General features: G+C 38.0%; 49 protein-coding genes, 1 other RNA gene and 1 pseudogene (1 of these 51 only partly in view). 33 read left to right on the top strand and 18 right to left on the bottom strand.

Features of this window, described 5'->3' with window-relative positions:
- Nucleotides 1-1055 precede the first annotated feature (1055 nt).
- The 12 genes from PVV59_RS03765 to gshB all read right to left on the bottom strand — a co-directional run bounded on the left by PVV59_RS03765 (nt 1056) and on the right by gshB (nt 15342).
- Entirely contained in the window at nt 1056-1385 is a 330-nt protein-coding gene (locus tag PVV59_RS03765; RefSeq protein WP_273754662.1) for a hypothetical protein, read from the bottom strand.
- 1347 nt (nt 1386-2732) lie between these two features.
- A complete protein-coding gene (locus tag PVV59_RS03760; protein ID WP_273754660.1) occupies nt 2733-3353 on the bottom strand; it encodes a ribonuclease D in 621 nt (206 codons plus the stop codon).
- On the bottom strand, nt 3346-4740 hold the full coding sequence (locus tag PVV59_RS03755) for a M20/M25/M40 family metallo-hydrolase (protein WP_273754659.1): 1395 nt from the start codon (nt 4738-4740) through the stop codon (nt 3346-3348). The genes PVV59_RS03760 and PVV59_RS03755 overlap by 8 nt, the downstream gene beginning before the upstream one ends.
- A 102-nt stretch (nt 4741-4842) precedes the next feature.
- The gene (gene mutM, locus PVV59_RS03750; protein WP_273754658.1) at nt 4843-5718 is read right to left on the bottom strand and encodes a bifunctional DNA-formamidopyrimidine glycosylase/DNA-(apurinic or apyrimidinic site) lyase; all 876 of its coding nucleotides are present in this window, start codon (nt 5716-5718) and stop codon (nt 4843-4845) included.
- 284 nt (nt 5719-6002) lie between these two features.
- The gene (locus tag PVV59_RS03745; RefSeq protein WP_273754656.1) at nt 6003-7250 is read right to left on the bottom strand and encodes an aminopeptidase; all 1248 of its coding nucleotides are present in this window, start codon (nt 7248-7250) and stop codon (nt 6003-6005) included.
- 176 nt (nt 7251-7426) lie between these two features.
- On the bottom strand, nt 7427-8263 hold the full coding sequence (locus tag PVV59_RS03740) for a cell wall hydrolase (protein WP_273754655.1): 837 nt from the start codon (nt 8261-8263) through the stop codon (nt 7427-7429).
- Nucleotides 8264-8855: 592 nt separating this feature from the next.
- Nucleotides 8856-9578, bottom strand: a complete 723-nt coding sequence (phoU, locus tag PVV59_RS03735) for a phosphate signaling complex protein PhoU (RefSeq protein ID WP_273754654.1) — start codon at nt 9576-9578, stop codon at nt 8856-8858.
- A 21-nt stretch (nt 9579-9599) separates the two neighbouring features.
- Nucleotides 9600-10358, bottom strand: a complete 759-nt coding sequence (pstB, locus tag PVV59_RS03730) for a phosphate ABC transporter ATP-binding protein PstB (RefSeq protein WP_120121735.1) — start codon at nt 10356-10358, stop codon at nt 9600-9602.
- A gap of 51 nt (nt 10359-10409) precedes the next feature.
- A complete protein-coding gene (gene pstA / locus PVV59_RS03725; RefSeq protein ID WP_273754652.1) occupies nt 10410-11699 on the bottom strand; it encodes a phosphate ABC transporter permease PstA in 1290 nt (429 codons plus the stop codon).
- Entirely contained in the window at nt 11696-13156 is a 1461-nt protein-coding gene (gene pstC / locus PVV59_RS03720) for a phosphate ABC transporter permease subunit PstC (protein WP_273754650.1), read from the bottom strand. The genes pstA and pstC overlap by 4 nt, the downstream gene beginning before the upstream one ends.
- Before the next feature lie 61 nt (nt 13157-13217).
- On the bottom strand, nt 13218-14264 hold the full coding sequence (locus PVV59_RS03715; RefSeq protein WP_273754648.1) for a PstS family phosphate ABC transporter substrate-binding protein: 1047 nt from the start codon (nt 14262-14264) through the stop codon (nt 13218-13220).
- A 139-nt stretch (nt 14265-14403) separates the two neighbouring features.
- Nucleotides 14404-15342: a glutathione synthase gene (gene gshB / locus PVV59_RS03710; RefSeq protein ID WP_273754647.1), complete on the bottom strand. Its 939-nt coding sequence runs from the start codon at nt 15340-15342 to the stop codon at nt 14404-14406.
- An 87-nt stretch (nt 15343-15429) separates the two neighbouring features.
- Between gshB and PVV59_RS03705 the strand changes: the two genes are divergently transcribed.
- Nucleotides 15430-16197 carry a molybdopterin-synthase adenylyltransferase MoeB gene (locus tag PVV59_RS03705; RefSeq protein WP_273754645.1) on the top strand — a complete coding sequence of 256 codons (768 nt, stop codon included), beginning with the start codon at nt 15430-15432 and terminating at the stop codon, nt 16195-16197.
- A 716-nt stretch (nt 16198-16913) separates the two neighbouring features.
- Nucleotides 16914-17144 (top strand): annotated as a pseudogene (locus PVV59_RS03700) (Arm DNA-binding domain-containing protein); the annotation flags it as partial.
- Between the two features lie 390 nt (nt 17145-17534).
- Here PVV59_RS03700 and PVV59_RS03695 read toward each other — a convergent pair.
- Nucleotides 17535-18098 (bottom strand): cytochrome c family protein, encoded by a 564-nt coding sequence (locus PVV59_RS03695; RefSeq protein ID WP_273754643.1) that lies wholly within the window; start codon nt 18096-18098, stop codon nt 17535-17537.
- Between the two features lie 104 nt (nt 18099-18202).
- Here PVV59_RS03695 and PVV59_RS03690 point away from each other — a divergent pair, with 104 nt between their 5' ends.
- The 24 genes from PVV59_RS03690 to truB all read left to right on the top strand — a co-directional run bounded on the left by PVV59_RS03690 (nt 18203) and on the right by truB (nt 43099).
- A complete protein-coding gene (locus PVV59_RS03690) occupies nt 18203-18934 on the top strand; it encodes a 3-deoxy-manno-octulosonate cytidylyltransferase (protein ID WP_273754642.1) in 732 nt (243 codons plus the stop codon).
- On the top strand, nt 18931-19794 hold the full coding sequence (locus PVV59_RS03685) for a prephenate dehydratase (protein ID WP_273754641.1): 864 nt from the start codon (nt 18931-18933) through the stop codon (nt 19792-19794). The genes PVV59_RS03690 and PVV59_RS03685 overlap by 4 nt, the downstream gene beginning before the upstream one ends.
- A 552-nt stretch (nt 19795-20346) precedes the next feature.
- Nucleotides 20347-20751 (top strand): hypothetical protein, encoded by a 405-nt coding sequence (locus PVV59_RS03680; protein WP_273754639.1) that lies wholly within the window; start codon nt 20347-20349, stop codon nt 20749-20751.
- Nucleotides 20752-21258: 507 nt separating this feature from the next.
- Nucleotides 21259-21356, top strand: an RNA gene (ffs, locus tag PVV59_RS03675) — signal recognition particle sRNA small type.
- Between the two features lie 224 nt (nt 21357-21580).
- Nucleotides 21581-23521, top strand: coding sequence for a DNA polymerase III subunit gamma/tau (locus PVV59_RS03670; RefSeq protein WP_273754638.1), 1941 nt, complete (start codon nt 21581-21583; stop codon nt 23519-23521).
- Nucleotides 23522-23535: 14 nt separating this feature from the next.
- The gene (locus PVV59_RS03665) at nt 23536-23859 is read left to right on the top strand and encodes a YbaB/EbfC family nucleoid-associated protein (protein WP_273754637.1); all 324 of its coding nucleotides are present in this window, start codon (nt 23536-23538) and stop codon (nt 23857-23859) included.
- Between the two features lie 17 nt (nt 23860-23876).
- Entirely contained in the window at nt 23877-24482 is a 606-nt protein-coding gene (gene recR / locus PVV59_RS03660) for a recombination mediator RecR (protein WP_273754635.1), read from the top strand.
- Nucleotides 24483-24530: 48 nt separating this feature from the next.
- Complete coding sequence (locus PVV59_RS03655) at nt 24531-25559, top strand: YeiH family protein (RefSeq protein WP_273754633.1); 1029 nt, start codon at nt 24531-24533, stop codon at nt 25557-25559.
- 705 nt (nt 25560-26264) lie between these two features.
- Nucleotides 26265-26957 carry a tRNA (adenosine(37)-N6)-threonylcarbamoyltransferase complex dimerization subunit type 1 TsaB gene (gene tsaB / locus PVV59_RS03650; RefSeq protein WP_273754632.1) on the top strand — a complete coding sequence of 231 codons (693 nt, stop codon included), beginning with the start codon at nt 26265-26267 and terminating at the stop codon, nt 26955-26957.
- The gene (gene rimI / locus PVV59_RS03645; protein WP_273754631.1) at nt 26950-27435 is read left to right on the top strand and encodes a ribosomal protein S18-alanine N-acetyltransferase; all 486 of its coding nucleotides are present in this window, start codon (nt 26950-26952) and stop codon (nt 27433-27435) included. The genes tsaB and rimI overlap by 8 nt, the downstream gene beginning before the upstream one ends.
- A 36-nt stretch (nt 27436-27471) precedes the next feature.
- A complete protein-coding gene (miaB, locus tag PVV59_RS03640) occupies nt 27472-28863 on the top strand; it encodes a tRNA (N6-isopentenyl adenosine(37)-C2)-methylthiotransferase MiaB (protein WP_273754630.1) in 1392 nt (463 codons plus the stop codon).
- Nucleotides 28864-28969: 106 nt separating this feature from the next.
- A complete protein-coding gene (locus PVV59_RS03635) occupies nt 28970-30127 on the top strand; it encodes a PhoH family protein (protein ID WP_273754629.1) in 1158 nt (385 codons plus the stop codon).
- Nucleotides 30124-30615, top strand: a complete 492-nt coding sequence (gene ybeY / locus PVV59_RS03630; protein WP_273754628.1) for an rRNA maturation RNase YbeY — start codon at nt 30124-30126, stop codon at nt 30613-30615. Before PVV59_RS03635 ends, ybeY begins: the two co-directional genes overlap by 4 nt.
- A gap of 82 nt (nt 30616-30697) precedes the next feature.
- Nucleotides 30698-31726, top strand: a complete 1029-nt coding sequence (locus PVV59_RS03625; protein ID WP_273754627.1) for a hemolysin family protein — start codon at nt 30698-30700, stop codon at nt 31724-31726.
- Nucleotides 31707-33323, top strand: coding sequence for an apolipoprotein N-acyltransferase (gene lnt, locus PVV59_RS03620; RefSeq protein ID WP_273754625.1), 1617 nt, complete (start codon nt 31707-31709; stop codon nt 33321-33323). The genes PVV59_RS03625 and lnt overlap by 20 nt, the downstream gene beginning before the upstream one ends.
- Nucleotides 33324-33472: 149 nt before the next feature.
- On the top strand, nt 33473-33886 hold the full coding sequence (locus tag PVV59_RS03615; protein WP_120121714.1) for a helix-turn-helix domain-containing protein: 414 nt from the start codon (nt 33473-33475) through the stop codon (nt 33884-33886).
- 130 nt (nt 33887-34016) lie between these two features.
- Complete coding sequence (metK, locus tag PVV59_RS03610) at nt 34017-35285, top strand: methionine adenosyltransferase (protein WP_273754622.1); 1269 nt, start codon at nt 34017-34019, stop codon at nt 35283-35285.
- Nucleotides 35282-35983, top strand: coding sequence for a tRNA (guanine(46)-N(7))-methyltransferase TrmB (locus PVV59_RS03605; protein ID WP_273754723.1), 702 nt, complete (start codon nt 35282-35284; stop codon nt 35981-35983). Before metK ends, PVV59_RS03605 begins: the two co-directional genes overlap by 4 nt.
- A gap of 151 nt (nt 35984-36134) precedes the next feature.
- Nucleotides 36135-36761 (top strand): ribosome maturation factor RimP, encoded by a 627-nt coding sequence (gene rimP, locus PVV59_RS03600; protein WP_273754620.1) that lies wholly within the window; start codon nt 36135-36137, stop codon nt 36759-36761.
- A gap of 47 nt (nt 36762-36808) precedes the next feature.
- A complete protein-coding gene (nusA, locus tag PVV59_RS03595) occupies nt 36809-38440 on the top strand; it encodes a transcription termination factor NusA (RefSeq protein WP_273754618.1) in 1632 nt (543 codons plus the stop codon).
- Nucleotides 38441-39076: an RNA-binding protein gene (locus tag PVV59_RS03590; RefSeq protein ID WP_273754617.1), complete on the top strand. Its 636-nt coding sequence runs from the start codon at nt 38441-38443 to the stop codon at nt 39074-39076.
- Nucleotides 39073-41601, top strand: coding sequence for a translation initiation factor IF-2 (gene infB, locus PVV59_RS03585; protein WP_273754615.1), 2529 nt, complete (start codon nt 39073-39075; stop codon nt 41599-41601). The genes PVV59_RS03590 and infB overlap by 4 nt, the downstream gene beginning before the upstream one ends.
- A gap of 126 nt (nt 41602-41727) precedes the next feature.
- On the top strand, nt 41728-42132 hold the full coding sequence (gene rbfA / locus PVV59_RS03580) for a 30S ribosome-binding factor RbfA (protein WP_273754613.1): 405 nt from the start codon (nt 41728-41730) through the stop codon (nt 42130-42132).
- Between the two features lie 4 nt (nt 42133-42136).
- Nucleotides 42137-43099, top strand: coding sequence for a tRNA pseudouridine(55) synthase TruB (gene truB, locus PVV59_RS03575; protein WP_273754721.1), 963 nt, complete (start codon nt 42137-42139; stop codon nt 43097-43099).
- Between the two features lie 455 nt (nt 43100-43554).
- Here the strand turns inward: truB and PVV59_RS03570 are convergent, their stop codons facing one another.
- Nucleotides 43555-45183 (bottom strand): MFS transporter, encoded by a 1629-nt coding sequence (locus PVV59_RS03570; RefSeq protein WP_273754612.1) that lies wholly within the window; start codon nt 45181-45183, stop codon nt 43555-43557.
- 313 nt (nt 45184-45496) lie between these two features.
- Here PVV59_RS03570 and rpsO point away from each other — a divergent pair, with 313 nt between their 5' ends.
- The 3 genes from rpsO (at nt 45497) to PVV59_RS03555 (ending at nt 49278) form a co-directional block, all read left to right on the top strand.
- Complete coding sequence (gene rpsO, locus PVV59_RS03565) at nt 45497-45766, top strand: 30S ribosomal protein S15 (protein WP_273754610.1); 270 nt, start codon at nt 45497-45499, stop codon at nt 45764-45766.
- 247 nt (nt 45767-46013) lie between these two features.
- Nucleotides 46014-48209 (top strand): polyribonucleotide nucleotidyltransferase, encoded by a 2196-nt coding sequence (gene pnp, locus PVV59_RS03560; RefSeq protein WP_273754607.1) that lies wholly within the window; start codon nt 46014-46016, stop codon nt 48207-48209.
- A gap of 73 nt (nt 48210-48282) precedes the next feature.
- Nucleotides 48283-49278, top strand: a complete 996-nt coding sequence (locus PVV59_RS03555; protein WP_273754720.1) for a class I SAM-dependent methyltransferase — start codon at nt 48283-48285, stop codon at nt 49276-49278.
- An 18-nt stretch (nt 49279-49296) separates the two neighbouring features.
- On the opposite strand, the gene hslU is transcribed toward PVV59_RS03555, so the two are convergent.
- Both hslU and hslV read right to left on the bottom strand, forming a co-directional pair.
- Entirely contained in the window at nt 49297-50607 is a 1311-nt protein-coding gene (hslU, locus tag PVV59_RS03550) for an ATP-dependent protease ATPase subunit HslU (protein WP_273754606.1), read from the bottom strand.
- Nucleotides 50608-51189, bottom strand: coding sequence for an ATP-dependent protease subunit HslV (gene hslV / locus PVV59_RS03545; protein ID WP_273754604.1), 582 nt, complete (start codon nt 51187-51189; stop codon nt 50608-50610).
- A gap of 218 nt (nt 51190-51407) precedes the next feature.
- On the opposite strand from hslV, the gene PVV59_RS03540 reads away from it, so the two are divergent.
- The 4 genes from PVV59_RS03540 (at nt 51408) to PVV59_RS03525 (ending at nt 55924) form a co-directional block, all read left to right on the top strand.
- Nucleotides 51408-52397: an asparaginase gene (locus tag PVV59_RS03540; RefSeq protein ID WP_273754602.1), complete on the top strand. Its 990-nt coding sequence runs from the start codon at nt 51408-51410 to the stop codon at nt 52395-52397.
- Nucleotides 52398-52569: 172 nt separating this feature from the next.
- The gene (gene coaA, locus PVV59_RS03535; protein WP_241436499.1) at nt 52570-53514 is read left to right on the top strand and encodes a type I pantothenate kinase; all 945 of its coding nucleotides are present in this window, start codon (nt 52570-52572) and stop codon (nt 53512-53514) included.
- A 14-nt stretch (nt 53515-53528) separates the two neighbouring features.
- On the top strand, nt 53529-54896 hold the full coding sequence (locus PVV59_RS03530) for a M17 family metallopeptidase (protein WP_273754600.1): 1368 nt from the start codon (nt 53529-53531) through the stop codon (nt 54894-54896).
- Between the two features lie 161 nt (nt 54897-55057).
- The gene (locus PVV59_RS03525) at nt 55058-55924 is read left to right on the top strand and encodes an NlpC/P60 family protein (RefSeq protein WP_273754598.1); all 867 of its coding nucleotides are present in this window, start codon (nt 55058-55060) and stop codon (nt 55922-55924) included.
- Nucleotides 55925-56664: 740 nt separating this feature from the next.
- Here the strand turns inward: PVV59_RS03525 and PVV59_RS03520 are convergent.
- A complete protein-coding gene (locus PVV59_RS03520; RefSeq protein WP_273754597.1) occupies nt 56665-57078 on the bottom strand; it encodes a (deoxy)nucleoside triphosphate pyrophosphohydrolase in 414 nt (137 codons plus the stop codon).
- Nucleotides 57079-57209: 131 nt separating this feature from the next.
- Nucleotides 57210-57671: the final stretch of a bifunctional glutamate N-acetyltransferase/amino-acid acetyltransferase ArgJ gene (argJ, locus tag PVV59_RS03515; protein WP_273754595.1), read on the bottom strand. It continues 771 nt past the right edge of the window; 462 of the gene's 1233 nt are visible here — the last part of the coding sequence; its start codon lies off the right edge, out of view; the stop codon is at nt 57210-57212.

Raw genomic sequence — 57671 nt, 5'->3', positions numbered from 1 at the left:
TTAAATTCATACAGATAAATTTATACAAACAATGTATTTAGTTCATTATTTGCAAGACAAAATGCGCATAGCTCTTTGAGAGTTTTTTTATTATATAGGATGTATACGCACATAAACAAAGTTTCGAATAGTTTATGGATTGCAATAAGATCACATTTAATTTACCCGCTCTTTGTTTTTGCTTTAAGCATTTATTGTTTTTGAAAGATTGGCCATTTTTTATCTCAACCCCATAGAAATTCTTTTTTCAAAACTTCAGCCTTCTTTGTCTACGCTCAATTTCATACTCTTTATAAACTAATTGAAAAAAAAGACTCATAACAAACAACCGGTATGATAAATATTGAAACTTGTATAAAAACTCTCCCTAAAGCTGAAAAAATAAGAATTTTTTCTTAAAGTTTTTAAACAAAGCCTTGCTTTAAAAATCATGAATTTGATAGAAAAGCTCTTTGATATTTTAAATCAGAGATCAATAAAGAATATTTTATCTATAATTGAAACCTGCCAATAAAAATCAAAAGTTTAACATTAAAATAAAGTTTTTTACACTTCACTACAGGACTCCTCCTCGATTTTGAGGAAAAATCTTCTTCAGATTCTATCTGCAACAACCTAGATTCTTGCCAAACGCGGGCTTGCCTTGGTTTCCCGCTCATGTGATTTACTTAACTCAAGGGCGTATGGACCACATCTGGACCAAATCCTATTTCTTAATCCACCTCGTATCCTAAAAACACTTAGATAAAGGAGATTTATATGCCTTTATATAACCAAACTTCAAATGAGAGAATTTGCGACATACATAATAGAGTAATCCAAAATCTCCACGTTATATAATTCAATGAAATTTATAACGAGCCAGCGCCATTCTCCACTGTATTCTTTCACCAAAACCTCCCTACTCTTATCTTTTCCGAACAGGACCATTCATTCCCTGCAGATAATCATAATACCCTTCGCAAATAAATAACTCCCCTTGTTTTAAAGCGATAAACAATATCTCCTTTATTCAATTCCCAGACATAGACTCTCTGGTGTTGCTTTCTTACTTTTTAATAACTCATTGGACTTCGTGCGAATAAGTTTGGTCGTTTGCCTTTTCCTGATCCTTTTTTAGGTTTTTGAAACCTTTTTTTACCAGAATGTGACACAGGTACTAACTTCGCTGCTGTTATGAATTGGCTGTTATTTATGCAAGAAAGTTCCATTTGAACAACTTCAGATAAGATCTTGCTCAACTGTTCTCTAAAAAAAAGATCTTTAGAAAGAACAACAGCAGATATGCCCTCTATAAACTTGTGAGAAGACAAAAGGCTCGCTCCTTGAGCAAAAGAGATTGAAGAAAGAGTAGCAAAAGCTGTAATAAAATATTTTATGTTCATAAATTTAACCTCGTAGAAATATCCATAATGGATTTTATCTAGTGTCTTCATTGCTAATTTCCAGAAAAAATAGTACGTTTATAGATAAAAAGTAAGAATTCTTAAAAAAACAAAACTTTGGGGCATTTTAATTTTAAAATAAATGTAAACTACCCTGCGTGGTCAACATAGAAAACACTTGTTTGGCAATGAATAAAAGCACAAAGTGTCGTCTGTGAGACAATAAAGGTCACAAGTGTTATTCAACATATTAATTTATAAGTATAATTTATCATTCCCGCTATTGAATGAGTGCTCTCAGTATCACAGGTTTATCTCATTTCAAACTTGTTCATGGTACAATTAAGCTAAATTATCCGCCTCCATATCATAAATGAAGTTGATATATGGATAAAACTCTTGAAAAAAGTGCTTTTTCTTATGAATCTCTTTAAACGCAAAAGTGATTACATTTTGACTTGAACAAAAACATGCTTTTGCTAACTTATTTCTAGATATCATTCTTTGTATTGTTCAGTATGATCGTGGTCAATTTTTATATCTTAAGCCTATAACATTTTGATTTATAATGATAATATGTCGTTATCTATATTGAATTAGCCCCCCAAATATCATAAAATTCTCTTATGTTAAATTAACCGAAACCATTTATTTGCACATTACAAGTGGGCACGCTTACATGGAGTGAAACTGTACAATAAAAAACGCCTCTTATGAATTGTACCAAGGGTTGTAACAAAATTGGGTGTTGGCAAAATATGTGATGGTAGCGGCTCTTGACTCCATAAGCGTAAAAATGGTGATGCTCAATAGATTTTAGATAATATGAGAAGCTTTATCGTTATATCATTCATGAACGCCGCCGTGTCATGGGCTTGGATGTCTTAAGAAAGCTTTCTTTAAAAAAGCACGTGAATGAGCACCCCAAAATATATTCCGTTTAGGATGTTTTATTTTGCTTGATGGGCGTGACTCCGCTAAAGAATGTGAAAAATAAAAGCGTGAGGCAATGCGTAATCTGCATTCCTTAATAGATATTGCTGTATACTTTTGAAAGACGTAAAATAGAATTAGTGGTGATAAGAATGAGGATTGTTTTTTACACTGATGTCTTTATATTCTTCCCCAATTAAGCTGTATAGCGGTTTCAGAGATTTAAGCCTCTAACCTACTATAATTCCTAGCCTCTCTTCAAAATTACTTTTATTGCCTAAACTTCAAATCAAAGAGAACTTATGTTATAATTGTTATCTGAAAAAATGAGAAAAAAAGGACAAAATGCCGACAATATCGGCATTTTGTCCTCTTGCATCAATAATTTACTTCATTAAAAGCTAATTTTTAAAGTTAGCTATGGGCAAAAATATCAACTTCCGCCCATCCTAAAAGGTCAAGCTTAGCTCTCATAGGCAAAAATTGAAAGCACGCCTTGGCAACATTTTCTCGCTCTTCGCGTCTTAAACGTTCTTCAAATATAAGCTTTAAACGATGCAAGTATAACACATCCGATGCAGCATATTCAATTTGTGCCTGTGATAACGTTTCTGCCGCCCAATCCGAAGATTGTTGCTGTTTAGAAATATTCACATTCAGCATTTCATTACAAATTTCTTTCAAGCCATGACGATCCGTATAGGTACGTGTGAGCTTTGAAGCGATCTTTGTACAAAAAACAGCCTCTGGCATAACACCAAATGTATGCGCTAAAATAGCAAGATCAAAACGCCCGAAATGGAATATTTTGGTGACGGCGTTATCTTTAAGAAGCTTGACCAAATTGGGAGCACTCTTTTGTCCTTTAGCAATTTGTACAATATCAGCAGTCCCATCTCCAGAAGAAATCTGAACAACACACAAACGATCACGATGTGGTTGTAATCCTAAAGTCTCAGTATCAATCGCAATGGCATCAGTTTTATAATTATCTAGGTTTGGCAAATCACCTTGATGGACGCGAATCTCAGCCATTCACCCTCCTCTTTGCTAAAGCGGTAAGAATACGCGCCCAAGACCTCTGCCCCTTATGGAACGATTTTAGATTATACTTTTCATTAGGCGAATGAATACGGTCATCAGCCAATCCAAAACCAACCAAAAGAGTTTCCATGCCGAGAATTGACCGAAAATCGGCAACAATTGGAATCGACCCCCCCATGGCTGTCAAGACAGCAGGAACTTCCCACTCTTGTGATAAAGCATCCTTCGCCTCCTTGATAAAAGATGAATCTTCAGACAACTGAAGTGCTGGAGAAGAACCATGATTCTTAAATTCAACCGTACAATCAGCAGGAATTGAGCTCCGTACATAATCACGCAGCGCTTGGCGTATTTTCGCTGGATCTTGCTTATGGACTAAACGACATGATACTTTTGCACTCGCTTGAGAGGCAATAACCGTTTTCATCCCTTCCCCTTCATAGCCCCCACTAATACCATTAAATTCCATGGTAGGACGTGCCCACACAAGCTCTAAAATGCTCCGTCCTTTTTCACCTGCTGGAATGGAAAGACCGATAGGACCAAGCAAATTTTCAGCAGTACAATTAAGTGCATTCCATGATTGTAAAATATGTGGAGGTGTTTCTTCTACACCATCATAAAAACCAGGAAGCGTCACCTTATTATTTTCATCGTGAAGTCCTGCCAAAACTTTAGTTAAAATACGAATGGGATTGGCTGCTACACCCCCAAAATAACCAGAATGCAAATCACGATTAGCTGCCGTGATAATAATCTCTTCCGCCATAATTCCCCGAAGAGAAAGAGCAATAGATGGTGTATCCGCATCCCACATCGAGGTATCACAAACCAGTGCATAATCTGCCTTAAGCTCCTCTTTATTTTCTTTCAAAAAAGGAACAAGAGAAGGAGACGCACACTCTTCCTCACCTTCACATAAAATAGTCACTTTAACAGGAAGCTGCCCTGTTTCTTTCTTATATGCACGACACGCTTCAATAAATGTCATCAACTGACCTTTGTCATCTGAAGCGCCGCGAGCACAAATAACTTTCTCTCCATCTCTCTCTTTTAAAGAAGGTGTAAATGGATCATCCTCCCATAAACTCAAGGGATCAACAGGTTGAACATCATAATGTCCGTAAAACAATACATGTAAACAATCCTCTGAAGGTCCTGGATGATGCCCAACAACCATTGGATGACCCGGTGTATCACGCCGAGAAGCCTCAAAACCAATGCTTTTTAAATCCTCTACTAACCAATCAGCTGCTTGACGACATGCATCCTTATAAGCCGAGTCTGTAGAGATCGATTGAAAACGTAAAAGAGAAAAAAGGCGTTCAAGGCTCTTTTCTATATTTCCATCAAGATGTGTTAGTACTTTATTCAGCATAAAAAAACCTCTCAAGCCTCATATATTTATATACCTCATATATTTATATAATTGTAAGAACCTGACTTTAAGCCTCTTGTAGGATTTTGCAAGATATCTTATTCATTTTTGACACTGTGAGCAGTAAAAACTTGAACGCCCAGCCTGTAAAATACGTAATATAGGCGTTCCGCATTCCAAACATTCCTTACCTTCTCGTCCATAAACTGAAAAAGTATGTTGAAAATAACCAAGGGAACCATCTATATGCACATAATCACGCAAAGAAGAACCACCAGATAAAATAGCTTCAGAAATCACATTTCGTATATTTTGTGCTAAAGAATCTGCAAGCTCACGTGCATATACCGTTTTTGATGCTAATGTAAATGCACCACGCTGTGGAGACAAACGACTCCGCCAAAGTGCCTCGCAAACATAAATATTTCCAAGCCCCGCAACGATAGACTGATCAAGTAAAACACCCTTGAGAGACATTTTTTTATTAACAAAAGCCTTTTGTAAGTAGCAACCAGAAAATGCATCGCTCATAGGTTCAAGCCCTAGCTTATTCAAAAGCGGATGTTTATAAAGCTTGTCCGTATCAACTAAAAGCATAAACCCAAAGCGACGCACATCATTATAAATAAGTTGGTAAACTTCATCATTCCTTGTCTGAATATCCATAATAAAATGATCATGCTTAACCAATTTATTGGTCGTTGAAAAAGTTTTTCTTAAAAGATCATTCTCTATACGCCATGACCCCGACATTCCTAAATGGCTTAAAATCGTTTCATCCTGAGAAAGATGAAATAATAAATATTTCGCACGCCGACCAAGTTCTAAAATTTTTTTACCAATAAGCCGTTCAGAAAAAGCCTCAGGAAAAGGAAAACGCAAATCTCTTCGATTAAGTTTGACAGATACTATCTTTGCATCAGTGACAACAGACTTAAGTCCACGACGAACCGTCTCTACTTCAGGAAGCTCTGGCATCACTCCTCTTTAATAATTATGCACTTTCCAGTCGTATCACTGATCAATTGATCTTTTTCACATCCTCAAAGAATAAAAATTTTAATCTCATCTGTTCTGTAAATAACCATGATCCTTGTTGAGTAAACTTATTTGGCTTCATACTCATGTAACTCATTTAACGAAAGGTTTTACACGATTAAGCCCTATCTTGAATATTCATTCACGTACTCTAGAAATACTTGCCCTGTCAAGGAAACTTATCAACCTCAAATGACGTGTTTTACTTTTACAGCATAATAAAATTAAGCCCATTCACCCTTACGAAATATAGGAACTCTTACACCATCCTGCGTAATACCATCTATGTCAATTTCACCAGAACCAATCATCCAGTCAATATGAATAACACTTTTATTACCACCACGCGCTGCAATCTCTTCTGATGTTAATGATGCTCCGTCTAAAAAGCATTTGGAATAACACTGTCCTAAAGCAATGTGACAAGCTGCATTTTCATCAAATAAGGTATTATAAAAAAGAAGCTCACTCTTAGAAATTGGTGAAGAATGAGGCACAAGAGCAACCTCGCCCAACCGGCTTGCACCCTCATCACTTTGCAAAACCTGTTGTAAAACTGCCTCGCCTGTTGATGCGTGAGCCTCAACAATGCGCCCTGCTTCAAAACGTACTTCAATATTATCAATCAGTGTTCCTTGATAGGAAAGAGGCTTTGTTGAGCGAACAAACCCTTCAACCCTATGAGCATGAGGAGTCGTGAAAACTTCTTCTGTCGGAATATTAGGATTACAAACAACACCATTTTTTGCAACGGATGCCCCCCCATGCCATTCATGATCATCTGCCAAACCAACTGTTAAATCAGTCCCTGGTCCTGTAAAGTGCAAAGCAGAAAAACGCTGTTCATTAAGCCAAGATGACCGTTTCTTCAAATTTGCGTTATGAACAGTCCACGCATGCACCGGATCTTCTCCTGTAACACGTGAAGCAGAAAAAATTGCATCAGCTAATTTTTTAATCGCCTCATTAAGCGGTAAAGAAGGAAACATTGCCTCAGCCCACCCTGCTGTTGGATAAGCGACAATCGACCAATTGATAGCAAAATTCGATATTTTCTTGAGTGCCGGCTGATAAGCCACTGAAGTGGCTTTATTTAATCGCGCAACTTTATCAAAATCTTGATTGGAAAGGAGTAACGGATTATCACCAACAATCGCTAAACGTGCGGCCCCATTTTCAAAAGCCTTCGCCATTCCCTCATAGAGCCAAGAAGGGGCACAATCAAAACTAGCCGTATGGGCATTTTCAAAACGTGTAAGCGATAACACATCATCACTAAAAATTGGTGTAATGACACCAACACCAACTTTATAAGCATGATATGCAATACGCCGAACAAGAGGTAATGCTGAAACTGGAGCAGTCAAAACAAGATCCTGCCCCTCTTGTAAATTTAACCCCACTTTTACCGTAACTTCTGCAAGACGATTAAGCATTTCAGGCGAAATTGTCTCATGAATATCAAAATACATTACCTACACCCTTCTTTAAATAAAATGTATTCTTACGCTACCATATTTTAAATTATTTTTCTCGATCCTTTCAATTCTTTCTCTACGTCTATTTATGCGTATCACTCTTACTAAAGAATTTACTTAATTCATAAACCGCAATGGGGTGTAAGACTCTTCTTCGGTTGCGCAAAAACTTACCAGTTTCTGTGTCGTTTTTCTAACATTGCAACAATTGCATTTAACTGATCTGATGAAGGCAACGTCATAATTGTTTTATTTTCCTCTTTCCTCGCTAGAGGTCTAGGCGCATAAGCTGGAATGGGAACTTTATCAAGCTGGATCATAGCAAAAGACATAGGCTGTACCGTCTTAGACTGTGCTACTGCTGTTGAAGGAGATGTACTTTTTTCTGCCTTTACTCCCTTACTTTCTAAGCCTTCATCGATAAAGCTTGGTGCATAACCAGAACGTTCCTGAGCAAAGGCATAAGCAACATCATAAGGACGGTTATCCGTAGGAACTTGAAGTGATCCATCGCGGGATCGCTTTTCATAAAAAGCATTCCCCCCTGCAACATGAACATAATGCATGTTTCTATAAGGAAAAGACAAACCAGCGGTATGAAAAAACTTAGCGTGTTTAACCTTCTTATCTCGTTCACCGCGTAAAACTGCATCAGCAGCTTCTCTTACACGAGCAACAGATGCTTTCTCCGTCATAGGACGCGTTAAAACACCAGGGGCAAATTGCTTATATTGGCCAACAACACCACAAATTGTCTTAGGATAAGCGGTTGAATTAACACGATTCATAACAACCGTCCCAACGGCAATCATTCCTTCACGACTTGAGCGGTTTGATTCAAAATACATCGCACGCATAAGGCATTGGCGCTCTGTCAATGGATACGTAACTGTTTTTGTCTTCTTACTATTTACTTTTCCAGCATCTAAATGACTTGTAGCACACCCCACAACAACCAGGGGTGCTACGCAACAGGTAACAAAAACATTCCAACGATTTTTTTTCATCTTAGGTAACACATTCCTATAATCTCTGAGCTATTCAAATTTTGAAATGAGCTTTAAATGTATCTCTCAATAAAGTATACAACTAATTGTTACCACTCAGTAAAATTTTAATACAAATGGTAATCAAAAACTATCTATGCGAAATAAAAAATAAAATACTCTTAATTTATAGATCAATATTGTCACTCCTCACAGGACAATATAGGCTTATATAACCCAGATGTTTCAATCGCAATAAAATAATATGATCGCTCATTCTAAACACAAAAAAGATTGGGATATCAAAACTCTTTGCATCAATATTGAAAAAATAATACAGATACCCCCTTTAATATAAATTTAAAAAAACAATCAAAAAAAATCCCCCCCATAATCCAGATGATGGTATCATCCAATATACAAAAATGTCAAATTAAGAGTTAACAATTTGCCATGTTAGCCTAAAAAACTCTTTGGTACTTCTATGTGTTTTTTCATCATATGGTTATTATGTCCTTTTATGTTCTTTCTAAAGCTTCTGTATTGTAAGAAAATTGCTCACTGTATCTACAAGCGAATTTAAAAAAGCGAATTTAAAAAATCTCAGAAAAATTTAATCTCTTTTCTTCTCACCTACACCAACTTTATACGTAAGGTCATCGCGAGGACGATCAGAAGACATATGATAACCCGTTATGATATAATGCAACATTTCAGCAATATTGGTAACATGATCACCAATTCGTTCAATATTCTTTAAACAAAACAGTAAGTGCGTACAAACCGTAATATTGCGCATATCTTCCATCATATATGTCAAAAGTTCACGAAAAAGAGAAGTATACAAAGCATCAATCTTCTCATCACGCTCACGCACAGCGTCAACACGCTCTAATCGACGACTCGTATAAGCATCTAAGACTTCTTTTAATTGATTGAGAGCTAAAGCTGTAATTGTTTCAAGCCCATGATAAAAGGAGGTGGACTGACGTATTTCTGAAAGGGCAACAGTCCTTTTAGCAATGTTTTTAGCCATATCCCCAATCCGCTCAAGATCAGAAGAAATACGAATGGCTCCAATAATTTCACGCAAATCTACAGCCATCGGTTGACGCTTGCAAATAATAGCAACTGCTTTTTCATCAATATCACGTTCTGCTTCATCTAAAAACAAATCATCAGCAATCACTGCTGTTGCAAGTTGAAGATCACTACAGACAACCGATGCAACAGAACGTTCAATCATTCTTTCCGCATGGTGCCCCATTTCTGTAATTCTTGCTTTTAGATATTTTAGCTCTGCATCATAAGAACGAACGGTATGGTTCATAGACATATCTTACACTCCTCAATTCACCTATCCAAAACGCCCCGTAATATAATCTTGCGTCCGTTGTTCTTTTGGTGAAGTGAAGATTATTTCAGTTGCACCAACTTCGACCAAATGCCCTAAATGAAACATGGCCGTATATTGAGAAACACGTGCTGCCTGTTGCATGGAATGTGTTACGATAACAATTGTATAATTTTGCCGTAACGCATCGATAAGCTCTTCAATCCGAGCCGTCGCAATGGGATCGAGAGCTGAACAGGGTTCGTCCATCAGAATAACTTCAGGACTAACCGCAATGGCACGCGCAATACACAGACGCTGTTGTTGTCCTCCCGATAAACTTGTTCCAAGATCATGAAGACGGTCTTTTACTTCTTCAAATAAACCAGCCTGCCTCAAACTCTTTTCAACCACATCATGCAATTCAGAACGCGTTTTTACCAAACCATGAATGCGCGGACCATAGGCAACATTTTCAAATATAGATTTTGGAAAAGGACTAGGCTTTTGAAAAACCATTCCAACACGGGCCCGTAATTCTACAACATCAATTCTCTGGTCATAAATATTCTCTCCATCTAAAGTGATAAGACCCGTTATTTTAGCCCCTTCAATCGTATCATTCATACGGTTAAAACAACGCAAAAAAGTCGATTTTCCACATCCTGAGGGACCAATCAAAGCTGTGACTTGATGTTCAGGAATATCAAGGGTAATACCATGAAGTGCTTCTTTGTCCCCATAAGAAACCTTCACATCTTGACCACGCATTTTAATCTTCATGACAAAAACTTACCTTACAAAAATCTTATCAAAGTTATTATTTTATTTAAATTACTGACGGCGTTCAAACCGTCGACGTAAAAAAACCGCAGAAATATTCATGATCGCAAGAAAAATCATTAAGACAATAATAGCCCCCGATGTCTTTTCAACAAAAGCGCGCTCTGCTTCACCCGCCCACATAAAAATTTGAACAGGTAAAGCTGTTGCCGGATCCATGGGAGTTGTAGGAATATTCACAACAAAAGCAACCATTCCAATCAAAAGCAAAGGTGCTGTTTCACCCAAAGCCTGAGCGACTCCAATAATCGTACCAGTCAAAATACCAGGCGCTGCTAAAGGAACAACATGATGAAAAATCATTTGTGTTTTTGATGCCCCTAACCCTAAAGCTGCCGCACGAATAGAGAGAGGAACAGCCCGCAAAGCAGAACGTGTTGCAATAATGATCGTAGGAAGAGTCATGAGCGCTAAAACAAGACCACCAACAAAAGAAGCTGAACGTGGTAATCCTAAAAAATTAACAAAAACCGCAAGTCCTAAAAGACCAAAAACAATCGAAGGAACAGCAGCAAGATTATTGATATTAACCTCAATAAAATCTGTAAATTTATTTTTGCGTGCATATTCTTCTAAATAAAGAGCCGTTGCTATGCCTATCGGCAGTGAAAACAATAAAACGACGCTTATCATATAAAGAGATCCAATGATAGCAACACCTAATCCCGCAGTCTCAGGACGACTTGAAGCACCAAATGTAAAAAAACCAATATTAAATGTCTTATAAAGCGTACCATCATGCGCTAAGCGCTTTATCCATTCTACTTGTCGATTAGAAACTTTTCGGTTTTTTTCTGCTACATGCAGATCAATCTGCCCTTTATAAGCAGAATCAATATCCGCGGCTGCCAAAACTTTGATTTTTTGTATTGTGCCAATCAGTTTTGGATTTTTTGTCACCATTTCACGCAGTTGAACACGTATACCATTTGAAAACATACGGTTAATGTCCCGCAGAGAAGCATGATCATTTTGATTAACACCGAGTTTTTTTGCTAAAGCATTGCGTACAAGAAGCGGATAATTTGCTGTTATGAGAACTTGTGGTTTTTTTTGACGTTGACCACTCGGATCAATAATCTTTTCATCCAAATAAATCGATAATGCCATTTCACTTTGAAAAAAAGCTGTATAGCCTTGACTCATAATCGACCATAAAAGCGCAAATAAAAAAAACAGACCAATAAAAATAGAAATCAACCCATAGGCACGAAAACGACGTTCAGCCCTATACCGACGCTTAAGACTAATATTACGACGAGGAAAAAAATCTTCATTCATTCATATTGTTCCCGATATCTACGCACGATATAAAGAGCTAGAATATTCATCAAGAGCGTCATCACAAAAAGTGTCATTCCCAAAGCAAAAGCCACCAAAGTTTGTGGAGAGTTAAACTCAAAATCACCGGTCAATTGATTAACAATTTTAACTGTCATGGTGGTCATTGCTTCGAAAGGATTGAGTGTTAAGTTTGCTGCAACACCTGCCGCCAAAACCACAATCATTGTTTCCCCAATTGCACGCGATGCTGTCAACAAAATGGCCCCCATAATCCCTGGAAGTGCTGCGGGTATAACGACTTTTTTAATTGTTTCAGATTGCGTTGCACCTAAACCATAAGAACCTTCACGTAATATTCGTGGAACAGCCGTAATAACATCATCCGACAAAGAAGAAACAAAAGGAATCAACATAATTCCCATTACAACACCAGCAGTCAAAACACTTTGAGCCATAATAAAACCACCCCCACCTGAAAGAGCAACAGACAGATCACGTAAAAATGGTCCGACAACCTTCAAAGCAAAAAAACCATAAACAATGGTTGGGATGCCAGCAAGAACTTCCAATAATGGTTTTACAATTGCTCGCAATCGCGCAGAAGCATACTCTGCCATATAAAGAGCTGAAAATAATCCTATAGGTACAGCAAAGAGCATAGCAACAAATGCAATATAAAGTGTACCAGCAAGGAGTGGTATTAAACCAAATTGTCCACCTTCATCGCTTGAACCACTTGCGGAAAAACGCGGATCCCAAACCGTTCCTAAAAAGAAATTTGAAAAGGATACAGACTGAAAAAAGCTTATTGTCTGAAAGAGCAGAGAAAGTGCAATGGCTATTGTCGTCAAAACTGCCACGATAGAAGCACACGCCAATCCAATAATAATTAAAGATTCAACCTTATTGCGTGCACGTTGATGAGGTGCAATTTGTATTATTCCATAGATAAAACCAAAGGAGGCAATAGCAAAAAGGAAACCATGACCAATAAATTGAAGCTTTTGAGAAGAAAAAATCCATGACCGCGCTATTTTAAATACATCGTCCGATGTTTCATGAGGCAACATCAATCCTTTTGCAAGTAATTGTGCCTGCACTTCCTTATAGGAAGCGGTGGAGAGATCCCCTTCAAAGCAATGAATTATTTTGACGAGATTTTGAAGTATCTCCCAAAGTAGCTCATGATTGACAGGTTCTGTTATATGCGCACTATACACCCCAAGCTCTCGAGAGGCATTATATTCTAAATAAATTATACTCCCAGCATCCCACAAAATTAAAAAAATAAAAGCTGGAATAACAGTGATCAAAAAAGTCCACCAGCCATAATAATACGCACGAGAATGCATTTTATGTTGTTTGTATTCGAGAGTACGTACTCGCATATAAGAAATACAAAAGCCACAAAATCCAAAAAGAAATAACAAAAAAACAATGAAGGAAATGCGCATTTTATCTTTCAGTTTTTATAAAAAATAGCACTGAAAACTCTTACTCTGGAACGACAATAAATTATTTAAACATCATGATTCGACCAGCAGAAAAATTAGAACGCTGTGCTTGGCGCTCTTTTTCAGGAGCAACAATCAAACCATATTCAGCCAAAGGGCTATCCGGACCAATCATTTGTTCGGAAAGGAAAAAGTCAACGTACTCTCGTAAACCTGGAATAATATCGAAATGTGCTTTCTTAATATAGAAAAAAAGTGGACGAGAAACTGGATATTGTCCACTAGAAATTGTCTCAACTGTTGGCGCAAAACCATTAATATCGGCAACCTTTAACCTATCAGCATTATTTTGATAAAAAGACAAACCAAAAATACCAACCCCTGTTTTATTCGAAGTTAGACGCGCAAATGTTTCAGAATAATCACCGTCGATATCAATCGCTTTTCCATCCTTACGGACCGCAATACAAGCAGCGTGTATCTTCTTATCATCCATCCCTAAAGACTTCATCACCTCAACTGCCCCACTCTCTTTACAGCCCACAGCAAGTAATTTTTCCTCAAAAACTTCACGCGTTCCATGCTTTTCTCCAGGAATATAGGCTGCTATCGTCCAATCAGGAAGCGCACTATTGACAGCACTCCATTTCAAAACATTATTGGGCTGCAACTTCCCATCTATAATAACGCGAGCTGCAAGGGCTTTATAAACATCTACTGGCCGTAATTTCCAATCAGGACCTTTTATATCTGTTGCAAAAACAATGCCATCGTACCCAATGCGTATTTCCTCAATATCTTTCACACCAGCCTCAAAACAAGATTGCAATTCACTCGATTTCATTGCTCGTGAAGCATTCACAATATCAACGGTATTCTCCCCAATACCACGGCAAAATTCCTTAATACCCGCTCCTGTTCCACCCGATTCGATAACAGGAACCTTAAAATGGGGATAAATTTCTCCAAATGTCTCAGCGACAATCTTTTGATAAGGTAAAACTGTAGATGAGCCAGTAACCTGTATTTGATCGCGTGCATTGCCTACATTTACTGATAGCAGTAACGCAAAAATCAATCCCACTCCAATTGATAAAACTCTGCTCATCTATAAACTCCCTAAAAATTGAGGATTAAAACCTCCTAATTTATACCATACGGTCATTCTAGTTCACATTTGCAACATAACAAAATAAAAAAACAACATGGATCATTTTTTTAACAAAACCATGCTTAAACCCTATAAATTAATTTGAACGTTTGAACTCAACAATATCCCAAAACAGATGAGCAATATCTGTACCGCAAAAGCGTTTAATTTCACGAATTCCCGTAGGAGATGTTACATTGATTTCTGTTATATAATCTCCAATCACATCAATTCCCACAAACAGAAGACCACGTTCCTTTAAGGCTGGGCCAATGCGTTCACAAATTTCATAATCACGTTTTGTTAACGCAACATTTTCCGCACGACCTCCAACATGCATGTTAGAACGCACATCTGTTTTTGTCGGAATTCGATTAATGGCTCCAACAGGCGTACCATCAAGCAAAATAATCCGTTTATCTCCTTTTCGTACTGCCTCTAAATAACGCTGAACAATAAAAGGTTCACGATAAATATCTGCAAACATTTCCAACAATGATGCTAAATTGCGATCATCTTGTCTTAAATAAAAAACACCAGCGCCCCCATTTCCATAAAGGGGTTTCACAATAATGTCGCCAAATGTTTCTCTAAAAGCAGTTATTTCTTCAATATCTTTGGTAATTAACGTTTCAGGCATCAAGTCAGAAAATTCTGTCACAAAAATTTTTTCCGGACTGTTGCGTACCCATGCCGGATCATTCACAATAAGTGTTTTTGGATGAATACGTTCTAATAAATGTGTTGTGGTGATATAATTGAGATCAAAAGGCGGGTCTTGGCGCAAAAGAACTACATCCATATCTCTTAATTCGGTACGGACCAGCTTTCCTAATTGATAGTGTTTTTCCTCTTCATCATAGACAGTCAATGACTCTAAGCGTGCAATCACACAACCATCATACAGAGATAAACGATCTGGAGTATAATGGAAGAGAGAGTGTCCACGTTCTTGTGCTGCTAAAGCGAGAGCAAATGTCGTATCTCCTTGAATCCGAACCGTTGAAATATGATCCATCTGAATGGCAATTTTCATAAATAAATCCTCCCTATCCTAAAAGCAGACTGGTCTATGCACCATAAACTTAGTAAACAATAAAATAACAATGACAAGAGAAAATTCATGACACAAGAAATAGATACAAAATTCAATAACGAAGAAATCGAACGCTATGCACGTCACATCATTTTGCCTGAGATTGGTGGTGCGGGACAACAAAAGCTCAAACAAGCGCGTGTTCTTGTTGTGGGTGCTGGTGGACTTGGAGCACCTGTCTTAACTTATTTGGCTGCCGCAGGTGTTGGAACCCTTGGAATTGTTGATAACGACACCGTTTCACTTTCCAATTTACAACGCCAAATTATTCATAAGACAAATGCAATCAACCAAAGCAAAACAGACAGTGCTGAAAGCACTATAAAAGCCATAAACCCCCATGTTATGGTTGAAAAACATACCCTACGCTTAGATAAAAGTAATGTGGATAAACTGCTCAATGACTACCATATCATTGTTGATGGAAGTGATAACTTTACCACACGCTATCTTCTTGCTGATCACGCAGCCCAATGCAAAAAGCCTTTAATAAGCGGCGCTGTAGAACGTTTTAATGGTTCATTAACCGTCCTTATGCCGTATAAAGACAATAATCCTCACTATCGCGATTTATTTCCTACCCCTCCTGCTCCCGATACGATCCCAACATGTGCTGAAGCTGGAATCATCGGTGTTTTACCCGGCGTTATTGGAACCCTACAAGCCATGGAAGCGATTAAAATGATCACAAACATCGGAGATCCACTCGTAGGAAAGATTCTTCTCTATAATGGATTATTAGCGCAATTTAATATTATTACCTATAAACGAACAAATTCCAGAGAAAATACATAATATTAAGAAGCTTGGAGAATCATAATTTTATCCCTACTCGCTTTCAAGACACTTGCGATATGTATTGAAACTGTAATACTGATGTTTTACCGAAAATCATCAAAACGCTGTAAACAATGGAAACGATTAAACTTATCACAAATATTAAAGATCTTTTGTGAACAAATCTCCTCTATAGTCGATTATCAGCGTCATTTCATGTCCTCTTTTATAAAGGGTTAGATATTCGTGCAAACGAGTGCTGTCATCAATGTTCTTCTGTAAAGAATTTTCGAGATAGTTAAAAATATAATCTAGCTCTATTCAACCATTTTGCTCTTCATGCATAAATAAAATTGCTTCACATGAAAGTGCTTTCTTCAAACCATAATCCATAAATAAATAATCTAAGTTATATTTTAGTTATCAATACTATAACGAAGTCAATGATCTGTACCTACACCTCTAACCTCAAGGGAAATGTCTAGTCATCAAGCATCATAAAATGCGGCTTAGGATTATTGCTCATATAAGAACAATCAATTGTCTCTGTCTTATTCGGATAACACTTTGATTTATAATGATAATTAACTGTTTTGTATGTTTAATGAGAGTCCCGAATAACGCAAGATTCTCTCATTTTAAATCTGCTTATCTTGAAACAATCAAAACCACTCATTTGCACATCAAAAGCGGGATGAGTGTGTGGATCAAATTTGTATAAGAAAGGACTAAAAATGGCTCTTATGAATTGTCTTAATGCAAGGGCTGTCGCAACATTGGGCGCTGGCAAATAGTGTGATGGTGCCGGCTTGTTACTCCATAAGCGTAAAGATGGTGGTGCTCAATGGATTTATCGCTATACCATTCACGGGCGCCGTCGCGAAATGGGTTTGGGTGCCTTAAGAGATGTCTCTTTAAAACAAGCCCGTGAATTGGCAACTGGGTGGCGTTCAATTTTACGAAAAACACATGGAGATTAATCTATATAGAAGAATTAAGTTAAACCTCATGGATAGCTTTAACCACACAATTATTACATTTAAAAGCAGAAAGCTGTCACTCATGAATGGATAATCCTTCGGTGATAATTGCACAGACAAGTCTATATGGAAAAAATGACGCAAACGGATCTTGAAAACCAATCTGCTGATGGCAGTGTAAAGAATGTACTTTCTTAAAAGATCTCTTTAAAACAAGCGGAGAAATACGCAACGTTAAGTATATACTGTTTTACGTGAGAGGCGTTTTCCCTATCAAAACATCAAGTAAGAGCTCTTGTAATAAAACCTTGAAGCTAAAATCATAAACAAAAAACTAATCATCCTTCTTTCTAAAATGAGCCTCTATAATATAAGTTAATTTGACTCATTTGCTTTATTATTATCCACTGGTATGGTAACAGGATGATCGGATAAACTGCGTAAATAAAGTAAAAGATCAGCACGGTCTTGGTCATTTTTAATTCCACGAAAAGACATAATAGTCCCAGGGAATGCTTTATGTGGAGAATGCAGATAACGATCTAACGTCACAAAGTCCCACTTTTGATCAGAATGCGCACGCAACGCCCGTGAATATGCAAAACCTGCCGCGGCGGCCAAAGGACGATTAACAATTTCCCAAAGAACTGGCCCCACACGCCCTGCTTGGTTGCGTCCAGAAGTATGGCATATGGCACATTGACGAAAAATTTTACGCCCATTTTCAAAATTTCCTTGTTGAAGGCGGCTATTGAGTGATACGGTAATGTTGGGTTCTTTTTGTTTTTCTTTAAATGTATCATTCTTGGTAACTGTGTGATGATATTGGGCTGATGGAGAATGATCGTAAACTATATCACTGAGCGTGGAAATTCCCACAACAATAATCAGAACGCATAAACACGCACAAATAAAATAGATAACTTTCGAGCGATTCATAAAAACTCAAGTGTTCATGGTTTCATTACCATTTTAAGTATAAGCTTTTTCTTTATAACACACAACATTATAAATGCATTACAGACGACATTTGGAATCTTGCAATGGCTCTTGAACCAATTATTCTTATTCCTGCCCGTATAGGCTCAACTCGCCTTCCCAAAAAAGCTCTCGCTGAAATCGGTGGAAAGCCGATGATTGTCCATGTCGCAGAACAAGCCAAAAAAGCAGCAATAGGGCGTACGATCGTTGCAACAGATCACAATGATATTGCCAAAGTTGTTGCAGAGTATGGGCATGAATATCTCATAACACGAAGTGATCATAAATCTGGATCTGATCGTATTTATGAAGCTTTAATGCATATTGATCCTGAACAACGCTACAATGCTATTTTAAATATACAAGGGGACCTCCCAACGATCATGCCACATGAAATCATCAGTGCACTACGCCCTTTAGAAAATAGCTTTACTGATATCGCAACCTTGGGGGCTCAAATCATTGAAGAAGATGAAAGAAGAAATCCCAATGTTGTCAAAATCATTGGAACACCGCTTTCTCAAAATCGCCTTCGTGCTCTTTATTTTACGCGCACCACTGCTCCTTATGGGGATGGTCCTCTTTATCATCATATTGGAATATACGCTTATCGGCGCGAAGCACTTGAGAAATTTGTATCATTCAAACCCTCTACACTTGAAATGCGTGAAAAACTTGAACAATTACGTGCATTAGAGCATAATATGCGTATCGATGTGGAAATAGTCGATACGATTCCCTTAGGTGTAGACACACAATCTGATCTCGATAGAGTACGTGAGATTTTAGCATGAGAACACTCAAAAAAACCAATAAAATCTCTTTCCAAGGAGAATACGGTGCTAATTCCCATATTGCTTGCTCTAATATGTTCCCCAATATGAATGCTCTGCCCTCTGCTACTTTTGAAGACGCCCTTAATTTGGTAGAAAATGGGAAAGCTGACCTTGCTATGATCCCTATCGAAAATACTCTTGCTGGACGGGTTGCGGATATTCACCATCTTTTACCACAATCATCACTTTATATCATTGATGAATATTTTTTGCCTATCCATTTTCAACTCATGGTTTTGCCTGGCGTCACCCATGACGAAATTAAAACCGTCCACAGTCATACACATGCCCTTGCACAATGCCGAAAAATCATACGAAACAACGGTTGGAAACCTGTCGTTTTTGCTGATACCGCTGGAGCTGCGAAATTTATCAAAAAAAGTGCTCAACGTTCACAAGCAGCCTTAGCCCCTCTGATCGCAGCAGAACTCTACGGGCTTGATATTCTTGAAAGAGATGTTGAAGATAACCCTCATAATATTACGCGTTTTGTCATCCTTTCACGATCCAAACGACATGTCCCAAAACCTAAAAATGGTGAAAAAATCATCACCAGTCTTCTTTTTCGAGTGCGCAATGTTCCCGCTGCTCTCTATAAGGCTATGGGAGGATTTGCAACAAATGGTATTAATATGACAAAATTAGAAAGTTATCAAATTGGTGGAAATTTCAATGCAACACAATTTTTTGTTGACATTGAAGGACATCCCGAAGATCCCATGATGAAACTTGCCTTAGAAGAATTGTCTTTCTTTTCTGCTGAATTGCGTATTATCGGTACTTATCCAGCACAAAACGATCGAGCATCGCATGTATAAAAGCAACAAAACCATCATCATTTTTCATTAATGTCGAAAAAATTCTATAATGGAATGGTCTTAGAAAAACTCGTTTTTTTACGCTCAACGTGCTTCATCATGAAGCTAAAGCAGAAAAAGAATAATAATATCCGATAACGGAATATATAAATTGCTTCGATAATGGTTTTTGACAAATTTTATTATGATAAAAAGCAATTCAACGCATACAAAGACCTATGTGAAAGAATACAATAACCAAAAATGAAAGCACTTGTACCATCCATTTTCCTTCATATAAAAGAAAAACTCTTAAGAAAACATATCATTTCCTATAGCAGTGTATCCCAATAAAGATAACGAACTTCTAAATTAGCTCATAAGAATAATTTAACTTATCATAAGGATATACTTAAGATAATAGATCATTCAAGTCTCTTGAGTTCAGATAATTTCAACGTATTTTTATAAAACTATAGGATGTCGTTTAACCATATTTTTTTACATTACATTTGAGCCTTCCTATTTCTAAGCACTGACTTATGATTCATTTTGTTAAAAAAGGAAAAAATAATGAAAAAAATCTTTATGCAAGGATTATTAACTGCAAATATTCTCGCCTACTCTAGTGTTGCATTTGCTGGATTTGGTGAGAGAGAATGGAATTTTGCGCCAAATGAAAGCGTTACGATTGGTATACACAATGAAATACAGCAAGGTGCTGAATATGGGTGCAAAGCATTTAAACCCGAAAAAGCATCCTTTACTTTATCATACTCATCTCCTTCTGACGTCAACAAACTACACATTACTGCAGATGATGAAAAGAAAATAACACATGATAAAGAACATAAGATCTTTATGCTCAAAGATGTAAAATCCCTCGATATAGGTTTCCCTCCATCAGGATATTATACTTTTAAAAATATTACTAAGGAAAGAGTTATTGGTCTAGATTGTGATGCAGGGGATTTTTAATAATATTTTCAATAATGTATTAGCGTTGCGTAGATGTATAATAAAGACTTAAAGTAAGATTTTTTGAAATCAGGCATTGTAAATCATTAACGCTCGGCTTTTGAAAAATTCAGCTTTGTGCTTATGGAATAAAAACTGTATTATAAAGTTAAACCGTCAAGAAAAATAAATTTAAAAAAGACTAAATATTGAAAAGCTTTTGTAAACTGTGAAATTGTTTATTATATTTTTATTACTAGAATAACTTGTTTGTGTGAGTCTATCGTATCTGTCTACACCATTGAAGCCTATCAAAATTGCTACACTCTATATCGTATATAAAAAGAGAAATAAAAAAGCTTTGTTCATGGCAAATCAGTGGAGGCGTTATTTCTGAAAATTTAAACCTCCATTACTTTTTGTTCTCTATAATACAAGAATGAAGTTTAAAGGAAAAAATTTTGGGTTTATGTTATATTTTTTGTTTCTGAGCTTGATTTTTCATTCCAAATCGACAATATGAATTTGGGAGGTTGGTGGTGGACGAACTACTCGCCAACTGGGTCAGGTCTGGAAAGAAGCAGCCCCAACGAGTTCTGGTACGGGTCATCGTGCCAGCCTCCTATTTTGCTGAAGCGATTATTTTTTTACTATATTTTAGCAAAGCATTTAATCTTTAGAGCAGCGTTTTTATGCAGCATGTAAAGCGATTTGATTATTTTTAAGTAAATGATCCCATAAAAAGTACATTGATTGAGAAAAAATCCTTTTATATGAGAGTAGAGTATTGACCTATGCTCTGTGTATGATCAAAATGTACGCATAAAAAACTTCGAAGTTGGAAACATTCATGGAAAATGCACCGGTAGAAACAGCCTATCGTGTTCTTGCTCGTAAATATCGACCTCAGAACTTTTCTGACCTCATTGGTCAGGAGGCTATGGTGCGTACTCTCACCAATGCCTTTGAAAAAGGTCGTATTGCACAAGCGTGGATGTTAACAGGGATTCGTGGTGTAGGTAAAACGACAACGGCACGTATTTTGGCACGTGCGCTCAATTATAAAACAAAAGATATTGACCAACCAACAACTGTCTTAGACTCTCTTGGTGAACATTGCACACAAATTATCGAAGGGCGCCATATTGATGTTATAGAAATGGATGCCGCTTCCCATACCGGCATTGACGATATTCGTGAAATTATTGAACAAATACGCTATCGTCCTGTTTCTGCACGCTATAAGGTTTATATTATCGATGAAGTCCATATGCTCTCAACGCAAGCCTTTAATGGTTTGCTGAAGACGCTTGAAGAACCACCATCCCATGTAAAATTTATTTTTGCTACAACAGAAATTCGCAAAGTTCCCATTACAATTCTTTCGCGTTGTCAACGTTTTGATTTGCGACGAATCGAAGCAAAAGCTTTGTGTGCGCATCTGTGCAAAATTGCGAAATATGAAAAAGTCGAAGTAGAAGATCAAGCACTCTCTATGATTGTTCGTGCTGCAGAAGGCTCTGCACGTGATGCATTATCCTTTTTTGATCAAGCGATTGCCCATAGCAATGGCAATGTTAACGCTGCCGCAGTGCGTACAATGTTAGGATTAGCGGATCAGTCACGTATTATCGATCTCTTTGAGTTTATCATGAAGGGTGATGTTGTCCATGCATTACATGAATTACGCAGTCAATATGATGCGGGCGCTGATCCTCTTACGATATTAACAGAATTAGCTGATTTTAATCATCTGGTTACACGTTTACGTTTCACACCAGAAATAGTGGAAGATTTCTCACTAACAGAAGAACAACGTTTAAGAAGTTTAGACTTTTCAAAAAAACTTTCTGTTCCTGTTTTATCCCGAAACTGGCAAATGTTACTCAAAGGCTTGCAAGAAGTTAATCAAACTGCACGTCCACTGCAAGCAACTGAAATGCTTTTAATTCGTCTTGCACACACAGCTGATCTCCCCACTCTTGATGAAGCTTTAAAAAAACTTACACAAGAAAAAACACCTCTCACGCTCATTGCAAACTCTTCTCATAAAGAATCGATAAATGTCGATAATATAACAAAAGAAACAACAATTGATGGTCATGCTTCCTCGAGCGTTTCAAATACATTACCCAATCAGTCAGATTTAAAAACATCCTTGCAAGCCCCATTAGACCACTCCTTAAAACCAGAAAATTTCGTTAAAAATCAAACGACTAATAAAACCAACTCCCAAGAAGAAACAAAAACTCTAGAAACTTTTCAATCTACGGACTTTTCTGAAAAGAGTGCAAATTTATCGCAGTCTGTCACGCAAATAATGGGAGAGATTACTGAGCCTAAAACTCTCGTAATTAATTCTTTACACGATATTGTTAAATTAGCCGAACAACATAATGACGTGCCTTTCAAACTCCTTATTAAAGAATTTGTTCATCCTGTTTCTTTCGAAACTGGGCATATTACTTTAAGACTTGCTGAAAATACCCCACAATTTCTTACGCATGATATCGAAAAAAAAATCTCTCAATGGACTGAAAAACGCTATGTAATAACTTTTGTTAATGAAGGTGGCGGTCCAACCTTACAGGAAGAAAGTGTAGCGATTCAAAAATCTCTTTTTTCCAATGCTGAGACAGATCCAGATATCGCAAAAATCCTCAACCATTTTCCAGAAGCAAAAATTGTCGATATTCGACTTAATAGAGAAAAAAATGATCTTGATTTACTCCCCGATACCTTTAAAAATACTGATCTCTTTAAAAATGAAAATGATAACAATGATGAATAAGGATACCTATTCCTATGCGTGAAATGATGAGCATGATGAAAAAAGCCAAAGAAATGCAAGAGAAAATGCAGAAAATTCAGGAGGAAATGGCTAACCTGCAAGCTACCGGCACCGCAGGGGGTGACCTCGTCAATATTACGTTAAATGGCAAAAATATTATAACAGCAATTCAAATTGATCCTTCATTACTCAAGCCTGAAGAAGCTGAAATTCTTGAAGATCTCATTATGGCAGCTTATAATGAAGCAAAAACAAAAATTGATAACGCACTAGAAGATAAAACCAAAAGCATGACGGCAGGGCTACCACTTCCGTCAGGTTTCAAACTTCCATTTTAATGTATGGAACAAAATATATGTCTAAATACATTGCCGGCCCTGAAATTGAGAAACTCATTCAGATTTTAGCACGGTTGCCAGGTCTTGGTCCGCGTTCAGCGCGTCGTGCTGCGCTTCATCTTATTAAAAAAAAGGAAACTTTGCTGGAGCCTTTAGGAGCAGCAATACAAACAGCGATAGAAAAAGTCGGCATTTGTTCTGTTTGTGGCAATGTCGATACCATTGATCCTTGTTCAATTTGTACTGATCCGCGACGTGATGATACAACGATCATTGTTGTTGAGGACATTGCTGATCTGTGGGCTCTTGAGCGCGCAAAAACTTTAGCAGCACGTTATCATGTATTGGGTGGCCGACTCTCACCCTTAGATGGAATAGGTCCCGATGAACTCAACATTGACACCTTAATACAACGTGTTGTACAAAAACCAATCACGGAGATTATTCTTGCTGTCAATGCGACTGTCGAAGGACAAACAACCGCTCACTACATCACCGATCAGCTTTCTAATTTTTCAGTTAGAATTACGCGACTTGCCCATGGTGTTCCTGTAGGAGGCGAGCTTGATTATCTTGATGATGGAACTTTAGCAGCGGCTGTACAAGCAAGAACAAATCTTTAAAACTTTTTCATCTTAGCCTTTAGCTCTTTAATAATGGGGGTATTTCAAATGCTAAAGAAAAACCTCTCACTTTTAAACAACTTTGGTCCTGGTATTTTAGTATGTTTACTCATATCAGCTTTAGCGTATGGTTTAGAAGTCTTAGAAAAACAGCTTTTTGGGCAAGCATGGCTTGAAAGTCTTGTTTTAGCAATTCTCTTAGGGTCTGTTACCCGTAGTTGTTTTACAATGCCAACCTATTTTCAAAAAGGCATCAATTTTTGCGCTAAAACACTTCTTGAAGTTGCTATTGTACTTTTAGGAGCAAGCATTAGTATTCATGCCGTTCTTTCCGCTGGTTGGAGTTTACTTGCAAGCATTGTATTCGTTATATTTGTAACCATTATTTTCAGCTTTATCATCGGCCGAGTTTTCGGGCTTTCTAAACATTTGGCAATGCTTGTTGCTTGCGGAAATGCTATTTGTGGGAACTCAGCCATTGTTGCCGTTGCCCCTGTCATTAAAGCAAAACACGAAGAGATTGCTGCATCAATTGCTTTTACGGCTCTTTTGGGGATCCTTATTATTTTATGTCTCCCTTTTGCACATCCCTTTCTGAATTTATCCTTTAACCAATATGGTGTGCTTGCCGGCATGGTTGTTTATGCTGTACCACAAGTTTTAGCAGCGACCGCATCTGTTTCTTTTGCCAGTGTTCAAATTGCAACCGTTGTTAAATTGGTACGCGTTCTCATGTTAGGCCCTCTTATTTTTGCCCTGTCACTCATCTATCGTCGATCAGAACAAATACACTTTCGTTGGCATGCTCTCGTTCCATGGTTTATTATTAGTTTTATTATAATGATGTTGGTTCGCTCGAGTAATCTTATCCCCGAAACCGCTTTAAATCCTATCAAATTTATTGCTCAATTGTTCACGGTTATTTCAATGGCCGCATTAGGACTAGGCGTTGATATCCGCTCATTAAAAAAAGCAGGATGGCGCGTTATTTTAGCTTCAACCTGCTCTATAATTATTCTCGGTATTTGTAGCCTTATCATGATACAATTGAATGATTTAAATCATATAACATTTTGAAATATTTTTTATTTTTTTATTAGCTTTTCATTCTATAATAATTTGCAACAGCGTAACATAAAAATATGGAACTCATATAAAACAATGTCATTTCTTTCATCTCTGCTCTTAATCAAATGGAAAGTTTTTATAAAAGACCGATAGAAATGTGTTCTAATGAGGTTACGCCTCTCACGAAAAGCAAAACGCACAAAACAGAATATATGTATGTTGCACATTCATATATGTGTTAAAAAGACACCTCTCAAGGCACATGCTCTTTTTCACGATAGTGTTCAATGAAGAATACAATTAAAATCACCCATGACGTGATAAAATCTATTGTACAGCCCAATCTTTATGCTTGTGAAGGAACAAATCGGTAGCATCATATTATTTTAGCTCCCAATGTTGAACAACTCTTTCATTTAAATAATCCTTTCTTAAATGATTTTATCCATGCACTAACTTTGTTTATGCTATGTAGGAAAATGGTTTTGATTTATGGATTTAAATTAAATATAGAAACAATAAACTATCATTATAAATCAATTTATGGATAATCAAAACAAATAAGGATCAAATCAACCTTTCGTCTTATTCTATAAAAAGATATTGTTGCTTATTGGCACTAGCAACTTTCATACAAATGAACTATACAACGACAAGAAAGATTAAAAATACCGTAGACTTTTGTTTATCGTTTTATTCAATTGAAATATTTTTATGCTTATTCTTGCTATCGATACTGCTTCAATTTATTGTGCTGTTGCGCTTATTCGTCATAATTCCGTTATTGCGCGTATCGATGAGCGCATGAATAAAGGACACGCTGAAAGACTTATCGGGCAGATTACACAAATAATGACACAAGCCAATATAACACTTGATCAAGTTGAGCGTATTGCTGTCAATGTTGGACCTGGATCGTTTACTGGTGTCCGTGTTGGTGTTGCCACGGCACGTGCTTTGGCATTAGCACTTGAGATACCAGCCGTTGGAGTGAGTGCACTTGAAGCGTTAGCAGTACAAGTCACACCTCATAAAAATACTGCATCAGCAATTACTGTTGTCATTGAAGCAGGAAAAGAAATGTTCTACCATCAAGATTTTCATAATGACTTCACTCCTTTGGGAGCACCGAAATTACAAACAATTGAAAATATCCTCGAAGATTTACCCAACAAAACCCAGCTGACTGGCCCAGCGGCTGATATCGTTATGCAGCATATTAAAAACCATAAAATAAATGAAAAAATTATCCTAGAAAAAATCCCTTGTGAAGCAGCGGATATTGTAAACTATGCTTACCTTGCTGCAAACAAACAACCACAAAATTCGCCTCGTCCCCTCTATCTACGAAGCGCTGATGCAAAACAACAAACCAATTTTGCGTTACCACGAAAAAATAATGTTTAAATCTTCATCGACAAAAAAACATTTTGGAATTGCGCCACTACACGTTAATGATAGTGCTACTCTTCACCAAATTCATCAACATTGTTTTATCCCAGCTTGGGGAAAACGAACTTTTGATACCTTTTTAACAGATCACTCCATCTTCGGATACAAAGTCTTCCTTATTCATCCATCTGATCAAATTTTAGGCTTTTGCCTATGCCGTCTGATTCTTGATGAAGCAGAAATTATCACAATTGCTGTCCATCCTCATTACCGTCAACAAGGAATTGGTACCCTACTTATTGATCATACAATTCGCCATCTTCACGATAAGCGCGCTATAAAATTATTCTTGGAAGTAGAATCCACAAACCTTTCTGCTTTAATCCTTTATCAGCACTTTGAATTTCAAAAAATTTCTGAACGTCTGGCCTACTACCCATCAAAGAATGGTCGCGGTGATGCAATTATCATGCAAAAACTTTTAAGCAAATAGATTGAGATTTATGTGAAAAACATTTAGACAAGCACTATGAATAAAGTAAATCCTAAAAATACATCTCCTGTTGCTCCTAAAAAGGTCTTTATCAAAACCTATGGGTGTCAAATGAACGTTTATGATAGTCAACGGATGACTGATAGTCTCAGTGCGCAAGGCTATGTGACAACGCAAACACCCAATGATGCCGATCTTATTCTTGTTAATACCTGTCATATTCGTGAAAAAGCAGCAGAAAAACTTTATTCTGATCTGGGTCGTTTGCGCGTTATGCGTCAAGAGCGAACACCTGATAAACCTTTGACAGTTGGTGTAACGGGTTGTGTTGCACAGGCTGAGGGAAGTGAAATCTTACGTCGCGCTCCAACAGTGGATCTTGTTATCGGTCCGCAAATGTATCATCGCTTGCCTGAATTGTTAGAAAAAGCTAAACAAGGCAAAAAAATTATCGAAACAGATTATGCTGTTGAAGATAAATTTGCTCATTTGCCTCCTCATAATAAACGTGCAGTAAGAAAACGCGGTGTTAGCGCATTTTTAACAGTACAGGAAGGTTGCGATAAATTTTGCACTTTTTGTGTTGTTCCTTACACACGCGGTGCTGAAATATCGCGCTCTGTCGAGCAAATTACCGAGGAAGCGTGTCAACTCATTGAAGCAGGTGTTAAAGAAATTACGCTGCTTGGACAAAATGTTAATGGTTGGCATGGACAAAGTGCAGATGGTAAAATATGGCGTCTTGGTGATCTTCTTTATCATCTTGCAAAACTGGATGGTTTAAAGCGTTTGCGTTACACAACCAGCCATCCACGTGATATGGATGATAGTCTTATTGCCGCGCATCGGGATCTTGATATATTAATGCCTTACCTGCATCTTCCTGTTCAATCAGGCTCAGATCGCATCTTAAAAGCCATGAACCGCCAACACAAAAGTTCTCATTATCTTCATCTTATAGAAAAAATTCGTAACGCACGACCAGATATTGCCTTTTCAGGTGATTTTATTGTAGGCTTTCCAGGAGAAACAGATGAAGACTTTGAAAAAACCATTAAGCTCATTCAACAAGTACAATACAGTTCAGCTTATTCTTTTAAATATTCCCCCCGTCCTGGAACAGTGGGAGCTACAATGAAAAATCATGTTGATGAATCTGTAAAAGATGCTCGACTTCAACATTTACAAGTTCTTCTCCTCGAACAGCAAAATACATTTTTACGTTCTAAAATCGGTCAAAAAACGGATGTTCTTATCGAAAAAACTGGACGTCACTCAGGGCAAATGGTGGGACGTTCCCCTTGGCTTTTACCGGTTGTCGTCAATACAGAATCCTCTACAGGTAGCGTGATAGAAATTCATATTAAAAATGCAAGCTCAAATAGTTTTGTTGGTGAAGTGATAAATAGGACTCTATCATCTTGTTAATAATAAAAATTTTGGAAAACTCTTTTATTTTTAAATAAAATAATTACATCTAAAAAATGAATTTTTATGAAAGAAAATTTGTCTTTTATAGAGTTTACTCAAAAAAATGCGTAATATTTATGTAGATATGGAGAATAGACTGAAAGCTTCAAATGAAAAAATAAAGCGCGTTAAAGAAAAAACAAATGCCGACATTGAAAAAATTGATCCCTTGGAACAAGAAAGCGCTTCAGATACGAGTCAAGTTGTTTTGATTTTCGAAAATAATAAATATGCAAAAGTGGTTTTTGGTAAATTTGACGAAAATCTTGCTTATATCGAAAAAAAACTCAAACTGAGTATTCATCCACGTGGTAATGAAATTTTAATCCATGGAAGTGTTTCTGTTATAAAGCATGCGCAATATGTATTACAGCAACTTTATGAACGTGCAAAAACACATCAAGAGCTCACTTTATCAGATATAAAAGGAGCGATTGCTATGGCAACTATACCACAGAAGAAGAAAGAAGACACGATAACACACAAATCTGCAACGAAACGTATACCAGCACGGTTGAGTACCCACAAAAAAATAATTCATGCAAGGACACCAACACAAGATGCTTACATACGCGCTATGGGACATACTGAACTTGTGTTTGGTGTAGGACCAGCAGGAACAGGAAAAACCTATCTTGCTGTTGCTCATGCTGCAATGCTTCTGGAACGTGGTATCATTGAGCGAATTATTCTCTCGCGTCCTGCTGTTGAAGCTGGAGAACATCTGGGGTTTCTTCCTGGTGATCTCAAAGAAAAAGTCGACCCCTATTTACGACCACTTTATGATGCTCTTTATGATATGATGCCCGCTGAAAAAATAGAACGCATTTTAGCTTCTGGTGTCATAGAAATTGCTCCTCTTGCCTTTATGCGCGGGCGAACGCTTTCTCATGCTGCTGTTATTCTTGATGAGGCACAAAATACGACACCCATGCAAATGAAGATGTTCCTTACACGTCTTGGAGAAGGAACACGTATGATTGTTACCGGTGATGTAAGCCAAATTGATTTGCCTATAGGGCAAAAATCAGGTCTCATTGAAGCAATCCGCATTCTTTCAAATATAGAAAATATTGCCATTGTGCGTTTTGATGAAAAAGATGTTGTACGCCACCCCCTTGTTGCTACTATCGTTCATGCCTATGATTGTGATTCTGAAATACAAAATAAAAAAAAATCACGCGCATGCGATACATTAAAAAATGAATTTGATTCATCATGATTATTATTGATATAATGGTTAAAAGCGCAGGGTGGAATGATGAGGAAATGCTTTATAATATCACCGAAAAAGCATTAACGATGACGATGCATCATGTTTCGTTGGAAAATGTTGTAAGTGAAATTAGCCTGCTTTTTACGGATGATGAACATATGGCACAAATCAATGCACAATGGCGGGGTAAAAATAAACCCACCAATGTATTATCCTTTCCGGCGTTCCCAATTAAAGCTGGAACCCCTCCTGGTCCCATGCTGGGGGATATTATTATTGCGCGAGAAACTGTTGTGCTCGAAGCAGAAAAACAAGGAAAAACCTTTCAAGACCATTTAACGCATATGATCGTTCATGGTATTTTGCATCTGCTTGGCTATGACCATGAAACCGATGATGAGGCCCATCAAATGGAAATACTCGAAAGAGAAATTCTTCAAAAGCTTTCCATAAGAGATCCTTACGCTGAGTTATCTATAAATGATAAAATTTAACTTTTAACATCAATATGACGAGCATATCAATTAGCCTCTTATTCACCAATCATAAAAAGAAAGTTTAGAAGATTTTAAAACCATGGCAAACAAAATAAATGCACAAAATAATAGTCAAACATCTTCTAATAGTGAAAAAGATCCCTCTCAACAAATGAATCATACAGAAAAATACTCCCTAATGAATTATTTGTTTTCATTCTTACGGGGCCGTAGTAGTTGTGCATCTACATCACTGCGCGATGATCTTACCGTTGCACTTGCGACTAACAATGAAAAAGATACTACCCTCTTCTCACCTGAAGAACGTACTATGCTGCATAATATTTTACGCTTGCGTGAAGCACGCGTGGATGATGTTATGATACCGCGCTCTGAAATTGAAGCATTGGAAATAAATACCTCGCTTGGAGAAGCCCTTAAATGTTTTGCAAAAATTGGTCATTCTCGCATACCTGTTTATGCTGAAACTTTAGATGATCCGCGCGGCATGATCCATATCCGCGATATTCTTAATTATATGACGCGCTTCATTATCAACCCTACAAAAACTGATCAGAAATCTGATTTACTTCAATTAAACCATACAGATTTACATACCCCTATCGGTGAATTGGGTTTGATCCGAACCGTTCTCTTTGTTCCCAGTTCTATGCTTGCAAGCAAATTATTAACACGGATGCAAACCACACGAACACAAATGGCTTTAGTTATTGATGAACATGGGGGTACAGATGGTCTCGTTTCAATGGAGGATATTGTTGAATTGGTCGTTGGTGATATCGAAGATGAACATGATCATGTCGACAATGCTATCGTACGAGAACACAACAATAAATGGCTTGTTGATGCAAGAACCGAACTAGAAGATGTGGAGAAAGCTCTTGGACCTGATTTTATCGTAGGGGAATATGGTGATGAGGTTGATACTATTGGTGGTTTAATTGTCTCTATTCTTGATCGTATTCCTGCAAAAGGTGAAGTCGTCGAAGCTGTTCCTGGCTATAAATTCCGTATTTTAGAAGCTGATAAACGCCGAATTAAGCGATTGCGCATTTTTCGCATTCCAGAAAATGAGAACCTTGAAAATAATGCCATCTCTAAAGAATAGTCGAGCGTTTTTAAACAATTTTATTGTTTTTTCGCTCTCTGTTAACGGCTGGAAGCGGCAGGCGTGGATATTTCTGTGTGGTGCTCTTACTTCCTTTGCTCTTCCGCCCTTTTATTTAACACCTCTTTGCTTTTTAACTTTTCCTATTTTTATTGTTTTTCTTGATTCAATACAAACCACCAAAAACAATAAGAAACGATTTTTTACCTATGCTTTAAGCTGTGGGACCTTTGGTTTTAGTTATTTTATTTGTGGACTTTGGTGGCTCTGCAATGCTTTGTTAACAGATCCAGATTCTTTTGGGTGGGCAGTCCCACTCGCCATTTTATTTCCTCCTCTCTACCTTTCTCTTTATTGGTTTCTTTCTGGTTTTATTGTCGGTTTATTATGGACAAAAGGAATAGCACGCTTTTTTGTCTTAGCTTTTGCCTTAGGATTAGCCGAGTGGTTGCGTGCGTTCTTATTCACAGGATTTCCATGGAATGCTCTTGGCTATACAGCCATGCCAACCCCGATGTTCATGCAGTCTGATGCAATCGTGGGACTTTATGGAATGAATATTCTTGCCGTCTTAACCTACAGTTTGCCAACCGTTTTACTCACGGATGAAAAAAAGAAAGTAGCATTTTTTCTTTGCCTAGCACTCATATTCATTCACAGTGGTTTTGGATTTTATCGTCTCCATACGATAGAGAATACAACTAAAGATCAAAAGAACAATTATTGGGTTCGCATTGTTCAACCTTCTATCCAACAAAATATAAAATTGCGCGATGATACACGAGAAGCTATGTTGGAAGCGCATATGCATCTGAGTGCAACACCAATAACTGGTAAAAATCCAGAACCCGATTTTATCGTATGGCCCGAAGCATCCGTTCCTTACCTTCTCTATGATAACTCATCTGTCACAATGCATATTGCCTCTCTTTTAAAACCTAAACAATGGGCTATTATCGGAGCAATACGCGCCAGTGATGATCTTTCTCATTCCCAAACACAATATTTTAATACAATTGCAGTCATTAACGCTCAAGGGAATATTTTACACACTTCTGATAAACTTCATTTGGTCCCTTTTGGTGAATATCTTCCCTATCAGAATTTATTAAAAAAGATTGGATTGCGTATTCTTGCTGATAATATTGGTGGATATAACGCTGCACAAGTACGCAAAACTGTCACAATGCCAAACGGATTTTCTTATCTACCATTGATTTGTTATGAAGCAATATTTCCTCATGAAATGACTTTTAAAGGTTCCCCGCCTCAAGCAATCATTAATGTTACAAATGATGCGTGGTTTGGTGTAACACCAGGTCCCTATCAACATCTTCAACAAGCACAGCTTCGTGCCATTGAACTGGGAATTCCCCTCATACGAGCAGCCAATAATGGAATATCAGCTGTTATTGATTCTTATGGACGAATCGTTGTAGCTCTTCAACAAAATGCTGTGGGCATTATTGATTCAAAAATTCCATCATCCATTACTCCTATAGGAAGCAATGAATATAGAACTTTGTCTACTTTTATCTTATTCATCCTTATGCTATTGTGTCGTATTGGTTTTGCTTTTACAAAACAACTTAAATGATTCAAGTGCTCCTTGCACGGTATTATGTTGCGTGTACCAGTAATATTGGGAAAAAGTATTACATGTTATTTTAATTATATGATAAACCAGCTTCGCATAAATCTGATGTTGGTTTAAAAGAGAAATGCTGGAAATTAAAGAGTTGCATTATGACCGAAACTAGAAAAAAACCTGACCCTATAGATATCTATGTTGGAACTCGTATCCGTTTACGTCGTAATATTTTAGGACTTACTCAAGAAAAACTAGGTGAAAAATTAGGCATTACTTTTCAGCAAATCCAAAAATATGAAAAAGGGACAAACCGCATTGGTGCCAGTCGTCTTCAAGCGATAGCAGAAATTATGGATGTTCCTGTTTCTTACTTTTTTGATAAAGGTCTTACCTCCCAACAGGTAGAGGGCTTTGCTGAAAGTGATCACAATTTTATGGACTTTTGTTCTAGCAACGAAGGTATCCAGCTCATGCGGGCTTTTACGAATATATCTGATGCTAAAGTGCGTCGCAAAATCATTGACTTGGCAAAAGCACTTTCTGAGGAAGATTTGGCAGATAAGCTATAAAATTAAAATTATATTTTTTCTCTCTTATTCATATAAATTTGCATTGACGATTTGCTATGGAATTGGCAAACCGTAGAGATTTTAGTAGGCAATTAATTGAATTGTTGGTTTTCTTTTTGAAGGAGTTCCTATGCCGCATCAAGATTATCTTTTTACGAGCGAATCGGTATCGGAAGGACATCCTGATAAAATTTGTGATCGTATTTCCGATGAAATCGTTGATATGATCTATAAAGAAGCACAAAAGACTGGGACTGATCCGTGGTTAGTGCGCGTTGCTTGTGAAACTCTCGTCAGTGTAAACCGTGTTGTTATTGCCGGTGAAGTTCGTGTTCCCGATACGCTCTTAAAAAAAGATAAAAATAAAGAATTTATCTATGATGAAACTGGCTTTCCACTCATTAATCCTACGCGATTTCGGACAGCAGCGCGCCGTGCTATTCGCGCCATTGGCTATGAACAAACAGGTTTCCATTGGAAAACCGTTAAAATTGATGTTCTTTTGCGCCCTCAATCCACTGATATTGCAAGAGGTGTTGATAATGCAACGGATCGGCATGGTGAAGAAGGAGCAGGTGATCAAGGCATCATGTTTGGGTATGCTTGTCGTGAAACACCTGACCTTATGCCCGCGCCAATTTATTATGCGCATAAGATTCTCAAACTTCTTGCCGCAGCCCGCCATAAAGGGGAAGGAGAAACTAGTAAATTAGGACCAGACGCTAAAAGCCAAATCACTATACGCTATAAAGATGGAAAACCTATAGAGGTAACATCCATCGTTCTTTCAACACAGCATCTTGACGAAAGTTGGGATTCCAATAAAGTCCGTGCAGTCGTTGAGCCTTATATTCGTCAAGCTTTACATGATATTCCCATTGCAGCTCAATGCAGTTGGTATATTAACCCAACAGGAAAATTTGTCATTGGTGGCCCTCAAAGCGATGCTGGATTGACGGGACGCAAAATTATCGTGGACACTTATGGAGGTGCTGCCCCCCATGGAGGCGGTGCTTTTTCAGGAAAAGATACAACAAAAGTTGATCGTTCTGCCGCGTATGCGGCACGCTATCTAGCTAAGAATATTGTTGCTGCTCATTTAGCAGAGCGATGCACGATTCAACTCTCCTATGCAATTGGAATTGCACAACCTTTGTCGATTTATCTTAATCTTCATGGAACAGGGAAAGTTGATGAAAAGGTTATTGAAGCAGCCATTCGCAAAATAATGGACCTCTCCCCCACTGGAATTCGAAAACATCTTGACCTTAATAAACCGATCTACACAAAAACAGCAGCTTACGGTCATTTTGGGAGAAAACCAAAACATGATGGTTCGTTTTCATGGGAAAAAACGGATCTCGTAAAAACACTTCAAACAATGATCAAAATCCCATGATTAAATATAATACACGCAAGAGTGAAGCCTTTTTTGGACGCCGCCAAGGAAAGCAGCTACGAAACAGTCAGCTTGTGCGTATAAAAACGCTTCTCCCCAATTTTAATATTGATTTAAATGCCCCTCCTCCCTCAAACCTTACATCCTTATTTTTAAGCAAAGTAAAAGATATTCGACTTGAAATCGGCTTTGGTGGTGGTGAACATTTACTCCATGAAATGGAGCATTTTCCACAAACCGGTTTTATCGGCATCGAGCCTTTTATCAATGGCATAGCAAAAATATTGTCCTCCCTTGAACAGCATACACACCATCAAAATCATCTTCGTCTTTATAATGATGATGCTACACACCTGCTTGATTGGCTTCCTGATAACTCACTTGATGGCATAGATCTTTTCTATCCTGATCCTTGGCCGAAAAAGAAACACTGGAAACGACGTTTCATCAATATAAAAAATCTTAACCGTTTTGCTCGCGTTCTTAAAATGGGAAAAAAATTTCGCTTTGCTAGCGATATAGACAGTTATGTAAATTGGACCATCTATCATTTTACACACCATGATCACTTTGAGTGGAACGCTGAAAGCCCCCAAGATTGGAAGACCCCATATCCACTATGGAGAGGAACCCGCTATGAAGCAAAAGCTTTACGCGAAGGACGAACGCCTACCTATCTCACCTTTATCAAGAAATAAAAGATCAAGCGCTTTTCTCATAAACATCTTGAAAAGTTTTGATTTTAAGAGTATCAATAAGTAAATTCTTGGTCTTATGATGAAGAGTGGGTCGTGGGGCCTGCTCTTTTTTAATATTATAAGATTGGTGAAAATAACTTGGATAAAATGTATGAACGAAGCTGAAAAAATAAGCAATCTTGATGAGCCACGCCTTTTTGAAGAAGATGGTATCGAGGCGCGAGTTGCTGCTCTTGTCATACCACTCCTTAAACCTTTAGGTTTTCGTTTGGTTCGTGTGAAGCTTCTTGGACAAAATGGTTTAACTCTTCAAATTATGGTTGAACGGGCTGATGGCTCTCTAACCGTGGAAGATTGTGAAATTGTTAGTCGGACTGTTTCCCCTCTCCTTGACGTGGAAAATGTTATCGAACGCAAATATCATTTAGAAATCTCATCGCCTGGAATTGACCGCCCATTGGTAAGAAAATCCGATTTTTTTCATTGGCAAGGACATCTTGCAAAAATTGAAACCAAAATAACTATTGATGGACGCCGAAAATTTCGTGGAACACTTACTAATATCACGCAAGATGGATTTATTTTAAACACTGATAAAGCTGCTTACGGAGAAGCCATGTATACCTCTATTTCTTTTTGTGATATCACAAGCGCGCATTTAGTGCTTACCGATGAGCTTATTCGCGATGCATTGAAAAAGAATAAAGATTTAAGTCAACAATTCATTCCCGAAGATAATCCTATTGACTCAATACAGACGCTCAATTTCAAAAAATAATATCACTGGGAAATACCCATCGTGTGGCACAAAGAAGGAGAAATTTGATGGCTACAAGCGCTAACAGGCTTGAAATTCTGCAAATTGCAGATGCTGTTGCACGTGAAAAGTCAATCGACCGTGAAATTGTTATTTCTGCGATGGCTGACGCTATTCAGAAAGCAGCACGTTCTCGTTATGGTCAAGAAACCAATATTCGTGCTGAAATCAATTCCAAAACAGGTGAAATTAAATTACAACGCCTGCTTAAAATTGTTGATGTTGTTGAAGACTATACAACGGAAATTACTTTGTCCGATGCACTCAAACGTCAAGCAGATGCAAAAGTTGGCGATTTTTTTGCTGATCTTTTACCTCCTATGGATTTTGGACGCATCGCAGCACAATCTGCTAAACAGGTAATTGTACAAAAAGTACGCGACGCAGAGCGTGATCAGCAATATGAAGAATTCAAAAATAAAGTTGGTGAAATTATTTCTGGGACAGTCAAGCGTGTGGAATATGGCAACGTTATCGTTGATTTAGGACGCGGTGAAGCTATTGTGCGTCGTGATGAATTAATTCCCCGTGAATCCTTCCGCTATGGAGACCGTATTCGTGCTTTTGTCAATGATGTGCACCGTGAAACGCGTGGACCTCAAATTTTTCTTTCACGCACCCATCCTCAATTTATGGTAAAACTTTTTACGATGGAAGTTCCAGAAATTTATGATGGTATTATAGAAATCAAATCAGTTGCTCGTGATCCAGGTTCACGAGCCAAAATCGCCGTTGTTTCACGCGATGGTTCCATTGATCCTGTTGGAGCCTGTGTGGGAATGCGAGGAAGCCGCGTACAAGCTGTTGTTGCAGAGTTACAAGGTGAAAAAATTGATATTATTCCTTGGTCGCCTGATGCTGCAACATTTGTCGTTAATGCACTGCAACCTGCTGAAGTTTCTAAAATCATTCTTGATGAAGATGCTGAACGTATTGAAGTCATTGTTCCAGATGACCAACTCAGCCTTGCTATTGGACGACGCGGACAAAATGTTCGCTTAGCTTCGCAGCTAACGGGATGGAATATTGATATTTTAACGGAAAAGGAAGAATCTGAAAATCGTCAAAAACAATTTACTGAACGCAGTAAATTGTTTATGGATGCCTTAGAGGTTGACGAAATGATCGGACAGGTTATGGCTTCAGAGGGTTTTTCTTCTATTGAAGAAATCGCCTATATTGATCTTGAAGAGATTGCTTCTATTGATGGTTTTGACCATGATACCGCTGCGGAGATCCAAAGTCGAGCCCGCGAATATCTCGAACATCAGGAAAAAGAACTTGATGAAAAACGCAAACAGCTTGGGGTTTCTGACGAATTGAGAACACTTCCTGGAATGACAAGTGCTATGTTGGTTGCTGTGGGTGAGGATGGTGTAAAAACAATAGAAGACTTTGCTGGCTATGCGGTTGATGATTTAGCTGGTTGGAGAGAACGTAAAGAAGGACAAACAAAGAGTTTTTCTGGTATTTTAACCTCTTTTGACATTACACGTGCGGATGCAGAAGCTATGGTTTTAGCTGCACGTGTACAAGCAGGCTGGATAGACCAAGCTGATCTTATTATAGAAAATCCTGTAGAAGATGAAAATTCTACAGAAAATGAAAAAACAGATGATTTGAATGTGGATACACTTTAAATGAATGAACGAACTTGCATTGTGACCCGACAAAATGCTTCAGCACAAACGCTGATCCGCTTTGTCATTGGTCCCAATAATCAAATTGTTCCTGATCTTAAAGCGAATTTACCAGGGCGTGGCGTTTGGATTTCTGCCCATCATGCTCTTATTGGTAAAGCGATCAAACAGAAAGCTTTTCATAAAAATTTTAAAACAGATGTTGAGGTTGCACCAAATCTTGTGCATATTGTTGATACGCTTTTACTCAAATCTGCTCTTTCAAGCCTTTCCATGGCGAGAAAAGCAGGAGCTGTTGTCATGGGAGCAACCAAAGTTGACACTGCTATCCGCTCTGGTCAAGTTATTTTTGTACTTCATGCTAAAGAAGCAACAGAAGATGGAAGACGAAAAATTGCACAGGCCATCCATACAATACAACAACAAACAAATCGGACGATAAAAACAATATCTTTATTTACAAGTGATGAAATGCGCGTGGCTTTTGGCTCTAATCCTGTCATGCATGCCGCCTTATTGGACACAAAGGCTGCGGAAGGATTTCTTAAGACGACATATAAATTGATCAGCTATCGTGATGACAAGCATAGTAAGCACGGTGAGATGACGGCACAATCCGTGAAGGAAGTACAATGAGTGAAAATAACAACGACAAAACAACAAGCAAGAAGACACTAACTCTCAAGCGGTCTGTCTTGGAAACGAGTACGGTCAAACAAAACTTTAGCCATGGCCGTACGAAGGCTGTCGTTGTCGAAACCAAACGACGTAAAATTACGCGACCCGATGAAAAAGCTGAAGTACAACAGCCTATTACAAAACCACATGTTGCACCCCAGCGCTCTAAGCCTTGTTTTGAGGAAAAAAAACCTCAAGAATCTGTGGCCAAAAGCAATCTTTCATCGGCTGAAATGGAAGCAAGACTTCGCGCTTTAGAAGAAGCACACATCCAAGAAAGAATAACGCGAGAACAAGCTGAAAAAGAAGCGATACGCGCTAAAGAGCGTGAAGAAATTTTAAAGAAAGAAATTAAAGAAAAAGAAATACTTCAAAAACAAGAAGAAGAAAAATCGCCGATACAGGTTCCACCTGTTTTTTCTGAGCCTCCCCTCATCGAAAAGACAGATATTCCTATTACGCCTAAAAACACAACTGTGATTGAAAAGCGCAAAATAGATGAAAGTAAAGAGGAAGAACGGCATAGCCGACGTGCTAATCCTGCTAAATCAGAAATACGTGCACCAAAAGTTATCAAAGGAGCTGATGAGCGACGCCGTGGAAAACTAACTCTTAATAGCGCGCTAGACGATGAAGGAAGTGCGCGGGGGCGATCAATGGCTGCAATGCGACGCAGACAGGAAAAATTTAAGCGTGCACAAAACCAAGAACCAAGAGAAAAAATTTCTCGTGAAGTTGTTCTTCCTGAAACAATTACCATTCAAGAGCTCGCACAACGTATGACTGAGCGTTCTGTTGATGTCATTAAATTTTTAATGAAACAAGGACAAATGATGAAACCTGGCGATGTTATTGATGCAGATGTTGCCGAACTCATCGCTGTTGAATTTGGCCATACTGTTAAACGTGTTTTAGAATCTGATGTAGAGGAAGGTATCTTTAATATAACAGATAATCCTCAAAACATGCAGCTGCGTCCCCCTGTTGTAACCATTATGGGCCATGTTGACCACGGAAAAACTTCTCTTTTGGATGCTATTCGTAAAGCAAATGTTGTTTCTGGTGAAGCAGGTGGTATTACGCAGCATATTGGCGCCTATCAAGTAGAACAAAACGGTCAAAAAATTACCTTTATTGATACACCAGGGCATGCTGCATTTACTGCTATGCGTGCCCGTGGAGCTCGTGTTACTGATATTGCCGTTCTTGTTGTAGCCGCTGATGATAGTGTCATGCCGCAGACAATTGAATCAATTAATCACGCTAAAGCTGCAGGTGTTCCTATTATTGTTGCTATCAACAAAATTGATAAACCCGCTGCAAATGCACAAAAAGTGCGTACAGAACTTTTACAACACGAAGTGTTTGTTGAAACTATGGGTGGTGAGACTTTGGACGTTGAAGTTTCCGCTAAAACGGGCCAAAACCTTGATAAACTTCTTGAAGCTATCCTTCTTCAGGCTGAAATGCTTGATCTAAAAGCAGATCCTCAACGAACTGCAGAAGGCGTTGTCATTGAAGCTAAACTCGACCGTGGACGCGGATCTGTTGCAACCGTTCTTGTTCAAAAAGGTACATTACATCCTTCTGATATTATTGTTGCCGGAAATGAATGGGGGCGGGTGCGTGCTTTAATTGACGACCATGGTCGCCATGTCAAAGAAGCCGTTCCCTCTACACCCATTGAAATTTTAGGCATGCAAGGAACACCACAAGCTGGAGACCGTTTTGCTGTTGTCACGCATGAAGCAAAAGCACGTGAGATTTCTGAATACCGTCAGCGCTTAGCACGTGATAAAGCTGTTGCGCGACAAACCGGTTCGCGTGGCTCTCTCGAACAGATGATGACAAAATTGCAAACCACTGGTATTAAGGAATTTTCTCTCATTATCAAAGGGGATGTGCAAGGATCAATTGAAGCAATCGCTTCGGCATTGGAAAAACTAGGGAATGATGAGGTTCGTGCGCGTGTTGTACATTCTGGTGCTGGAGGGATTACAGAAAGTGATATTTCTCTTGCAGAAGCTTCTAACTCAGCTGTTATTGGTTTTAATGTTAGAGCCAATAAACAGGCACGTGATTTTGCTAAAACACAAGGAATTGAAATTCGTTATTACAACATCATTTACGATCTTGTTGATGACATCAAAGCGGCCATGTCTGGTCTCCTCTCACCAGAACAGCGTGAAACTTTCCTTGGTAATGCTGAAATTCTAGAAGTCTTTAATATTACAAAAATCGGAAAAGTCGCGGGATGTCGTGTGACAGAAGGTAAAATAGAACGAGGAGCCGGTGTTCGCCTTATCCGTGATAATATCGTTATTCACGAAGGAAAACTGAAAACTCTCAAGCGTTTCAAAGATGAAGTCAGTGAAGTGCAAAGTGGTCAAGAATGTGGAATAGCCTTTGAAAATTATGAAGATATGCGTGCAGGAGACATCATTGAGACCTTCCGTATTGAACATATTAACCGCACATTATAAAATAATCCAATAGTCTTTACTCTATTTAAAAATGAGAGAAGTTATTGGAATTCTATACACAATATCTCTTTTTTTCCTTATTTGGATGCTCAAAAGAAGAGGTCTTGGAGCAAGGACAAAACTTTGATGAAAAATGCAGGACCATCACAACGGCAACTTAGAGTAGCAGAGCAAGTGCGTCATGCAATAGCACATATACTACAGCGTGATATTTTGCTTGATGATGTTTTGAAGGATGTTGTCATTTCTGTCTCTGAAGTGCGCATGTCACCAGATTTAAAAATTGCTACTTGCTTTGTATCGCCTCTCAGCACACTTAAAAATTCTTCCCATATCGATGTTGTTGATACCCTCAATAAACATAGTCGTTTTCTCCGTGGAGAAATCAGTCATACGTTACGACAAATGAAATATATGCCAGAACTGCGTTTCCGACTTGATAATAGTTTTGATAATTTTTCAAAAATTGACGCCCTCCTCCGGTCACCTGAAGTTGCGCGTGATCTTCATAAGGATAAAGATGAGGATTAAAGAAATGACACGGCAACGCAAAAAAAAAGGACGTCCTGTTTCTGGCTGGGTCATATTTGATAAACCAAAAGGAATGAAATCAACAGAAGCTGTTTCACAAATCAAATGGCTCTTTCATGCACAAAAAGCAGGACATGCGGGTACGCTTGATCCTCTTGCTTCAGGTCTCCTCCCTATAGCCTTAGGTGAAGCAACCAAAACCGTTCCTTACGTGATGCAAGGCAAAAAAACATACCGTTTTCATATCGCTTGGGGGCAAGAACGTTCAACAGATGATTTAGAAGGAAAAATAACGAAAACATCTCTCAAACGTCCAACACGAGAAGAAATACTTGCTCTTCTTCCTCAATATACAGGTGTTATTTTGCAAACACCTCCACAATTTTCAGCAATTAAAATTGCTGGAAATCGCGCTTATGATCTAGCGCGTGAAGGGGAAGTCGTTGAAATTGCGCCCCGCAAAGTAGAAATAGAAACTTTCGAGTTAATAGAAATGCCTACCAAAGAGCACTCTGTCTTTGAAATAACCTGCGGAAAAGGAACTTATGTACGCTCTTTAGCACGCGATATGGGACGTGATCTGGGTTGCTATGGGCATATCGCTGATTTAAGACGTATTGCCGTTGCACCTTTTTATGAAGAGGATCTCATTACATGGGATGAACTAAAAGAAGCAATATCACCAAGTAAAAACACCATAGATGAAAATGAGAGTTCTTTTGAAAAAGACTTCTCAACGCTCGATGAACTGTTAATTGAAACGGGAGCTGCTTTAGATTGTCTCCCGCATTATCCGCTTACTGAAACCCAAGCGCAAAGAGTTATGAGAGGGCATTCTATTCCTTTATATGCCTATAAAACACCCCTTGATGAAGAGGAGGTTTGCACCCTCTATAAGGAACAACTTCTTGCTATTGGCACTCTTGATAAAGGTCTATTTAAACCAAAGCGGACTTTTACAATTTAAGTGTTTCTTTCTTCTAACCGTTTCTGACTGAAAGATATTCCCTATCAAATTAAGAGAAATATTTTGCTTTTATTTCTCTATGCTCATCTCATTCATATCAAAATTTAAAGATAGTCCTACAAACCAACACCATCATACACTTTGCCATCCCTTAATTTTAAAACCTTTGTATTTAAAAAGCTTCATAAGAGGCTTTTTTATTCCTTTTCAATCATTTTTATCAAAACATTAGTCTCTTTTGTACGTACAAGAAAATAGTTTTTATTGATGCAATATAAATAAAATCAATAGATTCAAAATGAAAGAAGATTAAAATCTTTGGAACCATTACTAGAAAAATGACAAAGTGCCATTATAAATCAATATACTAAACATTTAAATACTTATTTTCTTGTGCTTATGCTAACCAATTGATCTAAAGAATATAATAACCATATTAAAAAGCTGCTCTAACCTTAAGGAAGATGATCCGAAGGAACTTTTAAGAGCATCTCATTGGCTTGGGGGATTGTCTGTCGTTCAATCATGCGATGCACCCTTATACCGTTAGGAGCACAATTTAAATGTCGCAAACGCTTATTAACTTCAGCATCCGCTTTTGTGCGACGGTGATTATGGCGTAAATAATCTACCCATGTTGACATATGATAAGCCTCTGTCCAATATTCAGGTCTTTCAAGATCTCGTAAAAGAACCCATTGGCGCGCACCATCACGTAAACGAATATGACGTCGGCGCGTCATCACTTTGAGAAACTCTTCCAGATCATTTTCATGAATTTGATAGTCGATCATGATCATAATCGGACCACTTCTTGCTTTTAGGTCGAGTAAGAGTTCTGGCTCTCTAAAATGATCAAGAGGATTCAAATCAATTTGCGGGATTTCTTGAATTCTAAATTTTACCCCCGCAAGAGCCCCAACAATCAAGAATAGAGAACAAACACTCAAAGCAATTGTTGGAGAATAACCATCAGCCAAAATTCCCCAGATTGCACTACCAATAGCCATCCCTCCGTAAGATGATGTTTGGTAAAGCGCTAAAGAACGTGCAACAACCCAGCGTGGTGTAGAGAGTTGTACAGATGTATTAAACAATGATAATGCCAAAACCCAACATAAACCTGCAGGGAATAAAGCAATATGGCTAATAATCAGTGAGCGACTTATTCCCAATAAAAAACAAGAAAAGGCGAAACCAATAAATGCACTTGCAATGATTGTTTCTGAACGAAAATGATGCCGTACAAATGCATTAATAATCCCTGCTGTCATGGCTCCTAAGCCAAAACAACCAAGTAATGTACCGTAAAGAAGTGCACTCCCTCCGAGAACTTTATGCGCAACAATTGGCAAAAGAGCTAAAACCGAAATCGCCCCTATACCAAAAAGAAACGCTCGAACCATAATACTCAAGAGATTAGGTGACATCGCAACATAACGTAAACCATCTGAGACAGCTCCTAACAGTCTTTCTCTTGGCAATGGATTGTTTTCATAATTCGATTTCCAGAAAAATAATGCACCAATAAGAGGGATATAGCTTATAGCATTAAACAAAAAAGCGGCAGATGCCCCCAAAGTTGCAATGATGGCACCTCCAATAGCAGGACCAACACTTCGCATCAAATTAAAGCCGACACTATTCAAACTAACAGCAGCAGGAATATTTTCCCTGCTCACTATATCTCCTATCGTTGCTTGCCAAGAAGGATTATAAAAAGCTGTGCCACATCCAATCAAAAACGTGAAACATAATAAAAGCCAAGGTGTTAAAAATCCCATATAGGCTAAAATAGATAAACTCATGGATATGACCATCATCATAATCTGTGCGCACAGCATAATTTGACGCCGATTAAAATTGTCTGCTAATGCCCCTGCCATTAAAGAAAACATAACAAGTGGTAATGTTGTCGCACTCTGAACCAACCCAACCATGGAATGCGAAGAACTAATTAACGCCATTAACCACCCTGCTCCAACAGCCTGTATCAGCCCTCCTAAATTAGAAATAAGAGTAGATGACCATAAATTTCGAAATACCGAATTACGAAAAAGTTTGAATGTTGAAATGCTCTGCATCTTTTTCCTCCAAATCGGTATTTATCATTTTTGTTACTACACACACGCTCATAATCTTTGTATCAAAAGGATGCATAATTCTTTAAAAAACTTCTCATAAAACTCTATTTAAATCAATATTTCAAAACAAAAGCTTTATTTAAAGAAAGACTTCAAAATGCTGTCAAGGACTAGTATTTTAATCTTCTTTCCTATATAAGAGCAAAAATAGGTAGGAGTCTTTGACTCTTCTTATTTTTTCGTAGACCCTGGCTGAACGACATCTCGGCTATGGGTGGCTTTATGTTTCTTTGTTTTTTGAAAGGATAATACGATGTCGATTACAGCTGAACGTAAACAAGCTCTTGTCGCAGAATACGCAAATAAAGTTGGTGATACAGGATCACCAGAAGTACAGATTGCTGTACTTTCTGAACGTATTTCTAATTTAACAAACCACTTTAAATCTCACAAAAAAGATAATCATTCTCGTCGTGGTCTTTTAAAGATGGTGTCTCAACGTCGGCGCCTTCTTGATTATCTTAAAGGAATTGACCAAAATCGTTATCAGATACTTATCAAGAAGTTAGGTTTGCGTCGCTAAAAAAAATGGGGTGGTGTAAAACACCACCCATTTTTTCAGCATGTTGCCTTTAGATAAAAATTTAAAAACTGACAAGTTATTATGTGATAGAGCTGCTCATTATTTCGTATTTAAGGCGATTCATCTCTCTCTTCTCACAACAAAAATGGAAGTAAGCTTGTTGTACACCCCAGAACTTGAAAATATGCTACGCAAAGCCAGAATGTGAGCAATCAAAGATTTAAACACTGGTCATTAAGGATAAAAAATGTTCAAAACGCACAAGATAGAAATTGAATGGGCCGGGCGTCCACTCACCCTTGAAACAGGGAAAATAGCACGTCAAGCTGATGGTGCCGTGATTGCTACCTATGGAGAAACTATTGTCTTAGCAACCGTTGTATCAGCAAAAAGCCCAAAACCAGACCAGGACTTTTTTCCACTCACCGTTAATTATCAAGAAAAATCCTATGCTGTTGGTCGAATACCTGGTGGCTATTTAAAACGTGAAAGTCGTCCAAGTGAAAATGAAACTTTGGTTTCACGTTTGATTGATCGTCCAATTCGTCCTCTCTTCGTTGAGGGTTATAAAAATGATACACAAGTTATTGTTTCCGTTATACAGCATGATCTTGAAAATAATCCCGATATTCTTGCGATGATTGCCTCCTCTGCCGCATTGACGCTGTCAGGGGTTCCTTTCATGGGGCCTATAGCAGGTGCCCGCGTTGGTTATTGTAATGGACAATATATTCTCAATCCTCATATTGATGAAATGCCTGAATCAAAACTTGACCTTGTGGTTGCAGGAACAGAAAGTGCTGTTTTGATGGTTGAATCAGAAGCACAAGAATTACCAGAAGATATTATGTTGGGTGCTGTGATGTTCGGTCACAAGGGCCTTCAACCTGTCATTGATGCCATTATCAAGCTTGCTGAAGTTGCTGCAAAAGATCCGCGTGATTTTGTTCCTGAAGATCTTTCTGATCTTGAAAAAGCAATGGAAGAAATGGCGGAGCAAAGTATACGAAAGGCCTACACAATTACTGATAAGCAAGAACGTTATGCCGCAATTGATGCACTAAAAACAGAAATTATCGATAAATTTATGCTAGAAACAGAAGAAGACTGTCAATTTAGTACAGACCAAATTGCAACCGTATTTAAACAGTTGCAAGCAAAAATTGTTCGCGGAAACATTCTTGATACAGAAAGGCGTATTGATGGACGTAATCTTTCTACTGTGCGCCCTATTCAATCGGAAGTGAGTATTTTACCCCGTACACATGGATCAGCACTCTTTACCCGCGGAGAAACGCAAGCAATTGTCGTTGCAACCTTGGGAACTGGTGAAGATGAACAATATGTTGATGCCTTAACCGGAATATATAAGGAAACATTCCTCCTCCATTATAATTTTCCACCATTTTCAGTAGGAGAAACAGGACGCCTTGGCTCTCCTGGTCGTCGTGAAATTGGACATGGAAAATTAGCATGGCGGGCGATTCACCCCATGTTGCCAACAAAAGAATCTTTTCCTTATACCATTCGTGCTGTCTCAGAAATTACTGAATCTAACGGTTCTTCTTCTATGGCAACGGTTTGTGGAACATCGCTTGCTCTCATGGATGCTGGTGTTCCTTTATCTCGCCCCGTTGCAGGTATTGCCATGGGCTTGATTAAAGAGGGAAAACGCTTTGCTGTTCTATCTGATATCTTAGGAGATGAAGATCACCTTGGAGATATGGATTTTAAAGTTGCAGGAACAGAAAATGGTATTACTGCTTTGCAAATGGATATCAAAATTGACGGTATTACTGAAGAGATTATGAAAGTCGCACTTGAACAAGCCAAAGATGGCCGAATCCATATCCTTCATGAAATGAGTAAAGCTTTAACCAGTGCTCGCGCTGAACTGAGCGAATTTTCACCACGTATTGAAGTTATGAATATTGCTGTCGATAAAATTCGTGATGTAATCGGCTCTGGTGGTAAAGTTATTCGAGAAATTGTGGAACAAACTGGAGCAAAAATTAATATTGAAGACGATGGTACCATTAAAATTGCTTCTGCTGATGCTAAAACCATTGAAGCAGCAAAACGCTGGATCCATTCTATTGTCGATGAACCTGAAGTTGGGGCTATCTACCAAGGAACAGTTGTAAAAACTGCAGATTTTGGTGCATTTATAAACTTCTTTGGTTCTCGTGATGGGCTCGTTCATATCTCTCAACTTGCATCAGAACGTGTCACCAAAACAACTGATATTGTTAAGGAAGGTGATAAAGTTTGGGTTAAACTCATGGGCTTTGATGAGCGTGGAAAAGTTCGGTTATCAATGAAGATTGTTGATCAAGAAACCGGAAAGGAAATTACCGATGATCAATCGGTGAGAGAAGAAAAGAGCATAGATGAAAAAAAACAACCTGAAAATAAGCGCCGTCGGAAGAAAAAAGAAGAATAATTTTTTCTTCTTATCGTAATCATGGAATGCCATCCCAACATTGGAGTGGCATTTTTCTTTGAAAGAATCACATGTGTTATCATTTTTACCTTTTGAAAATCATGCACTCCCTTATCCAGATCCAAACCAATGCTGGCTAAGTTTTGGTTTAACGCAAGTGCCTGCTCCAGAATGGACGCAAAATTTAAAAGTCATCACGCCTTGGCGACCAGATTTTTTAAAATTTGTCGATACTCAATTTCACTGCTCTCCTCAAATAGATAAAACTCTCATTTATGATGGTGCGTTTTTGCACCTGAGCAAATATCGTGGTTTTAATCAAAATTGTTTCCTTGATTTATTAGAATGTGTTAAACTTAGTGGATGGATTGTGATCAGTGGAAATAAAACGTCTGGTGCTGCTTCAATGATGAAATGGGTCAAAAAAATTGTCCCCATCACCCATAAACTATCTAAAAATCATGGTCTTGTATTTTGGCTTCAAGTTCCTCCACAAATAGAGAAACAAAATATTGCACAATTGCGCTCACCACCGCTTTCTTTTGATAAATTTCAAACTACTTCTGGTATGTTCTCACATGGTCGTATTGATCTAGGATCTGCTGCCCTTGCTTCTTATCTGCCCAAAGTTATTTCTGGGAAAACAGCTGATTTTGGAGCTGGTTGGGGATATCTTTCTCACGTTGCACTTGAAAGCGATGTAAAGCTTACGACTCTTGATCTCTATGAAGCAGACTACAACGCTTTGAAAGCAGCAAAACAACACCTTAAATCTATAACAGCCCCTTTTCCAATTCATTTTTATTGGCATGACCTTGTGCGTGAGCCTGTCACAAGCCTGTATGACACAATCATTTCAAATCCACCGTTTCACACACAACAAACGACAGATGTCTTCTTAGGAAAACATTTTATTATAAATGCTGAAAAATGCCTAAGGCCAGGTGGCAGTCTATTTCTTGTTGCAAACCGACACCTTCCTTATGAAACATTGTTAAAAAATATTTTCCGCACAGTGTTGATCCATGAACAAGCCCATGGTTTCAAAATTATTGAAGCACGCAGATAAACAAAACAAGCAATATCTCTAAAGAATAAAACGAGAAAGATCAATATCAGCAGCAAGCTCACCAATAGATTTTCTGACATAAGCAGCATCAATTTTAAACGATGTTCCAGCTCTATCTGGTGCCGTAAAAGAAATCTCATCTAAAACACGCTCCATAACGGTCTGCAAACGGCGTGCCCCTATATTTTCAATCCTTGCATTTAAATCTACAGCAATATCTGCTAAAGCATCAATCGCATCATCGGTAATTTCCAAATGGACCTCTTCCGTTGCCATTAAAGCAATATATTGTTTAATCAAACTTGCTTCTGGTTCTGTTAGAATGCGTCGTAAATCTTCTCTTGTGAGAGGATTTAATTCTACGCGAATAGGCAAACGTCCTTGAAGTTCCGGTAATAAATCAGATGGCTTGGAAACATGAAATGCACCAGAAGCAATAAAGAGAATATGATCTGTTTTGATTTGCCCATATTTTGTAGCAATGGTTGTTCCTTCCACCAAAGGCAAAAGATCACGTTGGACGCCCTCACGCGAAACCGCTGCACTGGCTCCACCATCCCTCGTTGCAATTTTATCAATCTCGTCGATAAAAACAATACCGTCATTTTCAGCTACACGAAGCGCTTCTTGAATAATTTGTTCCTGATCAAGGAGTTTTTCAGATTCATCATCAATGAGCGGTTTGAAAGCATCCCTTACTGTCGTTTTACGGACTTTTGTACGACTGCCTATTTTGCCCAAAATATCGGATAAATTCATAATCCCCATTTGCGCCCCAGGCATACCAGGAATATCAAAGGTTGAAGCACTATTGCTATTATTATCAGCGACTTCAATTTCAATCTCTTTCTCATCCAATTCACCTTCACGCAATTTTTTGCGAAAACTATCACGGGTAGCCGGACTTGCTGTTTTACCAACAAGAGCATCTAAAACGCGCTCTTCAGCATTCACGTGAGCCTTTTCTTTTATTTCATCGCGTTTCTTTTCACGCACAAGAGAAATGGCAATTTCAACAAGATCTCGAATAATTTGCTCAACGTCACGCCCCACATAACCAACTTCAGTAAATTTCGTTGCTTCTACTTTAACAAAAGGGGCTCCAGAAAGTTTTGCTAATCGACGTGCAATCCCTGTTTTACCAACACCTGTTGGTCCTATCATTAAAATATTTTTTGGCATCACTTCTTCACGCATCGGCTCATCAAGCTGTTGTCTACGCCACCGATTGCGTAGTGCAATAGCTACAGAACGCTTGGCATCATTTTGGCCAATAATAAAACGATCAAGTTCAGAAACAGTCTCACGAGGGGAAAATACAACACACATTTAAATAGCTTTCTCTAAAGAAGATAATTCTGCATCCAATGTTTCAATCGTAAAATGATCATTGGTGTAAACACAAATTTTAGCGGCAATAGCCATAGCTTTACGGGCAATCGTTTCGGCATCCAAATCCAAGTCCATCAGTGCCCGCGCTGCTGAAAGAGCAAAATTTCCTCCAGAGCCAATGGCCATAACCCCATCTTCTGGTTCTAAAACATCACCAAGCCCTGTTAGAGCTAAAGTTACTTTCTTATCAGCCACGAGCATCATTGCTTCCAAACGACGCAAATAGCGATCTGTTCGCCAATCTTTTGCAAGCTCTACACAGGCACGCATAAGCTGATCAGGATATTGCTCAAGCTTTGTTTCCAATCTTTCCAGTAATGTGAAAGCATCTGCCGTAGCACCTGCAAAACCAGCAATAACCACTCCGCTCTTCCCAAGACGACGAACTTTACGTGTATTGCCTTTCATAATCGTCTGTCCAAGAGAGACCTGACCGTCGCCAGCCATCACAACTTTGCCACCTTTTCGTACCGTAATAATCGTTGTACCATACATTATGTCTGGCTTATGTTCTGTCATAAGGGCACTCCTTAAATATTACTTTTCTTTTTAATATTATCTTTTCATTCAATGTAAAACTCAATGTCTATTGTCCTATTTAAGAACATATACAGCAAAACACAATGATTCAGCATCACTCAATTTGTTGAAATTGAAAAAATGATATTATTGTTGTCAATGTAAATTACTGCTAAATAGTTTTATGTAAAAAGTTTGTGCCTTTATAGAGGAAAATTATGAAAAAAATAGCTATAGGAACCTTAGGTGGAACAATTGCAATGACTGCCGATCGTTTTGGCCACATGCAACCGACTTTAACCTCAGATAACCTCATAAAAAGTGTTCCTGATTTAAATAACATTGCTGATATTCATGCACAAACATTAATGCAAATACCCAGTGGATCTTTATCTTTTAAAATTCTTTTTGAAATAATAGAGTGGGCAAAACAACAAATAAACGCTGGTGCAAAAGGAATTGTCTTAACGCAAGGCACTGATACTCTTGAAGAAACTGCTTTTTTTCTTTCTCTTTATTGGAAGAAAGATGAACCACTCATCATAACCGGTGCTATGCGTACCCCTCACGAAGCAGGTGCTGATGGGCCTGCTAATATTTTAGCAGCAACGCGTGTCGCGGCCGCCCCACAAAGTCGTAACAGAGGCGTTCTTGTTGTCATTAATGATACCATTCACTCACCTTATTGGCTCTATAAAAGCCACACCGTCAAGGTTGAAACATTTCAATCAGGTCTTGTAGGTATTGTAGGAACTATTTTAGAGGGAAAACTTATTTATTTTAATGATCGAAAATTTTTTCCGACAACATTTGATCTTCCCCAAAACTACGATCATCAAATTGCACTTCTCTATTCCTCTTTATCATCTGATGCACAATTAATGAAACTTTGCCTTGAAAGTGGACATTATGCTGGACTTGTTATTGCTGGTTTTGGTGCAGGACACTGTAGTTTTCAAGAAGCAGATCTTGTACAACAATATGCACAAAAAATACCAATTATTATTGCTAGTCGTTGTTGTAATGGCTCAACAACTCGTATAACTTATGGCTATAAAGGTTCAGAAATCGATATGATTGCTTCGGGTGCTTTTATGTCTGGGTATTTATCAGCAGTAAAAGCGCGTCTGCTTTTATGGGCTTTTTTGGCACAAGGGTACTCATTGGCACAAATCCGTACATACTGGAATGACTGGACGATAAGTTAATAAAAATGATCTGTTATCTTAAAGAGAAGGCATGCAAAACGAAATTTATTTAAACACAAAGCAGCTCACCTGCCCGCTCTTAATCAAGAGCTACATCAAAAAGTTTCGATAAATAAAAATGATTGATACGACTATAAAAAAAATTAATCAGGAAGATAATTTGGTCAAATCCATTTCTGACCGATATTCACCTTATCGTGTTTTTACAGCACAAGAATGGTCAGAATTTCGTGCGGATACACCTCTTACTTTAACTTTTGATGAAATTAAGCGTTTACGCTCTATTGATGATCCCATCGATCTTGAAGAAGTCCAACGCATTTATCTTTCTTTATCACGTCTGCTCTCATGCCATGTTGAAGCAGTGCAGGAACTTTTTCACAAACGTCAGCAGTTTCTCCATCAAGAAGAGAGTCAAAAAACGCCCTTTATTATTGGAATTGCTGGTTCTGTAGCTGTAGGAAAGTCTACCACCGCTCGTATCCTTCAAGAGCTGTTAAAACGTTGGACATCTAGTCTTAAAGTTGATCTGATCACAACGGATGGTTTTCTCTATCCTAATGCGATCTTAGAACAAAAAAATCGTATGAATCGTAAAGGATTTCCTGATTCCTATGACATCAAAAAATTACTATGCTTTCTTTCGGCTATAAAAGCAGGTATTGGAAATGTCCCTGCTCCTCTTTATTCTCATATGACTTATGATGTTCTAAAAAATCACACAATTATCATTGACCGCCCTGATATTTTAATTATTGAAGGTATTAATGTTCTGCAAGTCAGTGATCTTCCTAAAGATGGTAAGGTCATTCCTTTTGTTTCAGATTTTTTTGATTTTTCAATCTATGTCGATGCTGAAACAGAAGTCATTCGGCACTGGTACTTGGAACGTTTTAAACGTTTGCGTAAAACAGCTTTTCAAAATCCTGAATCCTATTTTCATCGTTATGCACTCCTGCATGAAGAAGAAGCCTTAAAAATCGCTGAAAATATTTGGCAAACGATTAACTTAAAAAACTTACAAGAAAATATATTGCCAACACGACCACGGTCCAATCTCATTCTTCGAAAGGGAAAAAATCACTTGGTCGAGTATGTCGCACTTAGACGACTATAAGGATCTCATAAACTATGCAACAACATTCCATTCATTTTACCTCAACACGTATTGATAACAGTTACCCTATTATCTTAGTAAATCAAAGAAATCTTGCTAACTTATCACTTGATGCCTCAGCGACAGCATGGATAAAAGTTAATGATTTTACTGGAAAAGCAGGGCAAATACTCTTTGTTCCTCACGAAACGGGACATTTAAAAAAAGTTTTATTTGGAATTGGCAATGGGAGCGATCCCTTTATCACAGGTCTTCTTGCTCAAAAACTTCCTGCTGGTCACTGGCATTTAGAAGGTGAAACCTCTGATGAAATAAATACCTATCTTGGATTAGCACTGGGAAGCTATCAATTTAACCGTTATCGCCAAAATTCTCTTTTAAAATCATTATCTATCCATGTCAATGAATCCGTTGATTTTGATGAGCTCAAACGTATTTATGAAACTGTCTTCTTCATCCGTGATCTCATCAATATTCCAGCTAATGATATGACCCCTGATACTCTTGAAGAAGAGGCACGACAACTAGGGAAAACATACGGTGCTCATGTCCACAGTATTTGTGGAGATGATCTCTTAACCCATAACTTTCCGATGATTCATGCCGTAGGACGTGCAGGCAGCACTGCACCACGATTGATTGAATTACACTGGGGGCAAGAGCATCATCCTAAAATAACGTTGGTAGGCAAAGGCGTAACTTTTGATACGGGAGGGCTGGATATTAAATCAGCCAATAACATGTTGCTTATGAAAAAAGACATGGGAGGTGGAGCACATGTTTTGGGATTGGCTAAACTTATTATGGATGCGAAATTGCCTTTCCGTCTACGTGTTTTGATTCCAGCTGTAGAAAATGCAATTTCTGCAAATGCTTACCGACCAGGTGATATTCTCAAAAGTCGTAAGGGGTTAACTGTTGAAGTGGGGAATACAGATGCTGAAGGGCGACTTGTCCTTGCTGATGCACTTGCATATGGTGATGAAGAAAGCCCAAAATTCATGCTTTGCATGGCTACTTTAACGGGCGCAGCACGTATCGCATTAGGACCAGATCTTCCCGCATTTTATTGTAATGATGCAATATGGGCACAACAAATTTCTGAATCGGCTCACTCTGTTTTCGATCCTCTTTGGCAAATGCCCCTTTGGAAACCTTACTTGGAAATGTTATCTTCACCAAATGCTGATCTGAACAACATAACGGGAAATAACTATGCCGGCTCTATAGTGGCTGCTTTATTTCTTAACTCTTTCGTTGAAAGAGCTGAACATTTTGCGCATTTTGATCTTTATGGCTGGGTTCCTAAAGAAAAACCAGGCTATCCTGTCGGTGGATCTGCACAAGTTATTCGTGCTCTTTATAATCTCTTTAAAAACTAAAAATTGACACAAAATATCCACAAAGATGGACAATTGTGAGGCTTTAGGAGTGGTTGCTTATCGTCTCTAATGATGCTCTTTGCTTTATTTAACGATGAAAAGCTCTGCGATTTTACAGTGGTTATAAACTTATTTTAAAGACAAAAATGAAAGGGCAACGAATGGTCTCTAAAGATCCAAGGTTACATGCATTTAGAGAAGATCTCGCTGACAAACGTCTTGAAACAGAGGTCACAGCGCAGCGCTTTGTGCAAGGTGAAAAAAGACGTGTTAATGTTCCTGTTGCTGGACTGTTTAAAGAAAACAGTAAAAAAAGCGAAATGCAAACCCAATGCTTACTTGGAGAAGAGCTTCTTATCTTTGAACAAGGAGAATCCATGTCGTGGGGACAATCTCTTAAAGATGGTTACGTTGGTTATATTGATACAACAGCACTTTGTACATCAAACATAAAACAAACACATATCGTTTCAGTCCCACGTACTTTTCAATATTTCCAAGCTGATTTGCGTGGGCCAATGGAATATCCTTTATCTATGGGAAGTAAGGTAACTGTTGTTGATGAAGTTGAAGTGCGTGAAACTATGTATTCTATACTTGAAAACGGAAAAGCAATCATCAGCAATCATCTCAGTCCCATTGGCCGTGTATATAAAGATTATGTTACCGTTGCTGAAATGTTCATCCGCACACCTTACCTTTGGGGTGGTGTCAGTGGTTTCGGACTTGATTGCTCAGGACTCATCCAGCTTTCTATGATCATGACCGGCCAAATGGTTTTACGTGATACTGACATGCAGCAAAAAACTATAGGGACTCCGCTCTCAGAAAATGATAAACTTCAACGAGGTGACTTAATTTTTTGGCAAGGTCATGCTGCCATTATGGTTGATCATGAAAATATCATTCATGCAAATGGCTTTTCTATGGACGTGACGATTGAGCTCCTAGAGGAAGTCATTATGCGTGTCGCTCAAACATATCAAAAATATCCCGTAGAAAAACGTCGTCCAATAATAGAAACATAAATGGTACTTTTAGAGATGAGTAAAACCAAAGAATGTTTCTATTGTTGTGTTTTTTCATAGTGCTATTGAAAACCCTTAAAAATAATAATGCCGATAGAATGAAGTTATTAATTATATGGACGAAAAGGTATTTTTATAAACTTATATTTAGTAGGAAGCTTTTATCAACACTCATAGATTTTTCGTGTATTGTGTAACTCACAAGCCCATTTCGTAAATAGCTTGCATGAAAGTTTGTATATTACAGGTGACATAGTAATTTTAAATATAATGGAGCGTTACACACCCTTCATGACAAAGCACTAAAGTGATTAGTCTATTCGTTTTAGCAGGAAAGCTATGCATAAAGGTGAAAATGATTATGAGGAACAGGAACTCTTGTGAAATAGGTTTAGGAGCGTTGAGAAATATTTTTTATAAGGACGTGAATATGTAACACGATAGCCCTCTGTATTATATTGAGGAACATGTCTCTATTAAAGATAGGCGATAAACAAAAGCATGAAGCATTGTGCATTCTCCATTATTAAAAAATATTGCTGTGGATGTTTTTGAATGTCTCAACGTCGAATTTAAAAGAAATGGTAAGGCTACGATATATTGACCATGAAAAATGCACAAAAAGAATAATCTCTTATAAAAATTACAAATTTTTCTCTTTAAAAAATCTTTTCTCACATTAAGATCTTATGAAAGAAGTATCCTCTATTTATAAATGATATTGTCTTTTCAAAAACTTATTAAAGAAGAAATTTTTTCAACAATTGAACCAATGGTTTATCAGCATCAGGCATAGGATATTTCTCAAGATCACCAATAAAAACCCATTTTAAATCTTGCCCTTCTCGTCCCCTAGCAACACCTTCATAATGGTAACAAAGATACAATGGCATTAGGAGATGAAATGTCTCATAGCTATGGCTTGCAAATGTTAAGGGCTGTAAATTATCCATCTGAACATGAATACCGAGTTCTTCTTCTAATTCACGAATCAATGATGTTTCTGGAATTTCGCCTTGTTCAACCTTTCCACCAGGAAACTCCCATAAACCAGCTAGTGATTTTCCTTGAGGACGCTTGGTAAGCAGAACACGATTATCTTGATCTAATAATGCACAAGCAACAACAAGAAGAAGTAAACTTTTTGTACCCATATCGCTCTCCAAATAGGATAAAGATAACCATCTTTTTCCTCTCACCCTCTCCTTCAAAATGAAAGTGCTAAAATACTCCCTACTCTCCCCCGAATATACAGATATCTAATGTCAAATTTATGATATATCCGTTAACTTCTATAATCGCTATTGATCATAACGTATTCTTTTGTTAAATCGCAAGACCAAACCGTCGCTGTACTCTCACCCAAACCGATATCAACACGAATTGTGATGTGTTTACCTCGCATATAAGCAGCTATTGTCTCTTCGCAATAAGCAGGATCTCGTTCGCCATTCACTGCCACACGATATTCACCAAACCAAATTGTCAATAGATCACGATCGACTTCAACACCTGCCTTTCCAACTGCCATAACGACTCGCCCCCAGTTGGCATCTTCACCGGCAATAGCCGTTTTTACAAGTGGTGAATTTGCAATGGATAAAGCAATAGTCTTCGCAGCCTTATCTGTTGTAGCACCACTTACATTAACCTCAATTAAATGACGTGCACCTTCACCATCACATACAACTTGGAGTGCAAGTTCATGCAAAAGTTCACTCAATTGTTTCACAAAAATGCCATAACG

It is taken from the genome of Bartonella sp. MM73XJBT.G (assembly GCF_028618435.1).
Lineage (GTDB): Bacteria > Pseudomonadota > Alphaproteobacteria > Rhizobiales > Rhizobiaceae > Bartonella.
This window is presented reverse-complemented; position numbering and strand designations above follow the sequence as displayed.

Coding starts and splice junctions, on each gene's coding strand:
- PVV59_RS03765 (WP_273754662.1), bottom strand. CDS start 1,385: ATGAACATAAAATATTTTATTACAGCTTTTGCTACTCTTTCTTCAATC.
- PVV59_RS03590 (WP_273754617.1), top strand. CDS start 38,441: ATGAATGAACGAACTTGCATTGTGACCCGACAAAATGCTTCAGCACAA.
- PVV59_RS03655 (WP_273754633.1), top strand. CDS start 24,531: ATGCTAAAGAAAAACCTCTCACTTTTAAACAACTTTGGTCCTGGTATT.
- pstC (WP_273754650.1), bottom strand. CDS start 13,156: ATGCGCATTTCCTTCATTGTTTTTTTGTTATTTCTTTTTGGATTTTGT.
- nusA (WP_273754618.1), top strand. CDS start 36,809: ATGGCTACAAGCGCTAACAGGCTTGAAATTCTGCAAATTGCAGATGCT.
- rimP (WP_273754620.1), top strand. CDS start 36,135: ATGAACGAAGCTGAAAAAATAAGCAATCTTGATGAGCCACGCCTTTTT.
- ybeY (WP_273754628.1), top strand. CDS start 30,124: ATGATTATTATTGATATAATGGTTAAAAGCGCAGGGTGGAATGATGAG.
- PVV59_RS03685 (WP_273754641.1), top strand. CDS start 18,931: ATGAGAACACTCAAAAAAACCAATAAAATCTCTTTCCAAGGAGAATAC.
- PVV59_RS03525 (WP_273754598.1), top strand. CDS start 55,058: ATGGTCTCTAAAGATCCAAGGTTACATGCATTTAGAGAAGATCTCGCT.
- rimI (WP_273754631.1), top strand. CDS start 26,950: ATGTTTAAATCTTCATCGACAAAAAAACATTTTGGAATTGCGCCACTA.
- PVV59_RS03520 (WP_273754597.1), bottom strand. CDS start 57,078: ATGGGTACAAAAAGTTTACTTCTTCTTGTTGTTGCTTGTGCATTATTA.
- recR (WP_273754635.1), top strand. CDS start 23,877: ATGTCTAAATACATTGCCGGCCCTGAAATTGAGAAACTCATTCAGATT.
- rbfA (WP_273754613.1), top strand. CDS start 41,728: ATGAAAAATGCAGGACCATCACAACGGCAACTTAGAGTAGCAGAGCAA.
- PVV59_RS03540 (WP_273754602.1), top strand. CDS start 51,408: ATGAAAAAAATAGCTATAGGAACCTTAGGTGGAACAATTGCAATGACT.
- PVV59_RS03570 (WP_273754612.1), bottom strand. CDS start 45,183: ATGCAGAGCATTTCAACATTCAAACTTTTTCGTAATTCGGTATTTCGA.
- PVV59_RS03705 (WP_273754645.1), top strand. CDS start 15,430: ATGACACAAGAAATAGATACAAAATTCAATAACGAAGAAATCGAACGC.
- metK (WP_273754622.1), top strand. CDS start 34,017: ATGCCGCATCAAGATTATCTTTTTACGAGCGAATCGGTATCGGAAGGA.
- PVV59_RS03635 (WP_273754629.1), top strand. CDS start 28,970: ATGCGTAATATTTATGTAGATATGGAGAATAGACTGAAAGCTTCAAAT.
- PVV59_RS03680 (WP_273754639.1), top strand. CDS start 20,347: ATGAAAAAAATCTTTATGCAAGGATTATTAACTGCAAATATTCTCGCC.
- pstA (WP_273754652.1), bottom strand. CDS start 11,699: ATGAATGAAGATTTTTTTCCTCGTCGTAATATTAGTCTTAAGCGTCGG.
- infB (WP_273754615.1), top strand. CDS start 39,073: ATGAGTGAAAATAACAACGACAAAACAACAAGCAAGAAGACACTAACT.
- PVV59_RS03760 (WP_273754660.1), bottom strand. CDS start 3,353: ATGGCTGAGATTCGCGTCCATCAAGGTGATTTGCCAAACCTAGATAAT.
- truB (WP_273754721.1), top strand. CDS start 42,137: ATGACACGGCAACGCAAAAAAAAAGGACGTCCTGTTTCTGGCTGGGTC.
- PVV59_RS03670 (WP_273754638.1), top strand. CDS start 21,581: ATGGAAAATGCACCGGTAGAAACAGCCTATCGTGTTCTTGCTCGTAAA.
- hslU (WP_273754606.1), bottom strand. CDS start 50,607: ATGTGTGTTGTATTTTCCCCTCGTGAGACTGTTTCTGAACTTGATCGT.
- rpsO (WP_273754610.1), top strand. CDS start 45,497: ATGTCGATTACAGCTGAACGTAAACAAGCTCTTGTCGCAGAATACGCA.
- hslV (WP_273754604.1), bottom strand. CDS start 51,189: ATGACAGAACATAAGCCAGACATAATGTATGGTACAACGATTATTACG.
- PVV59_RS03715 (WP_273754648.1), bottom strand. CDS start 14,264: ATGAGCAGAGTTTTATCAATTGGAGTGGGATTGATTTTTGCGTTACTG.
- mutM (WP_273754658.1), bottom strand. CDS start 5,718: ATGCCAGAGCTTCCTGAAGTAGAGACGGTTCGTCGTGGACTTAAGTCT.
- phoU (WP_273754654.1), bottom strand. CDS start 9,578: ATGTCTATGAACCATACCGTTCGTTCTTATGATGCAGAGCTAAAATAT.
- PVV59_RS03605 (WP_273754723.1), top strand. CDS start 35,282: ATGATTAAATATAATACACGCAAGAGTGAAGCCTTTTTTGGACGCCGC.
- PVV59_RS03755 (WP_273754659.1), bottom strand. CDS start 4,740: ATGCTGAATAAAGTACTAACACATCTTGATGGAAATATAGAAAAGAGC.
- miaB (WP_273754630.1), top strand. CDS start 27,472: ATGAATAAAGTAAATCCTAAAAATACATCTCCTGTTGCTCCTAAAAAG.
- lnt (WP_273754625.1), top strand. CDS start 31,707: ATGCCATCTCTAAAGAATAGTCGAGCGTTTTTAAACAATTTTATTGTT.
- PVV59_RS03530 (WP_273754600.1), top strand. CDS start 53,529: ATGCAACAACATTCCATTCATTTTACCTCAACACGTATTGATAACAGT.
- PVV59_RS03690 (WP_273754642.1), top strand. CDS start 18,203: ATGGCTCTTGAACCAATTATTCTTATTCCTGCCCGTATAGGCTCAACT.
- tsaB (WP_273754632.1), top strand. CDS start 26,265: ATGCTTATTCTTGCTATCGATACTGCTTCAATTTATTGTGCTGTTGCG.
- PVV59_RS03615 (WP_120121714.1), top strand. CDS start 33,473: ATGACCGAAACTAGAAAAAAACCTGACCCTATAGATATCTATGTTGGA.
- PVV59_RS03740 (WP_273754655.1), bottom strand. CDS start 8,263: ATGAAAAAAAATCGTTGGAATGTTTTTGTTACCTGTTGCGTAGCACCC.
- PVV59_RS03695 (WP_273754643.1), bottom strand. CDS start 18,098: ATGAATCGCTCGAAAGTTATCTATTTTATTTGTGCGTGTTTATGCGTT.
- pnp (WP_273754607.1), top strand. CDS start 46,014: ATGTTCAAAACGCACAAGATAGAAATTGAATGGGCCGGGCGTCCACTC.
- pstB (WP_120121735.1), bottom strand. CDS start 10,358: ATGAAGATTAAAATGCGTGGTCAAGATGTGAAGGTTTCTTATGGGGAC.
- gshB (WP_273754647.1), bottom strand. CDS start 15,342: ATGAAAATTGCCATTCAGATGGATCATATTTCAACGGTTCGGATTCAA.
- PVV59_RS03625 (WP_273754627.1), top strand. CDS start 30,698: ATGGCAAACAAAATAAATGCACAAAATAATAGTCAAACATCTTCTAAT.
- PVV59_RS03745 (WP_273754656.1), bottom strand. CDS start 7,250: ATGTATTTTGATATTCATGAGACAATTTCGCCTGAAATGCTTAATCGT.
- PVV59_RS03665 (WP_273754637.1), top strand. CDS start 23,536: ATGCGTGAAATGATGAGCATGATGAAAAAAGCCAAAGAAATGCAAGAG.